This is a genomic window from Stenotrophomonas sp. YJH_SMC_46, from assembly GCF_059370315.1.
Genome location: NZ_JCAFTO010000004.1, coordinates 337,240 through 393,905, shown reverse-complemented (window position 1 = coordinate 393,905; position 56,666 = coordinate 337,240). Strand labels below are relative to the sequence as shown.

General features: G+C 67.4%; 48 protein-coding genes, 1 pseudogene and 1 riboswitch (2 of these 50 only partly in view). Of the genes and pseudogenes, 16 read left to right on the top strand and 33 right to left on the bottom strand.

Translation table 11 applies throughout. The features are described from left to right. Positions 1-336, bottom strand: partial view of a diacylglycerol kinase gene (locus tag AC5P8C_RS15370; RefSeq protein WP_019661109.1) — the 5' portion only. It extends 60 nt beyond the left edge of the window; 336 of the gene's 396 nt are visible here — the first part of the coding sequence; it begins with the start codon at positions 334-336; the stop codon falls past the left edge of the window. 212 nt (positions 337-548) lie between these two features. Here AC5P8C_RS15370 and AC5P8C_RS15365 point away from each other — a divergent pair, with 212 nt between their 5' ends. Then, a complete protein-coding gene (locus AC5P8C_RS15365) occupies positions 549-1,250 on the top strand; it encodes an SGNH/GDSL hydrolase family protein (protein ID WP_019661108.1) in 702 nt (233 codons plus the stop codon). Positions 1,251-1,382: 132 nt separating this feature from the next. Here AC5P8C_RS15365 and AC5P8C_RS15360 read toward each other — a convergent pair whose 3' ends face one another. The 3 genes from AC5P8C_RS15360 to AC5P8C_RS15350 form a co-directional block, all read right to left on the bottom strand. Further along, the gene (locus tag AC5P8C_RS15360; protein ID WP_019661107.1) at positions 1,383-2,654 is read right to left on the bottom strand and encodes a sensor histidine kinase; all 1,272 of its coding nucleotides are present in this window, start codon (positions 2,652-2,654) and stop codon (positions 1,383-1,385) included. A 153-nt stretch (positions 2,655-2,807) separates the two neighbouring features. Beyond that, on the bottom strand, positions 2,808-3,521 hold the full coding sequence (locus AC5P8C_RS15355; protein WP_002811889.1) for a response regulator transcription factor: 714 nt from the start codon (positions 3,519-3,521) through the stop codon (positions 2,808-2,810). 87 nt (positions 3,522-3,608) lie between these two features. After that, on the bottom strand, positions 3,609-4,253 hold the full coding sequence (locus AC5P8C_RS15350; RefSeq protein ID WP_019661105.1) for an arylesterase: 645 nt from the start codon (positions 4,251-4,253) through the stop codon (positions 3,609-3,611). 75 nt (positions 4,254-4,328) lie between these two features. Here AC5P8C_RS15350 and AC5P8C_RS15345 point away from each other — a divergent pair, with 75 nt between their 5' ends. Then, positions 4,329-4,976, top strand: coding sequence for an ABC transporter ATP-binding protein (locus tag AC5P8C_RS15345; RefSeq protein ID WP_019661104.1), 648 nt, complete (start codon positions 4,329-4,331; stop codon positions 4,974-4,976). Beyond that, positions 4,973-7,489: an ABC transporter permease gene (locus tag AC5P8C_RS15340; protein ID WP_495219041.1), complete on the top strand. Its 2,517-nt coding sequence runs from the start codon at positions 4,973-4,975 to the stop codon at positions 7,487-7,489. The genes AC5P8C_RS15345 and AC5P8C_RS15340 overlap by 4 nt, the downstream gene beginning before the upstream one ends. A 107-nt stretch (positions 7,490-7,596) precedes the next feature. Here the strand turns inward: AC5P8C_RS15340 and AC5P8C_RS15335 are convergent, their stop codons facing one another. From AC5P8C_RS15335 to AC5P8C_RS15315, 5 genes are all read right to left on the bottom strand, one after another. Beyond that, entirely contained in the window at positions 7,597-8,523 is a 927-nt protein-coding gene (locus AC5P8C_RS15335) for a DUF6607 family protein (RefSeq protein ID WP_019661102.1), read from the bottom strand. Between the two features lie 73 nt (positions 8,524-8,596). Beyond that, positions 8,597-9,196, bottom strand: a complete 600-nt coding sequence (locus AC5P8C_RS15330; RefSeq protein WP_019661101.1) for a ChuX/HutX family heme-like substrate-binding protein — start codon at positions 9,194-9,196, stop codon at positions 8,597-8,599. A 4-nt stretch (positions 9,197-9,200) separates the two neighbouring features. Further along, positions 9,201-11,444 carry a TonB-dependent hemoglobin/transferrin/lactoferrin family receptor gene (locus AC5P8C_RS15325; protein WP_495219039.1) on the bottom strand — a complete coding sequence of 748 codons (2,244 nt, stop codon included), beginning with the start codon at positions 11,442-11,444 and terminating at the stop codon, positions 9,201-9,203. 153 nt (positions 11,445-11,597) lie between these two features. Beyond that, complete coding sequence (gene hemP / locus AC5P8C_RS15320) at positions 11,598-11,792, bottom strand: hemin uptake protein HemP (RefSeq protein WP_005412278.1); 195 nt, start codon at positions 11,790-11,792, stop codon at positions 11,598-11,600. A 247-nt stretch (positions 11,793-12,039) separates the two neighbouring features. Then, positions 12,040-13,011: an aldo/keto reductase gene (locus tag AC5P8C_RS15315; RefSeq protein ID WP_495219038.1), complete on the bottom strand. Its 972-nt coding sequence runs from the start codon at positions 13,009-13,011 to the stop codon at positions 12,040-12,042. A gap of 193 nt (positions 13,012-13,204) precedes the next feature. On the opposite strand from AC5P8C_RS15315, the gene AC5P8C_RS15310 reads away from it, so the two are divergent. From AC5P8C_RS15310 to AC5P8C_RS15290, 5 genes are all read left to right on the top strand, one after another. Beyond that, the gene (locus AC5P8C_RS15310) at positions 13,205-14,503 is read left to right on the top strand and encodes a NupC/NupG family nucleoside CNT transporter (protein WP_019661098.1); all 1,299 of its coding nucleotides are present in this window, start codon (positions 13,205-13,207) and stop codon (positions 14,501-14,503) included. A 25-nt stretch (positions 14,504-14,528) separates the two neighbouring features. Next, complete coding sequence (locus tag AC5P8C_RS15305) at positions 14,529-15,494, top strand: ribokinase (protein ID WP_495219037.1); 966 nt, start codon at positions 14,529-14,531, stop codon at positions 15,492-15,494. Between the two features lie 150 nt (positions 15,495-15,644). Continuing rightward, positions 15,645-16,076: a hypothetical protein gene (locus AC5P8C_RS15300; protein WP_019661096.1), complete on the top strand. Its 432-nt coding sequence runs from the start codon at positions 15,645-15,647 to the stop codon at positions 16,074-16,076. A gap of 147 nt (positions 16,077-16,223) precedes the next feature. Further along, positions 16,224-17,219 (top strand): tRNA dihydrouridine synthase DusB, encoded by a 996-nt coding sequence (dusB, locus tag AC5P8C_RS15295; RefSeq protein ID WP_026347142.1) that lies wholly within the window; start codon positions 16,224-16,226, stop codon positions 17,217-17,219. Positions 17,220-17,282: 63 nt separating this feature from the next. Next, positions 17,283-18,110, top strand: a complete 828-nt coding sequence (locus AC5P8C_RS15290) for a class I SAM-dependent methyltransferase (protein WP_019661094.1) — start codon at positions 17,283-17,285, stop codon at positions 18,108-18,110. A 57-nt stretch (positions 18,111-18,167) separates the two neighbouring features. On the opposite strand, the gene AC5P8C_RS15285 is transcribed toward AC5P8C_RS15290, so the two are convergent. The 3 genes from AC5P8C_RS15285 to olsF form a co-directional block, all read right to left on the bottom strand. Further along, positions 18,168-19,235, bottom strand: coding sequence for a metal-dependent hydrolase (locus AC5P8C_RS15285; protein WP_019661093.1), 1,068 nt, complete (start codon positions 19,233-19,235; stop codon positions 18,168-18,170). Between the two features lie 123 nt (positions 19,236-19,358). Further along, positions 19,359-20,159 (bottom strand): UDP-2,3-diacylglucosamine diphosphatase, encoded by an 801-nt coding sequence (locus AC5P8C_RS15280; RefSeq protein WP_019661092.1) that lies wholly within the window; start codon positions 20,157-20,159, stop codon positions 19,359-19,361. Further along, positions 20,156-21,871: a bifunctional ornithine lipid synthase OlsF gene (gene olsF, locus AC5P8C_RS15275; RefSeq protein WP_019661091.1), complete on the bottom strand. Its 1,716-nt coding sequence runs from the start codon at positions 21,869-21,871 to the stop codon at positions 20,156-20,158. The genes AC5P8C_RS15280 and olsF overlap by 4 nt, the downstream gene beginning before the upstream one ends. A gap of 327 nt (positions 21,872-22,198) precedes the next feature. Between olsF and metK the strand changes: the two genes are divergently transcribed. Together metK and AC5P8C_RS15265 are read left to right on the top strand one after the other, a co-directional pair. Beyond that, entirely contained in the window at positions 22,199-23,410 is a 1,212-nt protein-coding gene (gene metK / locus AC5P8C_RS15270; RefSeq protein WP_005408103.1) for a methionine adenosyltransferase, read from the top strand. 140 nt (positions 23,411-23,550) lie between these two features. Next, on the top strand, positions 23,551-24,057 hold the full coding sequence (locus AC5P8C_RS15265; protein WP_019661090.1) for an acyl-CoA thioesterase: 507 nt from the start codon (positions 23,551-23,553) through the stop codon (positions 24,055-24,057). A 67-nt stretch (positions 24,058-24,124) separates the two neighbouring features. Here AC5P8C_RS15265 and ppc read toward each other — a convergent pair whose 3' ends face one another. Both ppc and AC5P8C_RS15255 read right to left on the bottom strand, forming a co-directional pair. Beyond that, positions 24,125-26,836 carry a phosphoenolpyruvate carboxylase gene (gene ppc / locus AC5P8C_RS15260; protein WP_495219067.1) on the bottom strand — a complete coding sequence of 904 codons (2,712 nt, stop codon included), beginning with the start codon at positions 26,834-26,836 and terminating at the stop codon, positions 24,125-24,127. A gap of 237 nt (positions 26,837-27,073) precedes the next feature. After that, complete coding sequence (locus tag AC5P8C_RS15255) at positions 27,074-29,590, bottom strand: S9 family peptidase (protein WP_495219036.1); 2,517 nt, start codon at positions 29,588-29,590, stop codon at positions 27,074-27,076. A 119-nt stretch (positions 29,591-29,709) separates the two neighbouring features. Beyond that, positions 29,710-29,793, top strand: a riboswitch (S-adenosyl-L-homocysteine riboswitch). A gap of 36 nt (positions 29,794-29,829) precedes the next feature. Here AC5P8C_RS15255 and ahcY point away from each other — a divergent pair. The 3 genes from ahcY to AC5P8C_RS15240 all read left to right on the top strand — a co-directional run bounded on the left by ahcY (position 29,830) and on the right by AC5P8C_RS15240 (position 32,391). Then, positions 29,830-31,275, top strand: a complete 1,446-nt coding sequence (gene ahcY, locus AC5P8C_RS15250) for an adenosylhomocysteinase (protein ID WP_019661087.1) — start codon at positions 29,830-29,832, stop codon at positions 31,273-31,275. Between the two features lie 157 nt (positions 31,276-31,432). Continuing rightward, positions 31,433-31,906 (top strand): Cys-tRNA(Pro) deacylase, encoded by a 474-nt coding sequence (ybaK, locus tag AC5P8C_RS15245; RefSeq protein ID WP_495219035.1) that lies wholly within the window; start codon positions 31,433-31,435, stop codon positions 31,904-31,906. After that, the gene (locus AC5P8C_RS15240) at positions 31,906-32,391 is read left to right on the top strand and encodes a hypothetical protein (protein WP_495219034.1); all 486 of its coding nucleotides are present in this window, start codon (positions 31,906-31,908) and stop codon (positions 32,389-32,391) included. The genes ybaK and AC5P8C_RS15240 overlap by 1 nt, the downstream gene beginning before the upstream one ends. Positions 32,392-32,466: 75 nt before the next feature. Here the strand turns inward: AC5P8C_RS15240 and AC5P8C_RS15235 are convergent, their stop codons facing one another. From AC5P8C_RS15235 to AC5P8C_RS15220, 4 genes are read right to left on the bottom strand one after another with little or no spacing between them, the layout of a single operon-like run. Beyond that, positions 32,467-33,024, bottom strand: a complete 558-nt coding sequence (locus AC5P8C_RS15235) for a DUF3228 family protein (protein WP_010481895.1) — start codon at positions 33,022-33,024, stop codon at positions 32,467-32,469. A gap of 51 nt (positions 33,025-33,075) precedes the next feature. Then, on the bottom strand, positions 33,076-33,807 hold the full coding sequence (locus tag AC5P8C_RS15230) for a LytR/AlgR family response regulator transcription factor (RefSeq protein ID WP_233653208.1): 732 nt from the start codon (positions 33,805-33,807) through the stop codon (positions 33,076-33,078). Next, a complete protein-coding gene (locus AC5P8C_RS15225; protein ID WP_495219033.1) occupies positions 33,804-34,850 on the bottom strand; it encodes a sensor histidine kinase in 1,047 nt (348 codons plus the stop codon). Before AC5P8C_RS15225 ends, AC5P8C_RS15230 begins: the two co-directional genes overlap by 4 nt. Before the next feature lie 24 nt (positions 34,851-34,874). Beyond that, positions 34,875-35,807 carry an alpha/beta fold hydrolase gene (locus tag AC5P8C_RS15220; protein WP_233653209.1) on the bottom strand — a complete coding sequence of 311 codons (933 nt, stop codon included), beginning with the start codon at positions 35,805-35,807 and terminating at the stop codon, positions 34,875-34,877. Between the two features lie 202 nt (positions 35,808-36,009). Here AC5P8C_RS15220 and metF point away from each other — a divergent pair, with 202 nt between their 5' ends. Further along, complete coding sequence (metF, locus tag AC5P8C_RS15215) at positions 36,010-36,837, top strand: methylenetetrahydrofolate reductase [NAD(P)H] (protein WP_019661081.1); 828 nt, start codon at positions 36,010-36,012, stop codon at positions 36,835-36,837. Between the two features lie 40 nt (positions 36,838-36,877). Then, a complete protein-coding gene (locus AC5P8C_RS15210) occupies positions 36,878-37,462 on the top strand; it encodes a DUF4124 domain-containing protein (protein ID WP_058980414.1) in 585 nt (194 codons plus the stop codon). 87 nt (positions 37,463-37,549) lie between these two features. Here the strand turns inward: AC5P8C_RS15210 and AC5P8C_RS15205 are convergent, their stop codons facing one another. The 3 genes from AC5P8C_RS15205 to AC5P8C_RS15195 form a co-directional block, all read right to left on the bottom strand. Then, a complete protein-coding gene (locus AC5P8C_RS15205) occupies positions 37,550-38,506 on the bottom strand; it encodes a Nudix family hydrolase (protein ID WP_495219032.1) in 957 nt (318 codons plus the stop codon). Between the two features lie 102 nt (positions 38,507-38,608). Continuing rightward, entirely contained in the window at positions 38,609-41,341 is a 2,733-nt protein-coding gene (gene secA, locus AC5P8C_RS15200; RefSeq protein ID WP_019661078.1) for a preprotein translocase subunit SecA, read from the bottom strand. Between the two features lie 278 nt (positions 41,342-41,619). Next, the gene (locus AC5P8C_RS15195; RefSeq protein ID WP_019661077.1) at positions 41,620-42,576 is read right to left on the bottom strand and encodes a M23 family metallopeptidase; all 957 of its coding nucleotides are present in this window, start codon (positions 42,574-42,576) and stop codon (positions 41,620-41,622) included. A gap of 12 nt (positions 42,577-42,588) precedes the next feature. Here AC5P8C_RS15195 and AC5P8C_RS15190 point away from each other — a divergent pair, with 12 nt between their 5' ends. Beyond that, a complete protein-coding gene (locus tag AC5P8C_RS15190; RefSeq protein WP_026347140.1) occupies positions 42,589-43,038 on the top strand; it encodes a DciA family protein in 450 nt (149 codons plus the stop codon). Positions 43,039-43,320: 282 nt separating this feature from the next. Here AC5P8C_RS15190 and lpxC read toward each other — a convergent pair whose 3' ends face one another. The 12 genes and pseudogenes from lpxC to AC5P8C_RS15130 all read right to left on the bottom strand — a co-directional run. Beyond that, the gene (gene lpxC / locus AC5P8C_RS15185; RefSeq protein ID WP_019661076.1) at positions 43,321-44,232 is read right to left on the bottom strand and encodes a UDP-3-O-acyl-N-acetylglucosamine deacetylase; all 912 of its coding nucleotides are present in this window, start codon (positions 44,230-44,232) and stop codon (positions 43,321-43,323) included. Positions 44,233-44,403: 171 nt separating this feature from the next. Continuing rightward, positions 44,404-45,639: a cell division protein FtsZ gene (gene ftsZ / locus AC5P8C_RS15180; protein ID WP_010481920.1), complete on the bottom strand. Its 1,236-nt coding sequence runs from the start codon at positions 45,637-45,639 to the stop codon at positions 44,404-44,406. 169 nt (positions 45,640-45,808) lie between these two features. Continuing rightward, positions 45,809-47,044, bottom strand: coding sequence for a cell division protein FtsA (gene ftsA / locus AC5P8C_RS15175; protein ID WP_005408083.1), 1,236 nt, complete (start codon positions 47,042-47,044; stop codon positions 45,809-45,811). 68 nt (positions 47,045-47,112) lie between these two features. Then, a pseudogene (locus AC5P8C_RS15170) lies at positions 47,113-47,790 on the bottom strand (cell division protein FtsQ/DivIB); the annotation flags it as partial. Beyond that, the gene (locus AC5P8C_RS15165; protein ID WP_019661074.1) at positions 47,787-48,749 is read right to left on the bottom strand and encodes a D-alanine--D-alanine ligase; all 963 of its coding nucleotides are present in this window, start codon (positions 48,747-48,749) and stop codon (positions 47,787-47,789) included. The gene AC5P8C_RS15165 and the pseudogene AC5P8C_RS15170, both read right to left, overlap by 4 nt. Further along, the gene (gene murC / locus AC5P8C_RS15160) at positions 48,746-50,182 is read right to left on the bottom strand and encodes a UDP-N-acetylmuramate--L-alanine ligase (RefSeq protein ID WP_019661073.1); all 1,437 of its coding nucleotides are present in this window, start codon (positions 50,180-50,182) and stop codon (positions 48,746-48,748) included. Before murC ends, AC5P8C_RS15165 begins: the two co-directional genes overlap by 4 nt. Before the next feature lie 40 nt (positions 50,183-50,222). Further along, complete coding sequence (gene murG / locus AC5P8C_RS15155) at positions 50,223-51,311, bottom strand: undecaprenyldiphospho-muramoylpentapeptide beta-N-acetylglucosaminyltransferase (protein ID WP_495219030.1); 1,089 nt, start codon at positions 51,309-51,311, stop codon at positions 50,223-50,225. Beyond that, positions 51,308-52,633, bottom strand: coding sequence for a putative lipid II flippase FtsW (gene ftsW, locus AC5P8C_RS15150; protein WP_019661071.1), 1,326 nt, complete (start codon positions 52,631-52,633; stop codon positions 51,308-51,310). Before ftsW ends, murG begins: the two co-directional genes overlap by 4 nt. Position 52,634: 1 nt before the next feature. Beyond that, complete coding sequence (mraY, locus tag AC5P8C_RS15145; RefSeq protein WP_019661070.1) at positions 52,635-53,720, bottom strand: phospho-N-acetylmuramoyl-pentapeptide-transferase; 1,086 nt, start codon at positions 53,718-53,720, stop codon at positions 52,635-52,637. Beyond that, positions 53,710-55,104, bottom strand: coding sequence for a UDP-N-acetylmuramoyl-tripeptide--D-alanyl-D-alanine ligase (locus AC5P8C_RS15140; protein WP_495219028.1), 1,395 nt, complete (start codon positions 55,102-55,104; stop codon positions 53,710-53,712). Before AC5P8C_RS15140 ends, mraY begins: the two co-directional genes overlap by 11 nt. Further along, complete coding sequence (locus AC5P8C_RS15135) at positions 55,101-56,609, bottom strand: UDP-N-acetylmuramoyl-L-alanyl-D-glutamate--2,6-diaminopimelate ligase (protein ID WP_019661068.1); 1,509 nt, start codon at positions 56,607-56,609, stop codon at positions 55,101-55,103. The genes AC5P8C_RS15140 and AC5P8C_RS15135 overlap by 4 nt, the downstream gene beginning before the upstream one ends. Continuing rightward, positions 56,606-56,666, bottom strand: the final stretch of a protein-coding gene (locus AC5P8C_RS15130) for a peptidoglycan D,D-transpeptidase FtsI family protein (protein ID WP_019661067.1). Its footprint extends 1,784 nt past the window's final position; only the last 61 of its 1,845 coding nucleotides appear in the window; its start codon lies off the right edge, out of view; the stop codon is at positions 56,606-56,608. The genes AC5P8C_RS15135 and AC5P8C_RS15130 overlap by 4 nt, the downstream gene beginning before the upstream one ends.

The window sequence follows — 56,666 nt, the reverse complement described above, 5'->3', positions numbered from 1 at the left end:
GTTCATCATCAGCACGAAGACCGCCGCCGAGCCCATGTCCTTGGCGCGGCCGGCCAGTTCATGGATCTCGCTGCCGTAACGTTCGATCACCGCTTCGATGGCCGAGTTGGCCAGCTCCATCGCAAGCACCAGCAGCATCGAGCCGATCAGCAGCGCGCGTTCGACCGGCGTCTGGCCCAGCCAGATCGCGAGCGGCGTCAGCAGGATCAGCAGGTAGACCTCCAGCCGGAACGACGACTCGTGCAGCCAGGCAGCGCGCAGGCCCTGCCAGGACCAGCGGGCGGCCTGGAAGATGCGGCGCGGGCCGCGCGGCAGATGGCCGAACTGATCAGCCACGGGGCGAACATCCAGCAACAGGGACGCGGCGCAGCGACCGCTCAGACGCACGGCAGGGGATCATGGGCGCACAGGAATAGGCAGATGGCCGCCATTTTGCCACAAGGCCGCCCGCCGCCGCCCGGCACCGGCCCGGTGAACGGACTGCCAGGGGCAAGCTTCGACCTGCCCCAGCTTCTATCATGGTCGTCCCTACCCTGCCGGAGCGCCTGATGTCCCATCGCCGTACCTGCCTGCTGATGCTGGGCCTGCTGACCGCCGCCCCCCTTGCCCAGGCCCTGGGCCCGGCCAAGTCGCCGCGGGTACCCGAACAGGTCTCCAACGTGGCCTGGGCCAGCGACATGGCCCACTTCGCCAGCGCCGACCAGGCCAGCCCGCCGCCGCGTGGCGGTATCGAGTTCATCGGCAGCTCCTCGATCCGCATGTGGGAGAGCCTGGCCACCGACTTCCCCGGCCAGCCGGTGTTCAACCGCGGCTTCGGGGGTTCGGAAGTGCGTGACAGCACCTGGTATGCCGATCGCATCGTGGTGCCGTATGCACCGTGCAAGGTGTTCTTCTACGCGGGCGACAACGACCTCAACAGCGGCCGCAGCGCCGTGCAGGTGCGCGACGATGTGGTTGCCTTCGTGCAGCGCGTGCATCGCGACCTGCCGAAGACCCGGGTCGAGTACCTGTCGATCAAGCCGAGCCCGTCGCGTGCGCATCTGCTGCCGGCTATCAACGAGGCCAATACGCTGATCAAGGCCGCCCTGGCCACGCTGCCCAACACCGGCTTCACCGACATCTACACGCCGATGCTGGGCACCGATGGCCAGCCGGATGCAACGCTGTTCCGCGAGGACATGCTGCACATGACCCCGGCCGGCTATGCGATCTGGACCAAGGCGCTGGCGCCGAAGGTCAACTGCAACTGAAGCCGACGTGCGCCGGAGGGCGCCAGCGCACGCCCTCCGGTAGATACCAACCTTGGTTGGCATGGGGCACCGGCGTGAATCCTGCTGAAAGCGCCGACCAAGGTCGGCAACTACCGGGCGTCAGGCGCCACGTCAGCGGAAGATGACCGTGGCCTCCGTGCCCTGCCCTGGCTCGCTGGCCAGCCTGACCTTCCAGCCGAAACGGTCGCACAGCCGGCGCACGATCGACAGGCCCAGGCCGGTGCCCTGCGGGCGGCTCGGCTCGGCGCGGTAGAACGGTTCGAAGGCCCGCGACAGGGCGTCTGCAGACATGCCGATACCGGTATCGCGCACTACCACCCGGTCGTTGTGCACATGCACGTCGATGCGCCCCTCGTCGGTGTAGCTGCAGGCATTGCGCACCAGGTTGCTGATCACCACCTGCAGCACCCGCGGCGGCGCATGCAACTGCACCGGGCCGTCGCTGTGCAGGTGCACCGACACCGGGCGAGACCCCAGCAGTTCGTTGGCATTGTCCACCTCGTAGCGGACGATGTCGTTGACGTCGAACAGCTCGATCTGCGGTTCGACATCGGCCTCGCGGGCCAGGATCAGGAACGCATCGATCACCGCCTCCATGTCACGGCCAGCCCGCTGGATGCGCTGCAGGCTGCGGCGCAGGCGCGGCTGCAGGGTTTCATCGCCAAGGGCCATGTCGCTGGCGACGCGGATGACGGTCAGCGGTGTGCGCAGTTCATGGCTGGCGTCGCGGGTGAAATTGCGCTCGCGCGCCACATGCGCGCTGACCCGGTTGGCCAGCGAATGCAGTGCGGCCGCCAGCTGGCGGGTCTCGCCCTGCATGTCCGCCGGCAGCTTGTTCGGCTCCAGATCGGCCGCTTCGGGGTGGCCCGGGTCCCAGCGCGAGACGCGCCGTGCCAGCCAGTTCACCGGCGACACCAGGCGCTTGGAAGCCCGATAGGTCACCCAGCTGGCGCCATACACCGCCAACAGGGTCAGCAGCACCGGCACGATGCCAAACCAGAACGCCAGCATCTCCGCACGCGAACGCAGGAACACCAGGTACAGGCGACCGGCGGGCCGCACATCGACCAGCACCAGCTGGTCATCCTGAGGCAGTTCGTGGAAGCCGGGCTCCAGGTTGCGCAGGTTGGCCGGCAAGGACAGCGCCGACTGCCCGCTTTCCAGCAGGTAGCCGCGGATGTTCTGGGTGTTGGGCGGCGGCTGCACCGGCGACGCCTCGTGCAGCGTCCAGTAATAGGCCGCTTCCTCGCGCAGGGCGGCGCCGACCAGGCTGTGCTTGATCACCAGCGACACCAGCCAGGCACCGAGCAGGATGCCCAGGCTGGCCAGGACTGCCTGCAGGATGAAGGCGATACGGATCTTGCGCGGCAGGCCGTGCGGCATTGCGGGGTCCCGGTCAGAGCGCTGCGATTATAGGCAGCGCGCTGCGCCGTAGTCGTGCACGGACGCTGACCGGCGGCAGCGCCGGCCGGTCATCCGTGCCCGATGCGGGGTCGTTGCCCGGCCGGGCCTGATGCTGCACCGGCCCGGCCCCGATCAGGCCATCGGCTGTGCGATATCGGCAATGCGGTAGCCGGCGCTCTGCACGGTGTGCAGCAGCGGACGGTCGAACGGCTTGTCGATGATCTTGCGCAGGTTGTACAGATGGCTGCGCAGCGTGTCCGAGTCCGGCAGGCCATTGCCCCAGATCTCGCGTTCGATCTCCTGGCGGGTGACCACGCGCGGCGATTCGCGCATCAGGATGGTCAGCAGGCGCAGGCCGATCGGCGACAGCTGCAGCTCGGTACCGGCACGGGTGGCCCGCATGCTGACCGGATCGAGCACCAGGTCGGCGACCTTCAGCACCTCCGAACCCACCTGGCGACGTTCGCGGCGGATCAGCGCGCGCAGGCGGGCTTCCAGCTCCTGGATCGCGAACGGCTTGGTCAGGTAGTCGTCGGCGCCGAACCCGAGGCCGGTGAGCTTGTCGTCCAGCGTGTCGCGTGCCGTGAGCATCAGCACCGGGGTGGACTTGCGCGCATCGTTGCGCAGGCGACGGCACACTTCGATGCCATCCAGGCGCGGCAGCATCAAGTCGAGCACCACGACGTCATAGCTGTTCTCCGCCGCAAGGCGGTAGCCATCCAGGCCGTCCTGTGCATAGTCGACTTCGAAGCCGCGACCTTCCAGGTATTCGCCGATCATCTCGGAGATGTTGCGGTTGTCTTCGACCACCAGCACCAAGCCGGAGGTCTCCTTCGTCTGACGCATGTGATTCCCTCTAACTTCAGCTTTGTGAAACATGCCGGATCGACGGTGGACGCGATGTGAAGTTCCGTCAAGAGGTACACAAACGGTTCAGAGGAGCGGCCTGAGCAGCGGCCAGACGTTGTCCAGCACCCTCGGTTGCGCCTGCGCCGTGGGGTGCAGGCCGTCGGCCTGCATCATGCCCGGCTGCAGGGCCACGCCCTCCAGCAGGAAGGGCAGCAGCGGCACCTCGTACTGCGTGGCCAGCGCCTTGTAGGCCGCAGCCAGGCGCTGGCGATAGGCCGGCCCGTAGTTGGGCGGTACGTCGATGCCCAGCAGCAATACCTTCGCGCCGGCCTTCTGGCTGGCCTGCACCATCTTTTCCAGGTTGCCCTGCACCTGCGCCGGGGTCAGCCCACGCAATGCGTCATTGCCGCCCAGCGCGATCACCACCACCGTCGGCTTTTCCTTCGCCAGCAGGCCCGGCAGGCGGGTCAGCGCGCCGGCGGTGGTCTCGCCGCTCATGCTGGCGTTGACGATGCGCGCCGGGGTTTTCGACTGCTGCCTGACCCGCTGTTGCAGCAGGCTGACCCAGCCGGCGTCGGCAGGGATATTGTGGGCGGCACTGAGGCTGTCGCCGAGCACCAGCACGGTGCGGGCCGGACCTTTGGCACAGGCCAGCCCCGGCAACAGCAGGAACCCTAGCAGCAGCACCACCATCGCGCCGGCTCGCCGGCTCCATCCCGTCTTGCGCATTGGAGTCTCCTCATCGACAGCCTGTCCCCCCGCAGCGCGCCCGTCGCCATCGCCGTCGACCAGGTCGGCAAATCCGTGCAGGGCCCGGAGGGTGAAGTCCACATACTGGACAACATCACCCTGACCGTCCATGAAGGCACCAGCGCGGCCATCGTCGGCGCCTCCGGTTCGGGCAAGACCACCCTGCTCGGGCTGCTGGCCGGGCTGGACCTGCCCAGCCGCGGCCGCATTGCGCTGTCGGGCCAGGACCTGGGCGACCTCGATGAAGAAGCGCGGGCCCAGCTGCGCGCGCGTGAGGTTGGCTTCGTGTTCCAGAGCTTCCACCTGCTACCGGCGCTGACCGCCGCCGAAAACGTCGCGTTGCCACTGGAACTGGCCGGGCGCGAAGACCGTGCGCGGGTCGATGAAGTGCTGGCCCAGGTCGGGCTGGCCCATCGCGCCCGCCACTATCCGCGCCAGTTGTCGGGCGGCGAGCAGCAGCGCGTGGCATTGGCGCGTGCGTTCGTCACCCGCCCGCGCATCCTGTTCGCCGACGAACCGACCGGCTCGCTGGACCACGCCACCGGCCAGCACATCAGCGACCTGCTGTTCGAACTCAACGCCGGCAGCGGCACCACCCTGGTGCTGGTCACCCACGACCTGCGCCTGGCCCAGCGCTGCCAGTACATCCATCGCATCGACGAGGGCCGGCTGCTGCCGGTCGAGCATGGGGCGCAGGCATGAACCTGCTGCGGCACGCGTGGCGCGCGCTGCGTCGCGAGGCCCTGGCCGGTGACCTGCTGACCGTGTTCGCCGCACTGGTGCTGGGCGTAGCGGTGATGACCGCGGTGGGCACGCTGGTCAACCGGGTCAACCTGGCGCTGACCGGCAGCGCTGCGGAAATGCTCGGCGGCGACCTTGGCATCGTCGGGCGCGATGACCCGCCGCAGGCGTTCGCCGACGAGGCACAGCGGCGTGGACTGGCCTACACCCGCATCGCCAGCTTCGGCAGCATGCTGTTCAACGGTGATGCCAACCAGATGGCCAGCATCAAGGCGGTGCAGGCGGGCTATCCGCTGCGTGGCACGCTGCGGGTGCGGGCCACACCCGGCGGCGCCCTGATCGCCGATGCCGGCATGCCGCCCGAGGGCCAGGCCTATGCCGACCCGCGCCTGTTGCAGGGACTGGGGCTGAAAGCCGGCGATGACCTCGAATTCGGCGCCGGCACGCTGCGCATCGCCGGCATCATCGAGGCCGAACCGGATACCGGTGGCGACCTGCTGACGCTCTCCCCCACCCTGTTGGTCAACCGCGCCGATGTGGAAGGCACAGGCCTGCTTGGCCCCGGCAGCCGCATCAACTACCGGCTGATGTTCGCCGGCTCCGCCGACCAGGTTGCCGCGTTGCGCCAGTGGCTGCTGCCACAGGTGAAAGGCCTTCGCCTGCTGAGCGTGGACGACACCCAGCGCGGCGTGCGCCAGGCCTTTGATCTTGCCGGGCGCTTCCTCGGCCTGAGCGCGCTGCTGGCGGTATTGCTTGCCGGCGTGGCGACCGCGCTGGCGGCCAACCGTTTTGCCCTGCGCCGCATCGACCAGGTGGCGATCCTGCGCTGCCTGGGCGCGCGCCAGCGCGACATTCTGTCCGGTCTGGCACTGCAGCTGCTGATGCTGGCAGTGCCGGCCTGCGCACTCGGCATCGGCCTGGGCATGGCTGCGCAGGAAGGCCTGGTGCAGGTACTGGGCAGCCTGGTGCCGCAGCGCTTGCCGCTACCCGAGGCAATGCCGGCGCTGACCGGCGCCGGCATCGGCCTGTTGCTGCTGTTCGGCTTCGGCCTGCCGCCGCTGCTGCGCCTGCGCGGGGTGCCGCCGATGCGCGTGCTCAACCGCTCCTTCGCCGCCCTGCCCCCGGCCTCGCTGCTGGCCTACGTAGCAGCGCTGGCGGCCAGCCTGCTGCTGGCGGTGCAGGTGACCGGTGATCTCAAGCTGGCGCTATGGGTGCTGGGCGGCCTGGCCGCGTTGGCGGTGGCGGCCGGCGTGGTCGGTTTCGTGCTGCTGCAGCTGCTGCGCGGCCTGCAGCACCGTCTGCACGGCCACTGGCGGCTGGGCTTGGCGGCGCTGACCCGGCGCCGGATGCTGGCGGTGATGCAGCTGGTCGGGCTGTCGCTGTCGCTGTGCGCGCTGTTGCTGCTGGCGGTGACCGGCCCCGGCCTGCTGCAGCAGTGGCGCGAACGCCTGCCCGCAGATACGCCGAACTACTTCCTGATCAACATCCAGCCCGGACAGCGTGACAGCGTGCTGGCCGCGCTGCGCGGACTGGGGGCCAACGACGCCAGCATCGAACCAATGGCGACCGGCCGCCTGATCGCGATCAACGGCAAGCCGCCGCTGCGCGTGGATCGCTCGCCGGACCAGAGCGGGCAGCCGGCGTCAGGCGAAGCCCAGCGCGATGACGACGACGAGAACCGGCCGTTGAACTTCAGCTGGCGCAGCAGCTTCCCGCCGGCCAACACGCTGATGAACGGCACCTTCTGGACGCCCGACAGCACGGCGGCGGAGGCGTCGGTTGAAATCGGCTGGGCCAAGCGCTACGGCGTGTATCCGGGCGACCGCATCACCATTTCAGTAGGCGAGCAGGAGCGCGAGTTCACCGTCACCAGTGTGCGCAAGGCCGACTGGAACACCTTCCGGCCGAACTTCTTCGTGCTGCTGAATCCCAATGCGGTGGGCGACACCCCGCACAACCTGCTGTCGGCGTTCCATCTGCCGGCCGGCAACGCGGCCGGGCTGGGCGAGCTGGTGCGCGCGCAGCCCAACCTGTCGCTGCTGGACGTGGACGCGGTGATCTCGCAGGTGCGCGATGTGATGGAGCGGGTCGCGCAGGCGGTGCAGCTGGTGATGGTGTTCAGCCTGCTGGCCGGCGTGCTGGTGCTGCTGGCCGCACTGCAGGCCACGGCGGGCGAGCGCCGCTACGACAGCGCGGTGCTGCGCACGCTGGGCGCGACCCGGCGCCAGCTGCGTGGCGCGGTGCTCGTTGAGTTCGGCGCACTGGGCACGCTGGCCGCGTTGCTCGCGGTGGGCGCGGCGGCCGTCATCGGCGTGGCAGTCTCGCAGAAGGTGTTCGAGCTGCCGTTGCTGCCGCCGTGGCCGGGCCTGCTGATCGGCGGCGTGGTCGGCATCGGGCTGAGCCTGCTGGCAGGCTGGTGGGGTACGCGGGCGATCCTGCATACGCCGCCGGCATTGGCGCTGCGTGAGGCCTGAGGCGGCGCCGGACCGGGGCGCGTGCCGAGCAAGCTCGGCACCTACCAAGTGCACATGACGGCGTTGCCAGTGTTCAAGGAACAAGCACATCCACGCATGGCGTGGCTCTACTGGGCCTTTTCCACGTACTTGGCGAACACGTCGTCAATCTGCGTGTCCTTCACCTTCTTGCCGGACTGGATCTCTTCGGCCTGGGTGAAAAGCGGGATGATCATCGCCATGCCGTCGATCCTGGTCTTCAGGTGCACGCCCGGCGCCTGGGTCAGGAAACCATCCCAACGCTGGCGCACCTTGGCCCAGTAACCGGCGGTGGCCTTCCAGTAGTTGCGCGCCGGGGTGAAGTCGACCTCGGTGGTCTTCACGTAGTCGTTGAAGCCGAACTCGCGTGCGATCTCCACCTGGCTGCCATCGGCGTTGCGCTGCACCTTGGTGTTGAACTGCTCGTGGGTCCAGCCATTGGGCGTGAGCGTGTGGCGGTTGACCACGGCCAGCGCGTTGTAGTCGCTGCGCTTGGTGTACTCACGGCGCGGCAGCGGGCGCCAGCTCAGATCGCTGGTCCAGCTCGGCACGTTGTTGGCGTAGGTCCAGGTGCCGGTGCCGCAGTAGCGCGGTGCGTCGCTCACTTCGTACACGCACTGGGTCCAGGCGCCCTGGTTCACCGCCGACGGAATACTGCGCACCTTCCAGGTCTGGTCGGCGCTGAACTCGAAACGGTTCGGTGCTTCGTACACCCAGTCCTGGCGCCAGTGCTTGGTGATGTGGCCGCTCTTTTCATCCAGCAGCAGGTGCTGCAGCACGATGCGCTTCGGGGTGTCCTCGACCACGATGACCACTTCGCTGCCGCCGCTGCGCATCGCCGGTGCACGCTCGTAGCCCGGCTTCAGCAGCACGGTCTCGTCGAAGGCGAAGTCCACGGTGTACTCACCCTGCATGGCGAGGATGCTGTCGTGGTCGCGGGCGATATCGGAGGGCTGCGCGCTGGCCACGCCGCTGGCGGCGAGCAGCAGCATGGCGCTGGCTGTCTGGAGCTTCATCGGGGTCTTCCTTCGGGGTTGCAGATTCATTGAGGGGCCATCCGTGGCCAACGGGCGTTCCATCAGGAGAAGGTCACAGGCGGATCAGCGGCAGGTCGCCGGGAATCTGGGGCGCCGGACGCCGGGCGGCGTCGGCACAGCAGCAGTCGTCGATCACCAGCTCGCCTTCAGCACCTTCCAGGCGTGCGATGCGGCGCGCGGTGGCCGCGCCCAGCGAGGACAGGGTCGACAGACTGGCGGCCAGCGTGCGTCCGTCGTCGGCGGCATGCAGGCGCAGCGCGCACAGGCGCCAGCGCTGGCCGCCAAGATGGCCGGCCAGGCGCCGCCACAGGCGTTCGCCAACGCTCGCCTCGCTGTCGTGTTCCGGTCCCGGCGGCAGCGGCGCGACCAGACGGTCCCAGGCCAGGAAATCGCTGTCGGGCAGCAGGTACAGGCGCCACACGCAGCGGCCGCGGCCATCAAGGAAGCACAGGCTTTCGCGCAGGCCCTCGCTGTCCACGCCCTGGCAGGCGTGTACGCGTACGGCCTGGCGCCAGCCGCCCAGCTCGTTGCCGTCGGCGTGGTACAGGCACAACACGGTGCCGAGCGTGGCCAGCTGTGCCGGGGTCGGCCAGGCCGCGCTGTTCGGCGCGGCGATGGAGTCATTCCTGCGTGCGGACAAGGCTCGGCTCATGAGATCACCAGGAAACGGCAAGGCTGGCGGAGAAGGTGCGGCCCGGGCTGCTGAAACGATCGCTCAGTGCGCGATCGGTGATCAGGCTCGGGGTGATCGACGACCATTCGATGTAGCGCTTGTCGGCCAAGTTGAACACACCGACATTGAAGGTGGCACCCGGCGCGAAGTTCCAGTGCGCCATCAGGTCCAGCACGCCGTAGCCGGCCGGCTGGTAGACGAACGGCGCCGGTGCGTTCGGATTGGTCTGCGCCGCAGGCGGCGGCAGGCGCTTCTTGCGCTGCACGAAGGTACCGGCCAGTTCGACGCCCCAGGTATCGGTGTCGTACATCAGGCCCAGCGTGCCACGCAGCGGATCGACCGAGGCCAGCGGTTCGTCATCGGTCCGGTTGTCACCACGCGACCATGCCAACGCACTGCGCAGCGCCAAGCCCTTCAGCGCCGGGCTGAGTTCGCCAAACTCGATGCCGGCCTTCATTTCCGCGCCATAGATGCGCGCGTCGGCGATGTTCTGCGACTGGAACACGGTCAAACCCTGCGCGTTGCGACCGGTATCGACGTTGGACTGGATGAAATCCTTGTAGTCGTTGTAGTAGCCGCTGACGCTGACGTACGCCGCCGGCGCGATGAAGCGCAGGCCCAGTTCGTAACCGTCGCTGGTTTCCGGCTTCAGATCCGGATTGGCGATGGCGGTATAGCGGAAGGCGATGTTGGTCAGGCCGATGTTGACGTCGTTGTACGGCGGCGAACGGAAGCCGCGCGCATAACCGGCGAACAGCGACCATTCGTCGGTAAAGCGCCAGACCATGCCCAGCTTCGGCGACACGCTGGTCTTCTTCAGCTGCGCCACGGCCGTGGTCGGGTTGTCTTCGGCGAAGATGCTGTCCACTTGCGGCTTCAGCTCGTAGCGGTCCACGCGCACGCCCGGCACCAGCGACAGCCTGCCATCGGCAAAGCGCATCTCATCCTGTGCATACAGGCCCAGCTCGGTAGTCTTGCTGATCGGGAAGTCACGCACCGGGAAGGTGTCCGGCAGCACCGTGTTGCTGACCACGCCAGCCTTACTGACCTGATAGCCGTCGCGCTTCTGCCGTATCTCGGTACGGGTGCCTTCGAAACCGTAGGTCAATGCGTGCTCGACGCTGCCGGTGGCGAACGCCTTGTTGAACTGCGCCTGCAGGCCATAGGCATGCTGGTCGAAGGAGAACACGCGGTGGCGACGGGTGCCGTCGGTGCGGGTCTCGTCGGTCTGCTGCCGGGTTTCGCTGTTCTGCGCGTACACCTGCCAATGCAAGCTGTCGGCGAACGGCTGGTCCAGCGCATCCATCTCGTGGGCGAAGGAGACGCGGTTGCGCTTCTGGGTGTCGTGGGACTTCATGCCAGTGGCCGCAGCCATCGCGCCGGGGCGCGGTGCAACGCTGGCGATCGCCGACAGCACATTGGTATCGGTGGTGTCTTCGTTGCCTTCCACGGTCAGGCGGAAGCGCTGGTCCTCGCTGGGTGCATAGACCAGTTTGCTGAGCAGGCTGCGGCCGTCGCGATCCTGCGGATTGGACGCGGTGCGGGTGTCGTTGTCGCTGCGAACCGTGCCCTTGTTGTCCGTTTCCTGGCCCTGGTGGTGGTTGACGTTGACCAGGCCGCTCCAGTGGTCGCCACCGAAGGCGGCCGTGGCACCGCCGAGCAGGCCCTTCCACTCACCGTCGTAGCCGAACTTCAGGCCGAAGTAGCTGTTCTTGCCGTCCTTGAGATAGTCGGCCGGGTCTTTGGTCACGAACGCGACCACGCCACCGAGTGCATCGGAGCCGTACAGCGGGCTGGCCGGTCCACGCACGATCTCGACGCGCTTGAGCGTATCGAGGTCGGTGAAGTTGCGGTTGGAACTGGCGAACGAACCGATGTCGAACCGGGTCGGCATGACGATGCCGTCGGTCTGGATGCGCACGCGGTTGCCGTCCAGGCCACGGATGCGGAAACCATCCAGGCCGAAGCGGGTCGCGCTGCGGGTGACCGACAGGCCCGGCTCGTAGCGCACCAGATCCTTGATGTCCTGCACCAGGTGCCGGTCCATCTGCTCACGGTCGATGACATCCACGGTGGCCGCCACGTCGCTCAGCGCCCGCTCGGTGCGGGTGGCGGTGACCTGCACCCGATCGAATTCGCGCGCATCGGGGGCAGCAGTGGCAGCAGCGTGGGCGGACAGCGGCAGCGCCATCCAGACAGCAAGGCAAAGGGCGGTATGGCGGGTCATCGGGTTCGTTCGGTCAGGCAGGGGAACCCCCGGTTACCGGCGCACCCGGAAGGTGCACGCGGTAGACCGAGGGGGAGAGAGCGGGAGCGGACGGGTCGCCCACCCTGTCGGCGCTGCCGGCAGGAGGGAGGGAGGCGGGCGACCAGACCGCGATTACTTGGTCAGGATCAGCTTGTCGTTGCTGGTGTGCCGCAGGCGATAGAAACGGTCGCCGTGCTGGATCAGGATTTCACGACGGCCCTTGAGCAGGGCTTCGCTGTCGATGACCTCTTCCGGCGGAACGACACGGACCGGACGATCGCGGAGGGTCAGCGTTTCGGGGCGCAGCAGTACAGGTTGAGCATTCATGAGCATCTGGACTCGTGCGAGGGACGAGTTAAATGATAATGATTCTCAGTTGACAATCAACAACCATTCTCAATTTCATTGATGAGATTAATGATCGAATTCGGAAATTCGATAAACACCATCAATCAAAAGATTGAGTGCGACACCTTTGTAGAGTCGAGCCACGCTCGACTGCTCTTGGCGCCGTCGCCATGAAACGCCCGCGCTGCGCGCGGAGTCGAGCATGGCTCGACTCCGCAAAGGGCTGTCAGGCGAAGACGGCTTCGACCTGGGCCCAGCCGGCGGCGTCGACCTGCTCCAGCACGTCCAGTGCCTGCAGGTTCTGCAGCAGCTGGCTGACCCGGCTGGCGCCGAGGATCACGCTGGAGACGTTCGGGTTGCGCAGGCACCAGGCGATGGCCAGCGTGGCCGGGGCCTGGCCCAGCGCGCGTGCCACCTCGCTGAAGCGGCGCACCTGGGCCAGGCGGGCTTCGGCGTCGGCACCCAGCACCAGGTCCTGCAACCACTGCATGCCTTCCCGGCCCAGCCGCGCATCGGCCGGAATGCCCTGGTCGTACTTGCCGGTGAGCAGGCCCGAGGCCAGCGGCGAGAAGATGGTGGTGCCCAGTCCGGCGCCGGCATACAGCGGCGCGTACTCGACCTCGACCCGTTCGCGGTGCAGCAGGTTGTACTGCGGCTGCTCCACCGACGGGCCCTGCAGGTTGCGCGCCTGCGCGATGTCCAGCGCCTGCTGGATCTGCACGGCCGACCACTCCGAGGTCCCCCAGTAGAGGATCTTGCCCTGCCGCACCAGGGTGTCCATGGCATGCACGGTCTCGGCGACCGGTGCGTCCGGATCCGGGCGGTGGCAGTAATAGAGGTCCAGGTAATCCACCCGCAGGCGCTTGAGCGCGGCGTGGCAGGCATCGGTCACATGCTTGCGCGACAGGCCGCGCTGGGTCGGCCGCGGGTCCTTGGCGCTGCCGAAGAACACCTTGCTGGAGACGCAGAAACCGTCGCGCGGCAGGCGCAGGTCGGCGATCACATCGCCCATCACCTGTTCGGCGCGGCCGTTGGCATAGCCCTCGGCATTGTCGAAGAAGTTGACGCCATGATCCCAGGCGGCCGCCACCAGGTTGCGGGCCTCGTCGCGCGGGATCTGGTCACCGAAGGTCACCCAGGCGCCGAAGGACAGGGCGGAAATCGGCAGGCCGGTGGAGCCCAAGCGACGGTATTGCATGCGAATCTCCTGCTGCGGGCCCGCATCCGGGCCGGGATCGAACTCCATTCTACCTGCCGCCGCCGGCCGCAAGCCCTTGCCGTTGCTGGCCCGATCGGTACCGTTGGGTGCGCGCACGCTGCTTTTTCTTGCCCCGGCCCCTGCCCTGCACTAGGCTTCCCGTTTTTCGCGACGCCCCAGGGGAGTCACTCACATGGTCGAAGGTTTGGGCAGGATCGGCTTCGGCCTGTTCGGGTTGGCGGTGCTGATCGGCATCACCTGGTTGTTTTCCAACAACAAGCGTGCAGTTGACTGGAAGCTGGTTGCCACCGGTATCACCCTGCAGATCGCCTTTGCGGCGCTGGTGATCCTGGTGCCGGGCGGGCGCGACGTGTTCGATGCGCTGGGCAAGGGCTTCGTCAAGATCCTCAGCTTCGTCAACGAGGGCTCGGGCTTCATCTTCGGCTCGTTGATGGACACCAAGAACTACGGCTTCATCTTCGCCTTCCAGGTGCTGCCGACCATCATCTTCTTCTCGGCGCTGATGGGGGTGATGTACCACCTCAACGTCATGCAGGCGATCGTGCGCGTGATGGCCTGGTCGATCACCAAGGTGATGCGCGTGTCCGGCGCGGAAACCACCAGCGTCTGCGCCAGCGTCTTCATCGGCCAGACCGAGGCGCCGCTGACCGTTCGCCCGTACATCGCCAGGATGACCCAGTCCGAACTGCTGACCATGATGATCGGCGGCATGGCGCATATCGCCGGCGGCGTGCTTGCGGCCTACGTGGGCATGCTGGGCGGCGGCGATCCGGCGCAGCAGGCTTTCTACGCCAAGCACCTGCTGGCGGCCAGCATCATGGCGGCCCCGGCCACCCTGGTCGTGGCCAAGCTGCTGATTCCGGAAACCGGCACCCCGCTGACCCGCGGCACGGTGAAGATGGAAGTCGAAAAGACCTCCAGCAACATCATCGATGCCGCCGCTGCCGGCGCCGGTGACGGCCTGAAGCTGGCACTGAACATCGGCGCGATGCTGCTGGCCTTCATCGCCCTTATCGCGCTGCTGAACGCGCCGCTGACCTGGGTGGGCGAAGTGACCGGCCTGGCCGCTGCCATCGGCAAGCCGACCAACCTGTCGACCATCTTCGGCTATCTGCTGGCCCCGATCGCCTGGGTGATCGGCACGCCGTGGGCCGACGCCACCACCGTCGGCTCGCTGATCGGCCAGAAGGTCGTGATCAACGAGTTCGTCGCCTACACCGAACTGTCGCAGATCGTGAACGGCCAGATCCCGGGCGTGAGCCTGTCCGCCGAAGGCCGCCTGATTGCCACTTACGCGCTGTGCGGCTTCGCCAACTTCAGCTCGATCGCGATCCAGATCGGCGGTATCGGTGGCCTGGCGCCGGAGCGCCGCCACGACCTGGCCAAGTTCGGCCTGCGCGCGGTGCTGGGCGGTACCATTGCCACCTTCATGACGGCGACCATCGCCGGCGTGCTGACGCACTTCAGTTGAACCCCTGGTTGAGAAAAGATTTCCTATGAGCAGCAGTGTCGTTGTCGTCGGTTCCTTCAATGTCGATCACGTGTGGCGGTGCGAAACGCTGCCGGCACCGGGTGCGACCATTGCCGGCCGCTACAGCACCGGCCCCGGTGGCAAGGGCTTCAACCAGGCCGTGGCGGCCTGCCGCGCTGGTGCGGACACCCACTTCGTGTGTGCGTTGGGCGATGACGCCGGTGGCGCCACTGCGCGCGAACTGGCTGCGCACGATGGCTTCGCGCTGATCGCCGAGGCCAGCAGCGAGCCGACCGGCACCGCCGGCATCTACGTCGATGCCCGTGGCCGCAACACGATCGTGATCGGCCCCGGCGCCAATGCCGCGCTGGGCACCGATTTCCTGCAACAGCAGCAGGCCCTGCTGGCCGGTGCCAAGGTGGTGCTGGTGCAGCTGGAATCGCCGGTGCAGACCATCGAAGCGGCGCTGGCCACGGCCCGCGAGGCCGGTGTCACCACCGTGCTCAACACCGCGCCGGCCGACGCGCCCTCGACCATCGGCCTGCTCAAGCTGGCCGATGTGATCACCCCGAACGAGACCGAGTTCGCCGCCCTGCTCGGCCGCCATGTCGGTGAGCGCGTGGACGCCAACGACGTCGCCGCGCTGGATGGCGCCAGCCTGCACGCGCTGTGCCGCAAGCTGGTCGGCAACGGTACCGTGGTGGTGACGCTGGGTTCGGTGGGCGTGTTCGTCTCGCACGCCGACGAGAACCTGCGCGGCGACACCCAGCCGTACTACCGCGTCGGTGCCGAACAGGTGCAGGCCATCGACACCACCGGTGCCGGTGATGCCTTCAACGGTGCGCTGGCTGCGTCGCTGGCACAGGTGGCCGATGCACCGTTCGCCCGCCACGTGCGCTTTGCCAACCAGTTCGCCGGTCGCTCGACCGAGAAGGAAGGCGCTGCAGCGGCGATGCCGCGCTTCACCCCGGCCGCCGCCGAAGCCAAGTAATTCCACGCCACGCGTGGATGACAAGGCCCGGGTGCACAGGCACCTGGGCCTTTCTTTCGCCCATTGCCCAGCCCCTGCGACCGCCTGTCGCATTGCCCACATCCTGCCCCCTCGCTCACGATCCGCGCAGCTTCCTTGCACGGGCAGGACATGGACGGATTCCCCTGGTTGCTGGTCGCGGCCGCAGGCAGTGCCGCTGCGGCGCTGCTGCATATCGGCTGCATCGCCTTTGGCGCTCCTTGGTACAGGTACTTCGGTGCCGGCCCGCGCATGGTCCGCCTGGCGCATGCGGGGCACTGGTGGCCGCCGCTGATGACCGCCGGCATTACGGCCGTGCTGGTGGCCTGGACGCTGTACGCACTGGCCGCTGCGGGCTGGCATTCGCCGCTGCCGGCCAGTCGTCTGGTCCTGTCGGGCATCGCCCTGCTGTTGCTGCTGCGCGCGGCGATGGGGTTCGGGCTGGCGCTGCTGCGGCCCGGCTACAACGGCCGGCGCTTCTGGGTGGTCAGTTCACTGGTCTGCCTCAGCCTGGGGCTGGCCTTCGCGCTGGGTGCCGGCCAGGCCTGGCAGCGCCTGGGGTAGCCGCCCACCTTCGCCCGCCCTTGGGGGCGGCGGAAGCAACCGTCAAGCATCTGCTGATGCCGGTACGGCATGAGGTCGGTGCCGATCGGCCTGAACCGGGGCGCAGCCGATACGGCCGCGTCGCTGTCGGCGCCCTACAATGGGCGCATGCAGATCGGCCCGTACACCATTGCTCCGAACGTCGTGCTGGCGCCCATGGCCGGCGTCACCGACAAACCCTTCCGCCTGCTGTGCAAACGGCTGGGCGCGGGCCTGGCCGCCTCGGAAATGACCATCAGCGACCCGCGCTTCTGGACCACGCGCAAGTCGATCCACCGCATGGACCATGACGGCGAACCGGCACCGATCAGCGTGCAGATCGCCGGGACCGAGCCGCAGCAGCTGGCCGAGGCCGCGCGCTACAACGTCGACCACGGCGCGCAGATCATCGACATCAACATGGGCTGCCCGGCCAAGAAGGTGTGCAATGCCTGGGCCGGCTCGGCGCTGATGCGCGACGAGCAGTTGGTGGCGCGCATCCTCGAAGCCGTGGTCAACGCGGTGGACGTGCCGGTCACGCTGAAGATCCGCACCGGTTGGGACTGTGACCACCGCAATGGCCCGCTGATCGCGCGCATCGCCGAGGACAGCGGTATCGCTGCACTGGCCGTGCACGGCCGCACCCGCGACCAGCACTACACCGGCCAGGCCGAGTACGCCACCATCGGCGAGATCAAGGCCGCACTGCGCATTCCGGTGATCGCCAACGGCGATATCGATTCGCCGCAGAAGGCGGCCAACGTGCTGAAGGAAACCGGCGTGGACGCGGTGATGATCGGCCGCTCCGCACAGGGCCGGCCGTGGATCTTCCGCGAGGTGGCGCACTACCTGGCCACCGGCGACGAACTGCCACCGCCGTCGTTGGCGGAAGTGCGCGACATCCTGCTCGGCCACCTGCATGCGCTGCATGCGTTCTATGGCGAGCCGCAGGGCGTGCGCATCGCGCGCAAGCACTTGGGCTGGTATGCCAAGGACCGGCCGGAGAACGCCGCCTTCCGCGCCGTGGTCAACCGTGCCGAAGACCCACAGAGCCAGATCGCGCTGACCACCGAGTACTTCGACCGCCTGATCGCCGGGGAACCGGCGCTGCCTTCGGCCGCCTGACCGCCCTGCCGCGTCGCAACGTCGAGCCTGCTCGACCGAATTGAACTCCGAGAGCCCGCCTCCATGACCCCGCCGATCTCCTCTCCCACCTACCTCCACGGGTTTTCCGGCACCGAGCAGCAGCGCCTCATGACCCAGGCCCGGCTGCTGGAATCGAGCATCTTCGGCCAGATCGACTACAGCGGCGCGCGGCGCCTGCTGGAAGTCGGCAGTGGCGTTGGTGCACAGACCGAGATCCTGCTGCGCCGCTTTCCCGAGCTGCACGTGACCGGCGTGGACCTGAGCGAAGCGCAGCTGGCTACCGCACGCGAGAACCTGGCGCGCACGCCGTGGTGCAGCGATCGCTACACACTCCAGCAGGCTGACGCCGGCGAGCTCCCGTTCGAGGCACGCAGCTTTGACTCGGCGTTCCTGTGCTGGGTACTGGAGCACGTGCCGTCACCGGCGCGCGTGCTGAGCGAGGTGCGCCGGGTGCTGGCACCGGGTTCGCCGGTCTACATCACCGAGGTGATGAATGCCTCGTTCCTGCTCGACCCGTATTCGCCGCACATCTGGCGTTACTGGATGGCGTTCAACGATTTCCAGTACGACCACGGGGGCGACCCGTTCGTTGGCGCCAAGCTGGGCAACCTGCTGCTGGCCGGCGGCTTCCGCGACGTGCACACCGAGATCAAGACCATCCACCTGGACAACCGTGAACCGGCGCGCCGCAAGACGATGATCGCGTTCTGGGAGCAGCTGCTGCTGTCGGCGGCCGACCAGCTGCTGCAGGCCGGCTCGGTGGACGAGGAAACCGTGGAAGGCATGCGCCGCGAGTTCCGCCTGGTGCAGAACGACCCGAATGCGGTGTTCTTCTATTCGTTCGTCCAGGGCCGCGCCACGGTGTATTGATCCGGTGTTCTGCTGCCGATCGAGGCCGCAGAGCCACGCCATGCGTGGATCCACTGATCAATGCACGGCGGTGTGGTCGGCCGCGCCCGGCGCCGCCGCCGGCTCCTGCCAGATCCGCTGCCACATCGCCGCCAGGCGGCGACCGGCGTCGGCACGCGCGGCGGGACTGCTGTAGTCCACGCGCACCTGCTCGGGAACGATTGCCCGCCACTGCCCGTCGGCCTGCTCGGCCACGACGAAATTGAAGGTGTAGTCCGGCTCCAGCCCCATGCGCAGGTCGCTCAGCACCAGCCGGCCGTCCACGACCTGCGCACGCATGAAGCCACGGTTGAACCACTGCAGGCGCCGCACTGCCGGAATGCCCCCCGCTTCGCGCAAGGCCTGCACGTTGGACGCATGGCCTTCGAACCGCATCGGCCCGTGGTCGGCCACCAGCGAGCGATCACCCACCACGTAGCCGTTGGGCGTCATCGCCACCACCCGCCACAGCAGGGTGTTGAACGGCATCGGCACCGAGAAGCGCGGCGCATCGCCCAGGCCCATCGCGGACAGGCTCTGCTGCGCGGCACGGTCGACCTGTGCCTTGGCGATCAGGCCCCAGCCCAGGTAGCCACTGCTGATCAGCAGCGCCACGCCCAGCACCTTGCCCACCCAGGACCGGGCGCGACCAAACCAGGCCAGCACGCAGCCCAGCAGCAGCCATACCGTGTAGCCAGGATCGATGATGAAGACACTGGAACCCATGGTCGGATGTGGCCGCAACGGCCACCACAGCTGGGTACCGTAGACGGTGAACGCATCCAACAGCGGATGGGTGACCAGCGCCAGCTGGATCGCCCAGAACCAGCGCAGCGGTGACTGCGCGACGCGGCCATTGCCGAAGCGCTTGAACAGCCACCAGATCAATGCGGCCACCCAGGGCAGCACCAGCAGCGAATGACTGAAACTGCGGTGCTCGATCATGTTCGCCACCGGATCGGCTGCGGTGAAACCGAGCCACAGGGCGTCGAGGTCCGGCAGGGTGCCAAGCGCGGCACCGGCCAGCAGGGCCGCGCGGCGGTGGCCAGGCGGGGCGATGGCAGCAGCGACGGCGCCACCGAGCACGATCTGGGTCAGGGAGTCCATGGGCCGATGCTAGCGGCTTGCGGGCGGTGCATGTAGAGCCGAGCCCATGCTCGGCTGCTCTTCATTGCGTGTAACGGCAGCCGAGCATGGGCTCGGCTCTACAAGGGTACAGACGCGGGCGGGTTACGCCGCCTGCGACATGCGTGCGCCCGGCAGCTCCGCCAGCGTCTGGCCGTTGTGGTCCAGCAGGCGCAGCGCGCCATCATGGTCTTCGGCCAGCGCGGTCAGGCTTTCCACCCAGTCGCCGTCGTTCGCGTAGACCAGGCCATCGCGTTCAGTCAACGCAGCTCGGTGGATGTGGCCACAGACGATGCCATCCAGCCCGCGACGGCGGACATCGTCCAGCCCGGCCTGCACGAAGCGCTCGATGTAGCGTTCGGCGGCGCCGCTGCGCTTCTTCAGGAATTCAGACAATGACCAGTAGCGCATGCCCAGCAGCCGCCGCACCGCGTTCAGCGCCTGGTTGCCGGTCAGGATGCGGTAGTACAGCCAATCGCCGAATTTCTCCTGCAGGCCACCGAAGTGGGTCACGCCGTCGTACTCGTCCCCATGCGCGACCAGCAGCCGGCGGCCATGGGCGGTCACGTGGATGGCGCGGCGGCGCACCTGCATCGCCGGCAGCATCAGCCCACAGACCTGGCGCAGCGAGGCATCGTGGTTGCCGGGGATGTAGATGATCTCGGTACCCGCGCGGCGCAATGCATGCAGGGCCTGGATGACTTCGCTGTGTGACTGCCGCCAATTGGCCCGGCGATGCGCCATCCACCACAGGTCGATGATGTCGCCGACCAGGTACAACCGTTCGCAACGCAGCTGCAAGAGGAACCGTGCCAGCTCGGTGGCATGGCAATGACGTGAACCCAGATGCACATCGGAGACGAACACTGCGCGCCGGTGCGGCGACAGGTTCGCCAGCGCGCTCATGCCGGCGTCCCCGCGTCGCGCAGGTAGCGTTTGCGCTTGTTCGGCCGGATCGCACACAGGTCCACTTCGATCAGGCCGTCGATCGAATCGCTGAAGTCCGGGTCGACACCGAAGGCGAGGAAGCGGGCACCACCGGGTTCACACAGATCGGTGTACTGGCGGTACAGCGTGGGTACGCCGGTACCGAGCGCAGCCAGGTTGGCCTTGAGCACCTCGAACGCGGCGCCTGCATCCAGCTCACCGAAACTGGGCGGTGCGGCGAAGTACTGGAACGGGCGGTTCGATTCGGCCAGGCCAGCGGTACCGCTGTAATAGCGCTGGTAGTACGCCACCAGCTGCTCGCGCGCTTCACGCGGTAGCGCCGCGCTGATCGACACGGCGCCGAACAGGTAGCGGATGCCCGGCCGGCACTGCAGGTAGGCGCCGATGCCCTGCCACAGATAGTCCAGGCTGCGGCTGCCCCAGTAGTCGGGCACCACGAAGCTGCGGCCCAGTTCCAGGCCCTCGGCGATGTGGGTGATGGCATCGTCGGAATAGCGGAACAGCGACGCGCTGTAGAGCCCGGACAGGCCGTGCCGGGCCAGTGCGTGGGCGCCGCGCATGATCCGGTACGCGCCGGCGATGCGCTGCGCGGCGGCGTCCCAGATCACGATGTGCTCGTACTGCGGGTCGTAGTTGTCGAGGTCACGGCTGCGCCCGGTGCCCTCGCCCACCTGGCGGAAGGTCAGTTCGCGCAGGCGGCCCAGCTCCAGCAGCAGCGGCGAATCGGCAGTACAGGTGGCCAGCAGAATCTGCTTGCCATCGGCGGTCTGGCCCAGCTGGGTCGCTGCGGCAATCCCTGCAGCGACCTGCGAAGGGGGCACCGGGGCGGCCAGCGGCTCAGGGCCTGCGCAGGCAGCGGCATTGCCGGCCGCGCCATTGCGGCCCAGCGCATACAGCGCGCGGCGTACCGCCAGCAGCTGTGCGCCCGGGTCACCGCCATCGCCCAGCCGCATCGGCTCGCCGATGCTCAGCCGCAGCGGGCGGCCACGACGGGTGAACATCTCGCGTGCCAGCAGCGCGGTGCCGGCCGGCTTGAACAGGGTTGATGCGCCGTAGAACAGCGCTGAGTTGCGCGCTTCCACCCGCACTGGCAGCACCGGCGCCCCGGCGGCGCGGGCAAAGCGCACGAACCCGCGCTGCCAGCGACCATCGCGGATGCCTCGCAGCGAGAGGCGCGAGACCTCGCCGGCCGGGAACACGATCACGCACTGCTCGGCGGCCAGCGCCTCCTCCACCGCGTGCAGACTGCCGCGCTGGGCCTTGCCGCCAAGGATGCGCACCGGCAACAGCAGATCCTGCAGTGGCGCGATAGCCCCCAACAGATCGTTCGCCACGATCCGCACGTCACGGCGGATGCGGCCGACCGCGTCCAGCAGCGCCAGCGCGTCCAGCGCCCCGGACGGATGATTGGCAACAATCAGCAGGCGGCCGGTGGCCGGGATCTTCGCCAGCGCGGCCGGATCCACCTGGTACTGGCCATCGACGAATTCCAGGGCGGCGGCGACGAAGCCGAATCCGCGCAACCCTGCACTGCGCTTCAGGAAGGCCTCGATCTGGTCCAACCGCGACCAGCGACCGACGCTGCGCAGCAGCGGCCGTGCCAGCTGGCCACGACGGCCATGGAACCAATCGGGGAAGCGTTGCTGGAGACGCTGTTCGAGTTCCTGCATGGCGGATCCACTCATGCCCGGCGGCCGGATTGGCCGACAGCCTGCGCCCGGCAGGCGGCAGCCAGATGGCGGTTTCGGGGCAGAACGATGACGGCCGGCCCGGCAGGGTCGCGGCCTGCGTGGTCCGGGGTTGGACAGCCCCGTCCGTCGTCACGCTGGTGGAACACTGGGCCTCGAGGCCGGGCCCCAATCCCGTCACGACGGCCCTTGCCAGGCCTACGCGGGCTTAACCACCGGCAACCGGTACCGGTTCACAATGCACAGGCGGCGCACCCCGTGTATCATGCGCGCCCATCTTTCCATCCGAATCAAGGGATATTACGCCTGATGTCCAGCTATCTCTTCACCTCCGAGTCGGTCTCTGAAGGCCATCCGGACAAGGTTGCCGACCAGATCTCCGATGCGGTGCTGGACGCGATCCTGACCCAGGACCAGCGTGCCCGCGTGGCCTGCGAGACCATGGTCAAGACCGGCGTTGCCATCGTGGCCGGTGAAATCACCACCAGCGCCTGGATCGACCTGGAAGCGCTGACCCGCAAGGTCATCACGGACATCGGCTACGACAGCTCCGACGTCGGCTTCGACGGCGCCACCTGCGGCGTGCTGAACCTGATCGGCAAGCAGTCGCCGCACATCGCCCAGGGCGTGGACCGCAAGAAGCCGGAAGAAATGGGCGCTGGCGACCAGGGCCTGATGTTCGGCTATGCCACCAACGAGACCGACAGCTACATGCCGGCCGCGATCCACCTGTCGCACCGCCTGGTCGAGCAGCAGGCCAAGATCCGCAAGAAGAAGAACTCGCCGCTGTCGTGGCTGCGCCCGGACGCCAAGAGCCAGGTCACCCTGCGCTATGAAAACGGCGTGGTCTCGGCCATCGACGCCGTGGTCCTGTCGACCCAGCACGCCCCGGGCATCAAGCAGAAGGACCTCATCGAGGCCGTCCGCGAAGAAATCATCAAGCCGGTGCTGCCGGCCAAGTGGCTGCACAAGGGTACCAAGTTCCACATCAACCCGACCGGCAAGTTCGAGATCGGCGGCCCGGTGGGCGACTGTGGCCTGACCGGCCGCAAGATCATCGTCGACACCTACGGCGGCTGGGCCCGTCACGGTGGTGGCGCGTTCTCCGGCAAGGACCCGTCCAAGGTCGACCGTTCGGCTGCCTACGCGGCCCGCTACGTCGCCAAGAACGTGGTTGCTGCCGGCCTGGCCGACCGCTGCGAAGTGCAGGTCTCCTACGCCATCGGCGTGGCCGAGCCGACCTCGATCTCGGTCACCACCTTCGGCACCGGCAAGATCAGCGATGACAAGATCGAGAAGCTGATCCGCAAGCACTTCGACCTGCGCCCGTACGGCATCATCAAGATGCTGGACCTGATCCACCCGATGTACCAGCAGACTGCGGCCTACGGCCACTTCGGCCGCAAGCCGAAGGAGTTCAGCTACCTCAACGGCGAAGGCGAGACCGTCAACGCCACGGCCTTCTCCTGGGAGAAGACCGACCGCGCCGCCGCCCTGCGCGCCGATGCGAAGCTGAAGTAAGAAACACGAAGGGCCGCTCACGCGGCCCTTCTGCGTTCTGTAGAGCCGAGCCCATGCTCGGCTTTCTTTTTCTTGCGACAAGAGCAGCCGAGCATGGGCTCGGCTCTACAAGAGCTACGCCACGCCGATACAATCGGCCCATGTCGACCGAACTGAAAACCCACCAGCTGTCCATGACCGTGCTGATGTCGCCGGACATGGCCAATTTCTCCGGCAAGGTCCACGGTGGCGCCATCCTGCGCCTGCTTGATCAGGTGGCCTACGCCTGTGCCAGCCGCTACGCCGGCAGCTATGTGGTCACCCTGTCGGTGGACCAGGTGATGTTCCGCCAGCCCATCGCGGTGGGCGAGCTGGTCACCTTCCTGGCCTCGGTGAACCATACCGGCACCTCGTCGATGGAGATCGGCATCAAGGTGGTGGCCGAAGACATCCTCAAGCGCAGCGTGCGCCACGCCAACAGCTGTTTCTTCACGATGGTGGCCGTGGATGAGGAAGGCCGGCCGACGCCGGTGCCAACATTGCAGCCGGTCACCTCGGACGAGAAGCGCCGCCAGGCCGCAGCGCTGATCCGCCGCCAACTGCGCCAGGAAATGGAACAGCGCCACCTGGAACTGCTGGCATCGAATCCTCCGTCGCCGGAGGAGTGAGGGCGTGCGGGGCACGCCCCGCACCCACCGAGGCAGGTAGCGCCGGGCCATGCCCGGCGGATACGCATCAACCCGTGTTCTGCACCCCCTGCGAAACGCCGTTCACGCACGCCACCAGCGCGCGCAGCAGCTCGTCATCCTCGCGCCCGCTGGCCCGCCAGCGCTGCAGCAGATCCACCTGCAGCACGCTGATCGGATCGACGTAGGGATTGCGCAGGCGGATCGACAGCGCCAGCCGCGCATCATGGTCCAGCAGCGTCTTCTGGTCCATCAGCGCCAGCAGCCAGTGCCGGGTAAGTTCCAGTTCGCGCTGTACCTGCGGGAAGAAGCGCCCGTGCAGGTCGCCTGACAACAGCGAGAACTGCTCGGCGATGGTGATATCACCCTTGGACAGCACCATCGCGATGTCGTCCAGGAAGGTGCGGAAGAACGGCCAGTCACGCGCCATTTCGCGCAGGGTCTCTTCATGGCCAGCGTCCACCGCCGCCTGCAGGCCGCTGCCCACGCCGTACCAGCCGGGAATGACGGCACGCGCCTGGCTCCAGGCAAACACCCAGGGAATCGCACGCAGGTTGCCCAGTGCCGCATCCTGGCCGAGACGGCGCGAAGGACGCGAGCCCAGCGTCATCCGCTCGATCACGTCGATGGGTGTGGCGGTACGGAAGTAGTCCATGAAGCCGGCCTGGCCAACGAAGGCGCGATACACCTCGCTGCTGGCCGATGACACCGCGTCCATCACCGGCCGCCACGCATCCTCGCGCGGCTCGGCGGCACGCGGGCGCAGGCTGGCGCGCAGCACCGCACCGGTGGCCTGTTCCAGCGAGCGCAGGGCCAGCGCGCGGATGCCATATTTGCGATGGATCACTTCGCCCTGCTCGGTCACCCGCAGGCGGCCATCGATGCTGCCGCGCGGTGAAGCATCCACGGCGTGCGTGGTCTTCCCACCGCCACGGCTGATCGAGCCGCCACGGCCATGGAAGAAGGTCAGGCGGATGCCCGCCTCGGCCGCCACCTCCAGCAGTTCCACCTGCGCGCGCTGCAGGCCCCAGCGCGAGGCGGCGATGCCACCGTCCTTGCTGCTGTCCGAGTAGCCGAGCATCACCATCTGCACGTCGCCGCGCGCGCGCAGATGGGTGCGGTACACCGGGTCGTCCAGCAGGTCGCGCAGCGTGGCGGTGCCGCGCTTGAGGTCATCCACGGTTTCAAACAGCGGCGCGATGTCCAGCGGCACCGTGTCATCGGCGTCGACCAGGCCACCACGCCGCGCCAGCGCCAGTACCGCCAGCACGTCGCTGCGGTCGTGCGCCATCGAAATGATGTAACTGCCCAGTGCATCGCCGCCATGGCGTGCGCGTGCATCAGCCAGCGCGGCAAACACCGCATCCAGCCGCTGGTTGCCTTCGTCGTCGCCCTTCGGCAACGGCGTGTCACCACTCGCATGCGGCGCCAGCAGGCGCGCACGCCCCACGGCATCGAGATCGTCCCACGCTACGTCACTGCCCAGCACCGTGGCCAGCGCACGCGCATGCACGCTCGATTCCTGGCGCACATCCAGCCTCGCCAGATGGAAGCCGAACGTCTTCACCCGCCACAGCAGACGCTGCACGGCAAAGCCGCCGGCCTGTTCGCCGCGATTGGCGCGCAGGCTGTCGAGGATCAGCTGCAGATCGTCGATCAGTTCGGCGGGGCCGGCGTAGGCGCCGCTGTCATCATCCAGCGTGGCCTGCAGGCGTGCGCGCATGCGGTCGTTGAGCAGGCGGTACGGCATGTCGGCATGGCGCGGGCGCGACTGCACCTGCGGCAGCAGCTGCTGGTACTGCGCCACGCGTGCCTGCAACGCATCACTCACGCCCACTCGCTCGGTAGACTGGCTGAGCAGGCTGGCCAGCTGCAGCAGTTCCTTCTGGTAGCGCCCCAGCACTGCCTGCCGCTGTGCATCCAGCGTGTTGCGGATGGTGGTGGCATCCACGTTCGGGTTGCCGTCCATGTCGCCGCCCACCCAGGTGCCGAAGCGCAGCAGGCGCGGCAGCGGCAGTTCTTCGCCGAAGGTATCGCGCAGCGCCTGCTGCAGCGATTCGTACAGCACCGGGATCACCCGGTACAGCACCTGTACCAGATAAAAGCCGACGTGCTCGCGCTCGTCATCCACGGTGGGCCGCACCGGCGAGGAATCGGTGGTCTGCCACGAAGCGGTCAGCGCCATGCGGAAGCGCGCGGCATCGGCGGCCGCTTCCCCCGGCGTGCGCTGGCCATCAAGGTTGTCGACCAGGCTGGCCACCATCAGCTGCTCTTTCTCCAGCAGCGCGCGGCGCACCGCTTCGGTCGGGTGCGCGGTAAACACCGGTTCGATGTCGATGCGCGGCAGCCATTGCGCCAGCTCGTCCAGCGTCACGCCCTGCGCCTTCAGGTGCTGCAGCGCATCCTGCAGGCCATCGGGCTGCGCCCCTGCGGTACCGGCACGCTGGTAGTCACGGCGGCGGCGGATGCGATGCACGCGCTCGGCGATGTTGACCACCTGGAAATAGGTGCTGAACGCCCGCACCATGGTCTCGGCCTGCTGCGGCGTGCGCCCGGCCAGCCCTTCGGCCAGCTCGGACAACGCCGCCTGGTTCTCGCGACGGGCGATGGCGCGGGTGCGCACGTCCTCGACATCGTCGAGAAACGCGGCGGAGACCTGTTCAACCAGCAGGTCGCCGACCAGCGCGCCGAGCCGGCGCACGTCATCGCGAAGCGGAAGATCGGGAGAAGCAAACTCGATGCTGCTGCGGTACTCGTTCATCGGCGACGCACAGGCCTCGGTCAACGGATCCAGACCCCAAGCCTAAACCAGATTGCGCACGATGCTGCGATGCGGAAATGGTTTCATCTGCACGTATCTGCAGCAGAAGCAGCCGAGCGTGGGCTCGGCTCTACAGACATCATCACGCGCTATACCGTGTAGCGCCCGAGCCCATGCTCGGGCGGCGGCGCAGCCGCACAGGCGGCCGCTGTTGCAGCGGCCACCCTCATGCACGTATCAGCGCTTCTTCTTCGCCTTGCCCTGCTCGGCCGGGCCAATGGTCTGCTCCAGCCAGCGCTCGCTCTCGGCCAGCATGGTCATGATCGATTCGCGTGCGCGGTAGGCATGCGATTCGTTGGGCAGCATCACCAGCCGCGCGGTGCCACCCAGGCCCTTCACCGCGGCGAACATGCGCTCGCTCTGGATCGGGAAGGTGCCGGAGTTGTTGTCGTCCACGCCGTGGATGAAGAGGATCGGATCCTTGATCCTGTCGGCGTAGTTGAACGGCGCCATCTTCTGGTAGACCTCCTTTGCCTGCCAGTAGTTGCGTTCCTCGGCCTGGAAGCCGAACGGGGTGAGCGTGCGGTTGTAGGCGCCGCTGCGGGCGATGCCGGCCTTGAACAGGCGGGTGTGTGCCAGCAGGTTGGCGGTCATGAACGCACCGTAGGAATGGCCGCCGATGGCGATGTGATCGCGATCGGTCACGCCACGGCGCACCACCTCATCCACCGCTGCCTGCGCGTTGGCCACCAGCTGTTCGATGTAGGTGTCGTTCGGCTCCTTGTCGCCCTCACCGATGATCGGCATCGACGGGCTGGCCAGCACCACATAGCCCTTGGCCAGGAACGCCTGCGGGCCCCAGTAGCTGACCGCGTTGAAGCGGTACGGCGAATCGGTCACCTGGCTGGCCGCAGCCGCGCTCTTGAACTCACCCGGGTAGGCCCACATCAGCAGCGGCCGCGGGCCGTCCCGCTTGGGGTCGTAGCCCGGCGGCAGCAGCAGGGTCGCGGTCAGGTCGACCCCATCCTTGCGCTTGTAGCGGATCTGCTCCTTCTGCACGCCCTTCAACTGCGGCAGCGGGTGCGCGAAATGGGTCAGCGCGCGCGGTGCAGCACCGGCATCGGCCAGCGACTGCACGTAGAAGTTGGCCGGCTCATCCGGGCTCTCGCGGCTCAGCAGCAGCGAGCTGGCCTGGTCGTCCAGCAACGCCACCGGCAGCGAATAGCTCGGCGCCTGCGAGTGGAACAGGCGCGTTGCCTTGCCCGTGGCGATGTCGAAGCGGTCCACGAACGGACGGTCGCCTTCCGGCGAAGCACCGGCACCGGCCAGGTACAGGCTGCTGCCATCGGGGCTGGTCTGCAGCAGCGAACGACCCCGCTCGTCACTGGCCAGCAGCGGCCGGCCCGGATCGGCATAGCGGTCCTGCGCGTCACGATCCCACAGCAGGCGCGGCTCGGCACCGGCGTTGTCCGGGGCGATCAGCCAGGTCTTGGTCCTGCGGGTCTTCCACCACGATTCGGTCAGCAGGGCCAGGTCACCGCGGCCCCAGCTGATGCCGGCCAGGCGGCTGCCAAGCTGGGCCAGGGTGACCGGCGGTTTGTCGAACGGCGCGGCCTGCATCAGCACCGCATCGCGCACCTTGGCGTCCCTGTTCGGGTCGCCGCCGTCCTGCGCTTCGGCCCAGACCAGGGTGGCGTCGGCATCACCGCGCCAGCTGATGTCGCGCACGCCGGTCACTTCGGCATCGTTGCCGGTCGGCAGCCCTTCCACCAGCGGGCGAACGGCGACGGTGTGCACCAGCTTGCCGCTGGCACGGTCGATCACTTCGATGCGGCGCGGGAAACTGCTCACCGGCACCACGTAGGAGTACGGGCGCTGCACCGGCTGGCGCAGCACGAAGCGGCCATCCGGCGACACCGAGAAGCCCATGAAGATGCCGGCCGCGCCGATCGCGCGGGTGCTGCCATCCAGGCCGACTTCCATTGGCTGGGTAGTGGCGTAGTAGTCGAACTGGCGTGCGTCGGCCTCGTTCTTCAGCAGGTCCTGGTAGGTACGGATCGACACCACGCCGCCGCCCTGGCTGGTCTGCTGCACGGCCGGGCCGGTCGGAATGCCATCGGCGGGCGGGGCCGCACCGAGGTTGGCCGGGCGGGTGAACACCACCAGGCCGCGGCTGTCCGGCAGCCACTGGTAGCCGCTGCCGATCACCGTGTTCAGGCCGGCAACCAGGCGACGGGCACTGCCGCCGGCCACGTCCACCAGCCACAGTTCATTGGCGCCACTGGCAGCGTCGACCTGGTTGAAGGCAAGCCACTTCTGGTCCGGCGACCACATCACACTGGCGATCGACAGCTTGGCCGGCAGGCCGCTGATCTGCCGCTCCTTGCCGTCGGCCACGTTCATCAGCCACAGCTTCTCGCCGAAGCTGAAGCGGCTGTCGGAGAACGTGCGAGGGTTGATGCGCAGGCCAGCCAGCTTCAGTTCCGGCTGCGCCACCACCTGGATCGAAGGCAGCGACGGCATCTGCATCATCGCGGCCACGTCGCGGCGCGGCGACAGGAACAGCGACGGCGCGCGCGGGGCGTCGACCACTGCCTGCAGTGCGGCCGATGGCAGTTCGTAGCCATTGACGCCCTGCGCCTGCGCCGGAGCTGGCTGCGAGGCGGCCGCCCAGGCCAGCGGGGCCACCGCCAGCAGCCCCATCGACAGGACCAGGCCGGTCCAGCGCCGTGTGCGGCGCGCGTGCATGCTCATCGTTCCACCTGTGTGATGCGTGAAAACACCGACCTTAACAGGCCGTGCGAGCGGCCCCATCTGCCGATGGTTGGGTCATGCCGATGTCATGCCGGGGCCGCGATATAATGGGGTTCTCCCCTGCCGAGGGGCGCTGCGACCGGATCCCACGAGGCCCGGCCAGGCTCGGTAAGGTGGCTTTGTAACAACGGCGCCCGGCTAGATTCGAGCATCCGCTCGTCCACAACCGGAGCACACGAATGAACGCTGTTGCCAAGACCTTCTCCACCGAAGGTGACTACAAGATCCGCGATATCACGCTGGCCGACTGGGGCCGCAAGGAACTGGACATCGCCGAGCACGAAATGCCGGGCCTGATGTCGATCCGCCGCAAGTACCAGGCCGAGCTGCCGCTGAAGGGCGTGCGCGTGACCGGGTCGCTGCACATGACCATCCAGACCGCGGTGCTGATCGAGACCCTGAAGGACATCGGCGCCGACGTGCGCTGGGCCTCGTGCAACATCTTCTCGACCCAGGACCACGCGGCCGCCGCCATTGCCGCCACCGGCACCCCGGTGTTTGCCTGGAAGGGCGAGACCCTGGAAGAGTACTGGGACTGCACCCTGGACGCGCTGACCTTCACCCTGGCCGATGGCACCCTGACCGGCCCGGAGCTGGTGGTGGACGACGGCGGTGACGTGACCCTGCTGATCCACAAGGGCTACGAGCTGGAAAACGGCAGCGACTGGGTCAACACCGCCTCCGCCTCGCACGAAGAACAGGTCATCAAGAACCTGCTCAAGCGCGTGGCCAAGGAGCGCCCCGGTTACTGGGGCCGCGTGGTCAAGGACTGGAAGGGTGTCTCCGAGGAGACCACCACCGGCGTGCATCGCCTGTACCAGCTGGCCCAGGCCGGCACCCTGCTGATCCCGGCGATCAACGTCAACGACTCGGTCACCAAGAGCAAGTTCGACAACCTGTACGGCTGCCGCGAGTCGCTGGCCGACGGCCTGAAGCGCGCGATGGACGTGATGCTGGCCGGCAAGGTGGCCGTGGTCTGCGGCTACGGCGACGTCGGCAAGGGCTGCGCGGCCTCGCTGCGTGCCTACGGTGCGCGCGTGATCGTCACCGAGATCGACCCGATCTGCGCCCTGCAGGCGGCGATGGAAGGCTATGAAGTCAACACCATCGAATCGACCCTGGGCCGTGCCGACCTGTACGTCACCACCACCGGCAACCGCGACATCATCCGCATCGAGCACCTGAGCGCGATGAAGGACCAGGCCATCGTCTGCAACATCGGCCACTTCGACAACGAGATCCAGGTCGACGCACTGGTGTCCTACCCGGGCATCAAGCACGTCAACATCAAGCCGCAGGTGGACAAGTACATCTTCCCGAACGGCAACGCGATCTTCCTGCTGGCCGAAGGCCGCCTGGTGAACCTGGGCTGCGCCACCGGCCACCCGAGCTTCGTGATGTCCAACAGCTTCGCCAACCAGACCCTGGCACAGATCGACCTGTGGGCGAACAAGGACAGCTACGAGAAGAAGGTCTACCTGCTGCCGAAGAAGCTGGACGAGGAAGTGGCGCGCCTGCACCTGGAAAAGATCGGCGTGAAGCTCACCACCCTGACCCAGGAACAGGCCGACTACATCGGCGTGCCGGTGGAAGGCCCGTTCAAGCCGGACCACTACCGCTACTGATGCCTTCAGGGTGCCGGACAGCGGCCGGCACTACCGGTGCATGCGACACGGACGGGCGCCTTCGGGCGCCCGTTCTGCGTTGGCGCGCCACCGCCGCGCATCCACCCGCAGTAGCCTCGGTCAAGGCAACGCGCCCAGCGCGCGCTACGATGCAGCCATGACCCCGGCCATCAACCTGCTCAAGCGCGAGAAGATCGCCCACACGGTGCGCAGCTACGTGCACGACGCCCACGCCGAATCGTACGGCGGCGAAGCCGTCGACAAGCTTGGCCTCGATCCGGCCCAGGTGTTCAAGACCCTGCTGGCCAGCACCGAGGCACACGAACTGCTGGTGGCGATCGTGCCGGTGGCCAGCCAGCTGGACCTGAAGGCTCTGGCCGAAGCGGCCGGCTGCAAGAAATGCGAGATGGCCGCCGCCGACGCCGCACAGCGCGCGACGGGTTACCTGGTCGGTGGCATCAGCCCGCTTGGGCAGAAGAAGCGCCTGCGCACCTTCCTGGATGCCAGCGCTCAGGCATTGCCCGCGCTGCATGTCAGCGCCGGTCGCCGCGGCCTGGAAGTGGAACTGGCGCCGGCTGACCTGCTGCGCCTCACCGCCGGCCACTACGCTGCCATCGGCAAGTCTCGCTGATGCGCTGGCCCTGGTCTGCAGCGCGGATACCCCGTCTCGACGATGCACAGGCCGATGTGCTGTTGCAGGACCTGCTGTCGCGCGACGCAACGCGCATCACCGATGCCGCACGTAGCGTCGCACGGCTGTTCAGTGCCTCATCGTTGGACGCGTTGGCCACACATGTCGACCTGATCGAACGCAGCTGCGAGGGCATCGCCCTGGGCGGCATGCTGATCAGCAACCAGGCACACCTCAAGGCGGGCCTGCAACGGCTACGCTACTGGCAGGCGCGTAAGGGATGCCTGTGTGCGCTCAACCCCGGCTACCCGTTCTTCGATCCGCGTCGCCTGATCGAACAAGGGCAGATGCAGCTGCTCTCGTTGCAGGAGGCCGAGGAGGGTTGGGGCGATTGCCACACCATTGCCTGCACGCAATGCGGCCAGCATTGGCAGGCCATCGACCGCGAGTACCATTACCCGTGGTGGGAATGGAAAGCTGCCTGAAGGCCAAGCAGCCACGCATGGCGTGGCTCTACTGCGGCCCGCACATTCACGCGATGCGTGGATGGCAAATATTGCTCACGGCCGCCAGTTCGCGTTGTTCTCCCAGAACTCGACAGAACGCCGGTACGCCTCACGGTCCAGCGGCACGCCGGAGCCGCCCTCCTCCACGCCCAGCGCATTGCGCATCATCGTGATCGGCGCCATTGGCACCTCTTCCGGTTCGGCGGTGTAGATGCAGCCGACGATGCCCCAGTCGGCCTCGATCGGCGAACCTTCCCTGGCCAGCTGCTCGGCGCTGTACAGGATCACCACCAGGTAGTTCGCACGCGGCGATTCCACGCCCTCGAACCAACGCACCAGCACCGGCAATTCCTCGCGGTTGCGCGCTTCGTAACCACTGCGCAGCAGGTGGCGGTTGGCCTCGGTGACCGGCACCGTCAGGCAGCGCGTGCTGGTCCAGTTCTCGTAGACGAACAGCTTGCAGAACGGGGCGTAGCCGTCGAGCACCTTCAGCGGCGCCTGCGCATTGAGGTGTGCCTCGAACTGCTCGGCAGTGCAGTCCTGGATGGTGTTGCCGCGCGGCACGCGCGGGAACAGGCGGGGACGGGCGAAATCGGTGAGGACGATGGACATGGCGCAGGTGTGATCAGGAGTTCTGCTGCACAGGGTAACTGCTGGCAGCCCCTACAACGCCATCCGCTCGCGCAGTTCACGTGCCTGCCGCCGCGATACCTCCACCTCGCTGCCGTCGTCCAGCGTCAGGTCGTAGCCATCTGCAATGCTGGGCGTCACGCCACGAATGCGGCGCAGGTTGACCAGCGTGTTGCGGTTGGCGCGGAAGAACAACTCCGGCGGCAGGCGTGCTTCCAGCGCGCTCAGGCTGCGGGTCAGCAGGGCGTTCTGGTCGCGGAACCATAGCCGTGTGTAGTTGCCATCCACCAGCAGCCGACGGATCTCCGAGACCGCGACGAACCAGCAGCGTTCGCCCTCGCGCACGAACACCTGGTCCTGCGCGCCCAGCGTGCTGCGCGGCTCCGGCGTTTCGCCCGCCACCACCTCGCGCTGGCGCGCCCGCTGCAACGCTTCCAGCAAGCGCGGCGCCTCGACCGGCTTCACCAGATAGTCCAGCGCGTTGGCCTGGAAGGCGCGCACCGCGTAGGTGTCGTAGGCGGTAACGAAGACCACCGCCGGCACCGTCTCCAGCCCATCCAGCACATCGAAGCCGCTGCCGGAGGGCATCTGCACATCCAGCAGCACCAGGTCCGGCGCCAGTGTGGCGATCGCCTCGCGTGCAGCGGGCACATCGTCGGCCTCGCCCACGCACTGCACCCATGGCAGCGCCGACAACAGCGTGCGCAGCTCCTGCCGCGCCAGCCGTGCATCATCAACGATCAACACACGCAGCACGCCACTCATTGCGGAATCTCCAGCAGGGCCTGCATGCGGTCGCCGACCGGCTGCAACATGAAACTCCCCTGCGTGCCAAGCTGCGCACGCAGGTAGGCAAGGCCGACGCCATGGCCATGGGTGGGCTCGTTGGCGCCGCCCAGCGGATTGTCCACCTGCAGGCGCAGTACGTCATTGTCCAGCGTGGCCCGAATCTCTATCCCGCCGCCGCCCGGGCGGCTGGCGATGCCATGCTTGATCGCGTTTTCCACCAGCAGCTGCAGCGCCATCGCCGGCAGCTGTGCCTGCAGGGCGTCGGCATCGATCTGCCGGTTCACCTGCAGGCGCTGTTCGAAGTGGACTGCCTCGATGGCCAGGTAGTCGTCCACGACCGCCAGTTCCTCGGCCAGCGTGACCTGCTCGCTGCGGTTGTGTGCCAGCGCCTGGCGCAGCGTGCGCGACAGGCGGGTGACCATGTCGCGCGCACGCTCAGGATCTTCCAGGATCAGCGCACGCAGGTTGTTCAGCGCATTGAACATGAAATGCGGGTTGAGCCGTGCACGCAGTGCATCGCGCTCCAGCGCGCTGCGCTCGGCCTCGGCACGCAGGCGCGCCAGGTCCGCACTGCGTATCCGGCGCAGGCTGTGCAGGCCTGCCCAGAGCGCTGCCCACAGGGCCAGCATCACCGCAGTGGTGTACCAGTAGAGCAGCAGCGCCTTGGGGCTGAAGTCGGCCGTCTTCCGCCCCAGGCTCACCCAGTTCCAGGCCAGCGCCGAGTGCTGCGCGATGTTCACCAGCAGCTGCGCCACTGCCGCGCCCAATGCCACCGACAGCGCCAGCCGCAGCAACAGCCCGGCCGTGCCGCGCGCCCACCAGTCGGCACGCAGCGCCAGCGCACGGATGGCACCGCTGCACCCGAACAGGGCCAACGCCAGGCCCAGCGTGATCAACACGCCTGCGCTTCCGGCATCGCTGAAATAGGCCTGGCGCAGGCCGATTCCGGCAACGCCATAGAGCACCCACACCAGCGCATTGAGCAGCCAGAAGCGTACCGTCGAGGAGGAATCCGGCATGTCCATTCCGAGGCGTGTTGAAACTCAGTGGTGGTGGTCGAGGAAGGCCTGCACCTGACCGCGCAGCCAGCGCGGATCATCCCACATCAGGAAGTGGAACCCCTGCGCGCTCATCGCGATCTGCACGCCCTGAAGTTTCGCGTACTGCGCCTGGAACACCGCGCGCGTGCTGTCCTCGGTGCCGCCCATCGGCTGGTAGCCGGCCCAGCTGCCCAGCACCAGCGTCGGTGCGGTGATCGAGGCGATGCTGTCACGCAGGTCGGTGGTCATCACCGCATGCATGGCGTCAGCGGTGGTCTGGCGGTCGCTGGCTTCGCCCCAGCGCCCCAGTTCGGCCTGCCGCTGCGGATCGCGGGTCATGCCCGGCAGGCCGGCTTTCAGCTGCGCCTGCCACTGCGCGGCATCGGCGGCGAGCATGCCCTTGCGCAGCTGGTCGGCCATCGGCCGCACGCTGTCTGCGGTGGCGTTCGGGTCACGCGCCGCCGGCAGGAACGGCAATGCATCGACCACCACCAGCGCGCTGACTGCCTTCGGCTCGGCCTGCGCCATCTGCAGCCCCAGCAGGCCGCCAAGACTGTGGCCGATCACCACCACCGGGCCCAGCTGTTGGTCATGCAGGTAGGCCAGCAGCTGCCCGCGCATGGCCGCCAGGAATTCGGCCGGGCGCGGGTCGGCAGGCGCGGCGTCGGCAAAGCCCGGCAGCTGCACCAGGTGGCACTGCACATCCTCCAGCGCCAGGCAGGTCTCGCGCCAGACCTCGGCGCTGCTGTTCAGGCCGGGGATCGTCAGCAGCGGACGGCCCTTCCCGACTACCTCGACCTGCACCTTGCCCGCACCCGGGGCGCCGGCAGTGGCGGCATGCGCCGAGCCGGAACCGAGCACGGCCATCGCCATGCCGATCATCGCCAGCCGGGCCACGGCCTTCATTGCGTACCAGAGTGCCAGGAAGATCTTCATCGTCTGCTCCTTCATGGGATGGGTGGCGCCGGGATGGGAGCAGCGTGGGCCTGGCGGAGGCACCCCGGTTGCGATTTCGGAGCAGCGGCCGCACGGCGGGGCAAACGGTCGCGGGTTGGGGACGGCTGGCCTCAGCCAATCTTCAAGCATCCATCTTGATGAAGAGATATACTGTTTCGCACCCGCCGCCACCGCCCGTGCCATGACCGCCATCAGCTTCGAGTTCTATCCGCCCAAGACCGACGAACAGCGCAGCCAGCTGGACCGTGCTGCGGCCAAGCTGAAGGACTACGCCCCCGAATACGTGTCGTGTACCTTCGGCGCCGGTGGCTCGACCCTGAGCTACACCTCCGAGACCGTGCGCCACCTCAACCAGCACCATGGGTTCGATGCCGCGCCGCACCTGTCGTGCGTGGGCGGCACCCGCCAGGAGATCCGCGAGCTGCTCAAGCTGTACCGCGCCATCGGCTGCCGCCGCCTGGTCGCGCTGCGTGGCGACCTGCCCTCGGGCATGGGCTTTCCCGGCGACATGCGCTATGCCGCCGAACTGATCGCCTTCATCCGCGCCGAGCACGGCGATGCGTTCCACATCGAAGTGGGCGCGTATCCGGAGACGCATCCGCAGGCCTCCGATTCACTGGCTGACCTGAAGCACTTCAAGGCCAAGATCGATGCCGGTGCCGATGCGGCCATCACCCAGTATTTCTTCAATCCGGACGCGTACTTCCATTTCGTCGATGAAGTGCGGCGGCTGGGCGTGCAGGTGCCGATCACGCCGGGCATCATGCCGATCGCCAACTTCAGCCAGCTGCGCCGCTTCTCCGAACAGTGTGGTGCGGAGATTCCGCGCTGGATCAGTCGCAAGATGCAGGCCTATGGCGATGATGCGGAGTCGGTGCGTGCATTCGGCACGGAAGTGGTGGCCCGGCTGTGCCAGCGCCTGATCGAAGGCGGCGCGCCCGGCCTGCACTTCTACACGCTGAACCTGGCCAAGCCGACCACCTCGGTGCTGAAGCTGCTCCAAGGCTGAAAGCACGCCATGCGGACCGGATCGGCGCTACCCTGCGAGGATGATCCGGCTTTCCTTCCTGCTGTTGCTGCTGCCGCTGTGCGTGCTGTCGAGCGTCGCCCACGCACAGTCCACGCGCCTGAACCGCTGCACCGATGCGCAGGGCCAAAGCGTGTATACCGACCGACCCTGCGACAGTGTGGGTGCGCGGTCGCGGGTGCCACCGCCTGCGCCCAGCGGCAACATTCTGCAGCGCGATACCCTGGGGGCACGCTGCCCGCGGCGGCTGAGTGAACTAGTGGACGCATTGCGCAACGGCATCGTCAGCAATGATGTGAACCGGCTGTCCTCGCTGTACCTGTGGGGCGCGGTCTCCGATGCGGGCGCGCAGCGAATCCTCGGTCAACTGGAATCGCTGGTGCGGCGGCCGCTGGTGGACGTCGTGCCGGTGTATCCAGGACAGGGCCAGGACGCAGTGACTGACGAGGGCCAGGGCCCTGCTGCGCAGGGATCCGCCCCTGAGCCGACGGCTGTTCGCCATCCGGTCGGCCTGCGCCTGGAGCAGACCCTGCCAGGCAGCGTGGCGCGTGCCTCGACGGTGGTGGGATTACGGCGGCAGTACGGGTGTTTCTGGATCACGTTGTGATCGCGGGCATCCATCCACGCATGGCGTGGATCTACTGCTACCATTCCACAGGGTAGCGCCGGGCGATGCCCGGCGACCGACGCGGCTTTACGCCAGCCACAGCCCGCGAATAGCGGCGATGCCCTGGCCGCCATGGCGGCGCGCTTCGGCAATGTGACTGCGGCGCATGCCGCCCAGCGCATAGATGGGCAGTGACACCTGCGCGCGCAGCTCGGCGAAGGCATCCCAACCCAGCGGCACGGCATCTGGATGGCTGGGCGTGGCCTGCACCGGGCCCAGCACAGCGAAGTCGCAGCCCAACTGTTGTGCCTCCTGCAGTTGCTGCAGGTCGTGGCAGGATGCAGCCACCAGCTGGCCTTGGGGTAGCGGGCGCTGCGACAGCTGCAGCAGCTGTTCGCTGCCCAGGTGCACGCCCACGCCCAACGCACGCGCCAGTTCGATATCGCGGTTGAGCAACCATTGCACGCCGCTGCGGCGATGCGCACGCACGACCTGCTCGACCATCGCCTGCCGCTGCGGATGGGCCGTCGGCAACCGCAGTTGGATGCGCTGCTGGCCCGCAGCCACCACGCGCTGCAGCTGTTCATGCCAATGCTGCACGCCGCCCTCATCATCGGCCGGCGCCGGGGTGATCAGGTAGCTGTCGGGCTGGCGCAGGGCGGCCACCACCGGCAGGTCTGCCGGCGGCATTGAATAGCGGCCCAGCTTGTCCGGCGCCACCCAGGTGATCGCCTGGCCCTCCCGCCCACGCGGTGTCCCCTTCCAGCTGCGCACGTGGCGCACCTCCAGGGTCAGGTGCTTGTCCGGATAGCGCTGCGGCACATCCATCAGCCACTGGCCGACATCGGCCTCGATGCCCAGTTCCTCGCGCAGCTCGCGCACCAGCGCCTGTTCGGAGGTCTCGCCGGATTCGCGTTTGCCGCCGGGAAACTCCCACAGGCCGGCCATGTCGCGGTTCTCGGTACGGCGGTTGAGCAGCACGCGGCCACGGGCGTCGGTGATGACGGCGGCCACGACATGGATCGATCGGGTGGGGGAAGGCATGGGGGGAAGCATGCCCAGAACAGGGCGGCCGGCGCAATCACGGATCCGCTGCAACTCCCCTGCCACAAACGAAAAGCCCCGCTTTCGCGGGGCTCTTCGGCATCAGCTCAGCTGGCCGTGGCAGTGCTTGTACTTCTTGCCACTGCCGCACGGGCATGGATCGTTGCGGCCGATCTTCGGCTCGTCACGCTGCATCTGCGCCACGCCCTGCTGGGCAGCCTGCACCTGTGCAGCCTCTTCGTCGGCGCTGTAGCCGCCCGCGTCCTGGTGCTGGAACTGCGACTGGCTCAGGCGGGCTTCGGCCTGCTGCCGTTCGGCCGCTTCCAGCGCCTGCACTTCCTCGTCGCTGCGGATGCGCACGCGCGACAGCAGGGTCACCACTTCGCGCTTGACGTTTTCCAGCATGTCCGAGAACAGCTCGAAGGCTTCCTTCTTGTACTCCTGCTTCGGCTGCTTCTGCGCGTAACCGCGCAGGTAGATGCCCTGGCGCAGGTAATCCATGCGCGCCAGATGCTCCTTCCAGCTCTGGTCCAGAACGGTCAGCATCACGTGCTTCTCCAGCGCGCGCATGGTTTCTTCGCCCACGCCGGCTTCCTTCTCGGCGAAGTGCTGGTTGACGCGTTCCTGCACCTTGGCGGCAATCGCCTCGGCGTCCAGCTCCTCGTGTTCCTTGACCAGGTCGGTCAGCGACATCTGCAGGCCGAAGTCCGACTCCAGGGTCGCTTCCAGGCCTCGCAGGTCCCACTGCTCGTCGATCGAGTTCGGCGGCACGAAGCGGGCCACCACGTCGAAGATCACGTCGTCGCGGATGCCGTCGACGTTGTCCTTCACCGATTCGGCGTCCAGCAGCTCGTCGCGCTGGGCGTAGATCACCTTGCGCTGGTCGTTGTTGACGTCGTCGAAGTCCAGCAGGTTCTTGCGGATGTCGAAGTTGTGGGCCTCGACCTTGCGCTGCGCCTTCTCGATCTGGCGGCTGACCAGGCGGTCTTCGATGACGTCGTCTTCCTTCATGCCCATCATGCGCATGGCCTTCTGCACCCAGTCGGAGGCGAAGATGCGCATCAGGTTGTCTTCCAGCGACAGGTAGAAGCGGGACGAACCCGGGTCACCCTGGCGGCCGGAACGGCCACGCAGCTGGTTGTCGATACGGCGCGACTCATGGCGCTCGGTGCCGACGATGTGCAGGCCGCCCGCCGCCTTCACTGCCTCGTGGCGCTTCTGCCAGTCGGCCTTGACCGCGGCTTTCTGCTCGTCGGTCGCGTCCTCGCCCAGCGCGTGGAGCTCTGCTTCCAGCGAACCGCCCAGCACGATGTCGGTACCACGGCCGGCCATGTTGGTGGCGATGGTCACCGCGCCCGGACGGCCGGCGTTGGCGACGATGGTCGCTTCGCGGTCGTGCTGCTTGGCATTGAGCACTTCGTGCTTCACACCGGCCTTGCTCAGGTGCTCGGACAGCATTTCCGAAGTTTCAATCGAGGTGGTACCGACCAGCACCGGCTGGCCGCGCTTGGCGCACTCTTCAATGTCGGCCAGCACCGCATTGAACTTGCCCTTGCGGTTGAGGAACACCTGGTCCGGGCTGTCCTTGCGGATGGTCGGGCGGTTGGTCGGGATCACCACCACTTCCAGGCCGTAGATGCTCTGGAACTCGAAGGCTTCGGTATCGGCCGTGCCGGTCATGCCGGACAGCTTCTTGTACATGCGGAACAGGTTCTGGAAGGTGATGCTCGCCAGCGTCTGGTTCTCGCGCTGGACCGGCACGCCTTCCTTCGCTTCCACCGCCTGGTGCAGGCCATCGGACCAGCGGCGGCCGGCCAGGGTACGACCGGTGAACTCGTCGACGATGACCACTTCGCCGTCGCGCACGATGTAGTCAACGTCGCGCTGGTAGATAGCGTGCGCGCGCAGGGCGGCGTTGAGATGGTGGACCACGGTCAGGTTCTGCGCCGCGTACAGGCCTTCGGTTTCGCCGTTGAGGATGCCGGCTTCAACCAGCAGCTGCTCGGCGTGCTCCATGCCCGCTTCGGACAGGTGCACCTGCTTGCCCTTCTCATCGACCCAGAAATCACCTTCGCCGTCCTCGCTCTCCTGCTTGACCAGGTGCGGCACGACGCGGTTGACACGGATGTACAGCTCCGGGGAATCGTCGGCCGGACCGGAGATGATCAGCGGGGTACGCGCTTCGTCGATCAGGATGGAGTCGACTTCGTCGACGATGGCGTAGTGCAGGCCGCGCTGGTAGCGGTCGGCCTTGGACAGCGCCATGTTGTCGCGCAGGTAGTCGAAACCGAATTCGTTGTTGGTGCCGTAGGTGATATCCGCAGCGTAGGCTTCGCGCTTGTCGCTGTGCGGCATGCCCGGATACACCACGCCCACGCTCAGGCCCAGCCAGTTGTACAGCTTGCCCATCTGCGCGGCGTCGCGGCGGGCCAGGTAGTCGTTCACGGTGACCACGTGCACGCCCTTGCCTTCCAGCGCGTTGAGGTACACCGGCAGGGTCGCCACCAGGGTCTTGCCTTCACCGGTACGCATTTCTGCGATCTTGCCCAGGTGAAGCACCATGCCGCCGATCAGCTGCACATCGTAATGGCGCATGCCCAGCACGCGGCGGCCGGCTTCGCGGCACACCGCGAACGCTTCCGGCAGCACCTTGTCCAGGGCTTCACCACCGGCAATGCGCTGCTTGAACTCCGGCGTCTTGGCCTGAAGCTGCTCGTCGGAAAGCTTCTCGATCTCCGGCTCCAGCGCATTGATCTTGGCGACGATGCGGTTGAGCTGGCGCAGCTGTCGTTCGTTACGACTGCCAAATACGCGGGTAAGCAGGCTGTTGATCATTGAAGGAACCGGGTTGGATGGACACGACGCCCGGCCTCCCCCTGGGGATCCGTCCGCCGCAAACGAAACAGGGCGCCTGGCGCCCTGTCGATGGCAACACCCATTGTAGCTTGGGACGGGCGGCTGAGGTTTCAACCCCGAGGGGGTAGTGCCGGCCGCTGGCCGGTGATCCGCGATGCTGCCGAAGATCATGAGGTTGCCGGCCAGCGGCCGGCACTACCAGATCAACTGCATCGGGTCAGAGCCCTCCCGCGGCGCGGAAGGGATCCGACCCGGGATCAGCCGCGGCTGACGCGGCCGACCGGCGTGTTGCCGCCGTCGCCGAGGAATTTGCGCGGGTTGACCACGTTGCCGTTCTCCCACACCTCGAAGTGCACGTGGGCGCCGGTCGAACGACCGGTGGAACCGGCCTTGGCCACTTCCTGGCCGGCACGGACCAGGTCGCCGGCCTTCACCACCAGGCGGGAATTGTGCGCGTAGCGGGTGACGTAGCCATTTCCGTGGTCGACGTCGACCACGTTGCCGTAGCCCCCCTTCACGCCGGCGAAGCTGACCACGCCTTCGGCCACGGCCATAACCGGGTCACCGACCTTGGCGTGGAAGTCCATGCCCTTGTGGGTGGCGGCGCCTCGGCCGAACGGGTCGGCACGGGTGCCGAAGCCGGAGGTCACGTAGCTGTTGCGGATCGGCATGCGCGAAGGCACGGCGTTCTGCTGCAGCTGGTGGTCGAACATCAGCGACTCCATCACCGACAACTGGCGGCCTGAAGCAGCGAAGCGCTGCTCCAGCACCTGTAAGTCGGCGTTGACGTCCTTGACCGGGATGTCGCTGGTCGGACCGCCTGCGTCACCGTCACCGAGACCGGGGGTCTCGTTGAAGTCGAACTCGCCATCCTCCAGCTTGCCCATCTGGGTCAGCCGTTCGCCGAGCGCGTTGAGGCGGGTGGCCTGGGCCTGCAGCTCGCCGAGACGGGCCGCCAGCGCGTTGACCTGGGTCTGCGCATCGCGCTTGACCTTGGCCAGCTCCGCATCCTGGCGCTCGACCTTGGCCTGCAGCCGGGAATCATTCAGCGCGCTGACGCCAATGCCGCCAGCAAGGCCGATAATGCAGCCTACCCCGAGCACGCTGCCCAGCAGGGCGCGGGGGCGGTCCTCGAAATAGAACCGCAAACGCGTGATCGGCGACGATTTGGCCTGTCCTTCACGCGTTTTGATTACGATCTTTTTGAATGCCATCAGTGAGTTTTCATGTCTGAGCCGAAATCCAGCGTTCGCCCCGCGTCGGCACCGAAACCGGCGCTGGATGCGGTAATGGCGGACAAAAGCGGGAACCCGCTGCGGCGTGCCCTGTGGCTCGACGCGCTGGACCGACAGTTGCGCCCCCAGTTGCCGCCACCTCTGCGCAGCCGCTGCCGGCTGGCCAATGTGGACGGGGAACACCTCGTTTTTCTCGTCGAATCCCCGGTCTGGCATGCCAAGTTGCGGCTTGCCGAAGCCCAGTTGCTCGACGCGGCCCGTTCCATCGGGCTGAAGGCCACCAAGGTGACCATCAAGACTGCGTCTCCCACTCCCACGCGCTCCCCAGCGCTCGACAACCGGAATGGACCCCACGCAGTTTCAGCCGCCACGCACAAAGGGCTACGCGACGCCTTGGCTTGCCTGCAGGACGTTCCTTCCAAACCGAAGAAACGGTCATGATGGCAACGGAGCATCCGGCTCCGCTCCCCGTCGCGCGTGTCACCACGGCGTGAAACATTTCGGGGGCCGGGTCGCATCCTAGCGGCCATCCAGGGGCCTGTCGTTAGATTGTTGTTAAAACGGCGTTAAATTCAGGCTTCGGATCCAACAGGTTCACAAAACCGTGACCTCGAACCGGCCTTGATGCCTTTTCAAGCACACTGAATGCGTCGTCTGCGCCGGAAACAACAACGCCGCCTTGGATGGCGGCGTTTTTATCTTTAAATTCAACGACCTACGGAATCAGGCATAGGCCGGAGTGGCGTATTCGACCGGACCCGGGGTGGCAGGCGAGTCGAAGCTGACCCATTCCCAGGCAGTGGCGTCGGCCATCAGCGCCCGCACCAGCTTGTTGTTGAGCGCGTGGCCGGATTTGAAGCCCTCGTAAGCGCCCAGCACCTGGCCACCGGCCAGGTAGAGGTCGCCGATCGCATCGAGGATCTTGTGGCGCACGAATTCGTCGGCGTAGCGCAGGCCGTCTTCGTTGAGCACGCGGAACTCGTCCAGCACGATGGCGTTGTCCATCGAACCGCCCAGGCCCAGGTTGCGCTCGCGCATGTATTCCAGGTCGCGCATGAAACCGAAGGTGCGCGCGCGGGAGATTTCCTTGGTGTAGGCCAGCGTCGAGAACTCGATTTCCTGGCGCGACTGCTTGGCCGGGATCATCGGGTGGTCGAACTGGATGGTGAAGCCCAGTTTGTAACCCTCGTACGGGGTGAAGCGGGCCACCTTGTCGCCCTCGGTCACTTCCACGGTCTTCAGCACGCGGATGAAGCGCTTGGGCGCATCCTGTTCCACGATGCCTGCCGACTGCAGCAGGAACACGAACGGGCCGGCCGAACCGTCCATGATCGGCAGCTCGGCCGAGGACAGTTCGACGATGATGTTGTCCACACCCAGGCCAGCCAGCGCCGACATCAGGTGTTCGACGGTCTGGATCTTGGCGTCGTTGCAGGTCAGGCCGGTGCACAGGGTCACTTCGGTGACCAGCTCGGCCTTGGCCGGCACTTCCACCACCGGGTCCAGGTCCACGCGGCGGAACACGATGCCATGGTTGACCGGTGCCGGGCGCAGGGTCATGTAGACCTTGTCGCCGCTGTGCAGGCCAACGCCGGTGGCGCGGATCGTGTTCTTGAGGGTGCGTTGCTGGATCATGGGGGATGGACCGGAAGTGACACATTAGATTAACACGCACGCTCCCCTACCCCGGCTGAAACGCCGGCAGGACGCGCGTGAAGCAGGGCGGCCGGGCCCATCCTGGCCCGGCGCCCGCGTTTTCAGGACATGGTGGCGCTACCCGGGGAGGACAACCCCGGGCCGCCCCGCTCAGTCCGCCTGGCGGCGCAGGAACGCCGGGATGTCCAGGTAGTCGTTCGGCAGTTCCGCCGCAGCCGGTGCCGAAGCCGACGGGGCCGACGGGGCCGAAGCCGCTGCGGTATCGCTGCTGGCACGACGCAGGCCCAGGCCCATGCCACCGACGGCCTTGGACACAGCGTCGCCGCCGTTGTCGAAGTCACCGAATTCCGGCTGGCCGGTGGTGGCATTGCGGACCAGCTTGATCGGCGCACGCTCGCCCGGACGCTGGGTCTTGCTGGCCGACACGCGGTTCAGGCCGGTAGCGACCACGGTCACGCGCACTTCGTCCTGCATGTCCGGATCCAGCACGGTACCGACCACCACGGTGGCGTCTTCGGAAGCGAAGCCATCGATGGTGCGGCCGATCTCGTCGAACTCGGCCATGGTGAAGTCCGCACCGGCGGTGATGTTGACCAGGATGCCGTTGGCACCGGCCAGGTTCACATCGTCCAGCAGCGGGTTCTGGATCGCGGCTTCGGCGGCGGCCTGGGCGCGGTCATCACCACGCGCGGTGCCGGTACCCATCATCGCCAGGCCCATTTCGGACATGACGGTGCGCACGTCGGCGAAGTCGACGTTGATCAGGCCCGGACGCACGATCAGGTCGGCGATGCCCTGCACGGCGCCCTGCAGCACGTCGTTGGCGGCACGGAAGGCCTGGATCATGGTCGCGTTGCGGCCCAGCACGGTGATCAGCTTCTCGTTCGGGATGGTGATCAGCGAGTCGCAGTGCTGGCTCAGTTCCTCGATGCCCTTCAGCGCCACCTGCATGCGGCGACGGCCTTCGAACGGGAACGGCTTGGTGACCACGGCCACGGTCAGGATGCCCATTTCCTTGGCCAGCTGTGCCACCACCGGCGCAGCGCCGGTGCCGGTGCCGCCGCCCATGCCGGCGGTGATGAACACCATGTCCGCGCCCTGCAGCGCGTCCATGATGCGCTCACGGTCTTCCAGCGCGGCCTGGCGGCCGACTTCCGGGTTCGCGCCTGCGCCCAGGCCCTTGGTCACGTTGGTACCCAGCTGCAGCTGCAGCTTGGCACCACAATTCTTGATGGCCTGCGAGTCGGTGTTGGCGGTGATGAATTCCACGCCGTCCACCGCCGAGTTGACCATGTGCGCCACGGCATTGCCGCCGCCGCCGCCCACGCCAACCACCTTGATCACCGCATTGGGTGCCATCTTTTCGATCAGTTCAAAATGCGCCATGTCCGTGTCCTCGTTGTATCCGCTTGTCGGTGGCATGGACGGTCGGGCCTCCTGCCTTCGCGTGTCATGTTGCCGTTGCGGCTGTGTGGGTTGTGTATTGCGTTGTTGCGTTGTGATGCGGGTACTGCGGGTGTTGCGCCGGGCCGGGCCCGGAGTTGCGGGTTCCGCGTCAGAACTCGCCGCGGAACCAGGTCTTGAGTTTCTTGAACATGCTTCCAGCGCGCCCGGTCGGCAGCGATGGCCGCCGCGGGTGCTCGATCTGGCTGCCCATCAGCAGCAGGCCCACGCCGGTGGCGTGCACCGGGTTGCCCACCACTTCGCCCAGGCCGGTGACGTGCTGCGGGATGCCCACGCGCACCGGCATCTGCAGCATTTCCTCGGCCAGTTCGACCACGCCCTCCATCTTCGAGGCGCCACCGGTCAGCACCATGCCGGCGCGCACCAGTTCCTCGAAGCCGGAGCGGCGCAGTTCGGCCTGCACCATCTCGAAGATCTCCTCGTAGCGGCCCTGCACCGCCTGCGCCAGCGAATGGCGCGGCATGCGGCGCGGTGGACGGTCGCCCACCGACGGCACCTGGATGCTTTCCTCGGCGGTGGCCAGCTGGGCCAGGGCGCAGGCGTAGCGCACCTTGATCTGCTCGGCTTCCGGGGTGGGCGTGCGCAGCATGTGCGCGATATCGTTGGTGACGTGGTCGCCGGCGATCGGCAGCGAGGCCGTGTGGCAGATCGCGCCCTGCACGAACACCGCGATGTCGGTAGTGCCGGCGCCCATGTCGACCAGCACCACGCCCAGCTCGCGTTCGTCAGCGGTCAGCACCGCAACGCTGGAGGCGAGCGAGGACAGCACCAGGTCGTCCACCTGCAGGCCACAGCGCTGCACGCACTTGCTGATGTTGGCTGCGGCCGACTGCGCGCACACCACCAGGTGCGCATGCACCTCCAGGCGCACGCCGGTCATGCCGACCGGGTTGCGGATGCCTTCCTGCGAATCGTCCAGCACGTACTCGCGCGGGATCGCGTGCAGGATCTTCTGGTCGGCCGGAATCGCCACCGCCTTGGCCGCATCGAGCACGCGATCCAGGTCGCCCCAGGTCACTTCCCCGTCGCGGATCGGCACGATGCCGGGCGAGTTCTTGCACTGCACGTGGTTGCCGGAGATCGAGGCGTACACCGAGCGGATCTCGCAGCCGGCCATCAGCTCGGCTTCTTCCACCGCGCGCTGGATCGACTGCACGGTCGATTCGATGTCCACCACCACGCCGCGCTTCAACCCGCGCGATTCGTGCGAGCCGATGCCGATCACTTCGATCGGGTTTCCCGGCGAATACTCGCCCACCAGCGCCACCACCTTGGAGGTGCCGATGTCCAGGCCAACGATCAGTGATTTGTCACCCTTGCGATTCATGTCCTTTCCTGCGTCCTGCTGGCTGGGGTCGCCGGCGTTTTCGCCGGCGTGGCCGGGGTACCCCAGCTCAGCGTGAAACCATTGGTGTAGCGGAGGTCGGCGCGCTTGATCGGCGCGTCCTGGCGGTTGAGCTGTGGCAGTACCTTGACGAAGCGCTGCAGGCGCGAGCGCGCATCGTCACGGCCGACCACCACTTCGGTGCCGTTGCTCAGCACCAGCGACCAGCTGCCGCGTGCATCCATCGTTACCCGGCGCACATCGACGCCGGCCGGTGCGAACAATGCACGCGAGTCGCTGTACAGCTTCATCACTTCTTCGGTCTGGCTGTCCGGCCCGTCCAGTTCGGGCAACGCCAGGTCGGCCAGCTTCTTCGGCGTGGGGAACAACTTGCCCTGCTCGGAAACCAGGCGGTCGTTGCCCCAGCGCGCGAACGGCTTGTGCTCGACCAGGGTCACTTCCAGCACGTCCGGCCACTGCTTGCGCACCCGCGCGCTTTCCACCCACGGCAGTTTTTCCAGTGCGTCCTGCGCGTCCTGCAGCTTGACCGCGAAGAAGCCGGCGCGCGCATACGGCAGCAGCACCTGCTGCAGCTGCTCGGCCGGTACCCGCTTGAACTCGCCATGCACGCGCAGCTTCGCCAGCGGCCAGCGCTCGGCGCCGACCCAGCCATTGACCACGGCCACCACCGGCAGTGCAACCACCGACAGCGCCAACAGCCAGACGAAGATGCGCAGCACCGCGTTCATGCGTGCGAAGCCTCCAGGGTCTGTTCCAGCACGCGCCACACCAGTTCCTCGAAACCGATGCCGGCCTGGCGGGCCGCCTTGGGTACCAGCGAATGGCTGGTCATGCCCGGCGCGGTGTTCACCTCCAGCAGGAAGAAACGGCCGCTGCTCCGGTCGCGCATCACGTCCACGCGGCCCCAGCCACGGCAGCCGGCCGCGCGGAACGCGGCCAGCGCGATGCGGCGGATTTCCGCTTCGTCGCCACCCTCCAGGCCCGGGCAGAGGTACTGGGTGTCCTCGGCGATGTACTTGGCGTTGTAGTCGTACCACTGGCCCTTGGGCACGATGCGGATCGACGGCAGGGCAACGTCGCCGAGGATGGCCACGGTCAGCTCATCGCCCACCACCATCTGCTCCATCAGCAGCTGGCCGTCGTAGCGCGCGGCCAGGGTCACGGCCTCGTCCAGGCCAGCCTCGTCGGTGACCCGGCTGATGCCCACGCTGGAGCCTTCGTTGGCCGGCTTGACCACCACCGGCAGGCCCAGCTCTGCCGCCAGTGCATGCACCGTGGACGCGTCGACCTTCCGGTACTGCGGCGTCGGCAGGCCCAGCGACAGCCACACCTGCTTGGTGCGGATCTTGTCCATGCTCAGCGCCGAACCCAGCACGTCCGAGCCGGTGTACGGCACGCCGAAGGCGTCCATCAGGCCCTGCACGATGCCGTCCTCACCGCCACCGTTGTGGCCATGGAGGATGTTGAACACACGGTCGATGCCACCGGCGGCCAGCGCCTTGGCCAACGCCGGGATGCCATCGACGGCGAACGCATCGACGCCGCGCGACCGCAGGGCTTCGAGCACGTTGCGGCCCGAGTCCAGCGACACCTCGCGTTCGCTGGAACTGCCACCGAGCAGCACGGCGACGCGGCCGAACTCGGCTGGGTCGGTCACGCGCAGCGGCGGGAAGGTCAGCGTGCTCACGCCTCGCCCTCCCCCTTGAAGCCTTCCACCGCGATGTGGGTGGCCACGGCGCCGATGTCGCCCGCCCCCATCATCAGCAGCAGGTCACCGTCCTGCAGCACGTCCGGCAGCACGCTGGCCAGTTCGGCAGCCTTGCCCACCACCACCGGCTCGCTGCGACCGCGGGCGCGGATGGCGCGGGCCAGCGCATGCGAGTCGGCACCGGCAATCGGTTCCTCACCGGCCGGGTAGACCTCGCTCAGTACCAGTGCGTCGACGCTGGACAGCACCGCAGCGAACTTGTCGAACTGGTCACGGGTGCGGCTGTAGCGGTGCGGCTGGAAGGCCACCACCAGGCGCTTGTCAGCCCAGCCACCGCGGGCCGCGGCGAACACGGCCTCCAGCTCGCTCGGGTGATGGCCGTAGTCATCGATGATACGGACCTTGGCACCACTGGCGGTGGTCACTTCGCCCAGATCGTTGAAGCGACGGCCGACACCGGCGAAGCTTTCCAACGCACGCGCGATGGCATCCGGCGCCACGCCCAGCTGCCAGCCCACTGCGGCGGCGGCCAGCGCGTTGAGCACGTTGTGCCTGCCCGGCAGCGCCAGCACCACTTCCTGGCTGGTGCCCTGCGGCAGGCGCAGGGTGAAGCGCATGCGCGGCCCTTCCTGCACCACGTTCTCGGCGCGCACGTCGGCCTGCGGGCTCATGCCGTAGCTCATCACGTGACGCGGGGTTTTGGCGGCCAGCGCGGCCACTTCCGGGTCATCGATGCACAGCACGGCCAGGCCGTAGAACGGCAGGCGCTGCAGGAATTCGGCGAACGCCGCCTGCACGCGGGCAAAGTCGTTGCCGTAGTTTTCCAGATGGTCGGCATCAATGTTGGTGATGATCGACATCAGCGGGTTCAGGCGCAGGAAGCTGCCATCGCTTTCGTCGGCCTCGGCCACCAGCCACTGGCCTCCGCCCAGCTTGGCGTTGGCACCGGCCGCCAGCAGCTGGCCACCGATCACGAACGTCGGGTCCAGGCCACCTTCGCTCAGCACCGCAGCAGTCAGGCTGGTGGTGGTGGTCTTGCCATGGGTACCGGCCACGGCGATGCCGCGGCGGAAGCGCATCAGCTCGGCCAGCATCGCCGCACGCGGCATGATCGGAATGCGCTGGCTGCGCGCTTCCATCAGTTCCGGGTTGTCTTCGCGGATGGCACTGGAGACCACCACGCAGTCGGTGCCCAGTACGTTGGCTGCCGAGTGGCCGCGCATGATGCGCGCACCCAGGCTGGCCAGCCGACGGGTTGCCACGTTGTCGGCGTTGTCCGAGCCGGACACCTCATAGCCCAGCGTCAGCATGACTTCGGCGATACCGCTCATGCCGGTGCCGCCGATGCCGACGAAATGCACGCGCGGGAACGCGCGTACCAGGTCGTTGGTGTCGTGCAGGCGACGGATCATGCGCGGCCTCGCGCAGGGCAGGCGCGGTGGCATGCCTTCTTCATACAGCTTCCTCAAGAATGATATCGGCGATGCGCTCGGCGGCATCGACCTTGGCCAGGGCACGCGCGGCTTGCGCCATCTGCATGCGGCGGGCGGGATTTTCGGACAGATCGCGCAGCAGTGCGGCAATGCCGTCGGCCAGCGTTCCGTCCTGCTTCAGCAAAACCGCAGCACCGCGCTCGACCAGATACTCCGCATTGCGGGTCTGGTGATCGTCGACGGCAGCGGGGAATGGCACCAGCACACTGCCGACACCGACCGCGCACAGCTCGGCCAGCGTCGAAGCGCCCGCGCGGCACACCACCAGGTCGGCCCAGGCGAAGGCCTCGGCCATGTCGGCGATGAACGGCGTGATGTCGGCCAGCACGCCGGCCTTTGCATACGCCTCCACCGCTTCGGCGTGCATTTTCTCGCCACTCTGGTGGCGCACCTGTACCGGAATGCCGGCGCCGAGTGCGGCGATCGCCTGCGGCACGCCGGTGTTCAGTGCACGCGCGCCCTGGCTGCCGCCAACCACCAGCACGCGCAGCGGTCCGTGGCGGTCGGCGAAGCGCTGTTCCGGCGGTGCGGTGGCGGCGATCTCTGCGCGCACCGGATTGCCGACGAACTCCTCACGCTCGGCGAAGGTACCCGGGAAGCCGGTGAGGAGGCGGCGCGCATAGCGCGACAGGATGCGGTTGGTCATGCCGGGCGCGCGATTCTGTTCGTGCACCAGCAGCGGGAGGCCGTGCAGGCGGGTGGCCATGCCACCGGGGCCAGAGGCAAAGCCACCGAAGGCGACCACCGCACGCGGCTGGCGCTTGCGGATGATCATGCCGGCAGCGCGCAGCGCGCGCATCAGCCGCCACGGCGCGCCCAGCAGGGCCAGCTTGCCCTTGCCGCGCAGGCCGGTGATGGCCAGCGTGTCGATTGGAATGCCGTGCTGCGGCACCAGTCGCGTTTCCATCGCGCCGTCGGCGCCCATCCAGGCCACCGGCACGCCGCGCTCGCGCAGCACGCGGGCCACAGCCAGGCCGGGAAAGATGTGACCGCCGGTGCCACCGGCCAGGATCATCACCGGGCGCACGCTATCGGTGGCCGCGCTCATGACAGCCTCCCGAAGGTCGGTTCGATACGCGACTGAAGGCGGCTGGTGCCGCGCGCGGCGTTTGCTGGAGCTGGGGCTGCGGCCGTCGCCCCGGCGCTGATCGGCGCGCTGGCGGCCACCTGCACGGCTGGCTCGCCCACCGGCTCAGCAGCTGCGTCTTCGGCACCACCGATGCGCACGGCCTGGCGGCGCTCGGCACGCTTGAGTTCATAGGACACGCGCAGCAACAGGCCCATCGCAACGCAGGTCATCAGCACCGACGAACCGCCGGAGGAAATCAGCGGCAGAGTCAGTCCCTTGGTCGGCAGGATGCCCAGGTTCACGCCGATCGAGACGAAGGTCTGCATGCTGATCCACAGGCCGATGCCGAAGGCGATGTAGCCAGAGAAGTGGCGCTTCATTTCCACGCAGCGCATGCCCAGCCAGAAGGTCCGGCCGACCAGCAGCGCGTACAGGGCCACGATCACGCAGGTGCCCAGGAAGCCGAATTCCTCGGCGGTGACCGAGAAGATGAAGTCGGTATGCGCTTCGGGCAGGTAGTACAGCTTCTGCACCGAGTTGCCCAGGCCGACGCCTGTCCACTCGCCACGGCCCACTGCCATCAGCGCGTTGGACAGCTGGTAGCCGTCGCCCTGCTGGTCGGCCCACGGGTCCAGGAAGGAGGTGATGCGGCGCATGCGGTAAGGCTCGATGATCGCCAGCGCGCTCATGCCGACCAGGCCGATGATCACCGGCATCGACATGCGCGGCATGTTCACCCCGCCCAATACCAGCATGCCGGCGGTGATCGCCAGCAGCAGGGTGGACGAGCCGAAGTCCGGCTGCAGCAGCAACAGCACCACCAGCGCACCGGCCACGCCCAGCGGCTTGAGCATCGCCGGCCAGGTCGCGTTGACCTCGTCGCGGAAGCGCACCAGGTAGCTGGACAGCCAGACGATGTAGAGCACTTTCACCGCCTCGACCGTCTGGAACTTGGAGATGCCCAGGTTGATCCAGCGGCGCGCACCGTTGACCGTGCTGCCCAGGCCCGGCGCGAACACCGCCAGCAGCAGCACGAAGCAGCCCAGCAGCAGCATCTGGTTGTACTGCTCGATGGACTTCAGCTCGGTACGGGCGGCAAGCACCGCCAGCACGATACCCACCGCCAGGAAGATCAGGTGGCGGTTGAGGTAGTAGAACGGGCTGCTCATCAGCGCGATCGAGCTGGACGCCACCATCACCACGCCAATGCCGGTGAGCGCGATGATCGCGCCCAGCAGCCACTTGTCGTAGCTGCCTTCGATGGCTTCAAGGCGTGTTGCCTGGCGGGACAGGTCGTTCATCTCAGCGCACCTTCAACGTGGCCAGGCCGATCAGCACGAGCACGACGGAGATGATCCAGAAGCGCACGATCACGCGCGGCTCCGGCCAGCCCTTCAGTTCGAAATGGTGGTGGATCGGCGCCATGCGGAACACGCGCTTGCCGGTCAGCTTGAACGAGGCCACCTGGATCATCACCGACAGCGTCTCGATGACGAACACGCCGCCCATGATCACCAGCACCAGTTCCTGGCGGGTGATCACCGCGATCGTGCCCAGCACCGCACCCAGCGCCAGTGCACCGATGTCGCCCATGAACACCATGGCCGGATAGGTGTTGAACCACAGGAAGCCGAGGCCCGCACCGGCGATGGCCGCGCAGATGATGACCAGCTCGCCGGCGCCCGGGATCTGCGGGATCTGCAGGTAGTTGGCGAACACTACGTTGCCCGAGGCGTAGGCGAACACACCCAGCGCGCAGGCCACCAGCACGGTCGGCATGATCGCCAGGCCGTCCAGGCCGTCGGTCAGGTTCACCGCATTGGAGAAGCCGACGATCCAGAAGTAGGCGATCGCCACGAAGCCGATGCCGGCCAGCGGCAGCGCCACCGACTTGAACATCGGGATGTAGAAGGTCAGCGCTGCCGGCACGTCGGCTGTATGGAACAGGAACAGGCCGGCAGCCAGGCCGAAGATCGACTGCAACAGGTATTTCCAGCGCGACTTCAGCCCGTTCGGGTCGCGGCGGACGATCTTGATCCAGTCGTCATACCAGCCGATGGCACCGAAGCACAGCATCACTGCCAGCACCAGCCACACGTAGCGGTTGCGCAGGTCGGCCCACATCAGCACCGACAGGGTGACGGTCAGCAGGATCAGCGAGCCACCCATGGTCGGCGTACCGGCCTTGGAGAAATGGGTCTGCGGACCGTCCTTGCGGATCGGCTGGCCGCCCTTGAACTGGGCAAGCTTGCGGATCATCGCCGGGCCGAGCCACAGCGACAGGAACAGGGCCGTCAGCGCGGCAAGGATGGCGCGGAACGTCTGGTAGTTGAACAGCCCGAACAGGCTCTCCAACTGCTGCAACCATCGAGCCAGTTCATACAACATGCGGGGATTCCTCTCCTTGCGCCAGCAGCGCTTTGACAATCGTGTCCATGGCGCTGCCACGGGAACCCTTGACCAGGCAGCGCACGCCGGCGTGCAGCTCGTCCTTCAGCGCCTTCGACAGCGCGTCATGGGTGGCAAAGTGACGGCCGCCTTCGCCGAAAGCGGTAGCGGCAGCGGCGCTGAGCGGGCCCAGCGCATACAGGCGCTTGAGGCCGGCCGACCGCGCGCGGAGCCCGGCCTGCGCGTGCAGCGCTCCGGCGTCCGGACCCAGCTCACGCATGTCGCCCAGCACCAGCCAGCCCTCTTCCGGCGCGGCGGCCAGGGCGTCGATGGCCGCGGCCAGCGAACCGGGATTGGCGTTGTAGCTGTCGTCCACCAGCACCGCGCCATTGCGCAGCAGATGGGCAATCTGGCGGCCCGGTACCGGCTGCGCCTCGGCCAGGCCAGCCGCGATCAGCGACAGATCGACACCGGCGGACAGCGCCAGGCTGGCGGCAGCCAGCGCATTGCTGACGTTGTGGCGACCCGGCAGGCCGAGCACCACGCGAGCCTCGCCGGCCGGCGAGACCAGGGTGAACTGGCTGCCCTGCGCACCTGCGCGGATGTCGCGCGCGGTCACATCAGCAGTATGTTCCAGGCCGTAGCGCAGCACGCGGCAGCGTGCCGGGGTACCGACGAAATGCTGTTCGAACCAGCGGCCGTAGGCATCGTCGGCGTTGATCACCGCCACGCCATCGGCCGGCAGTGCGGCATAGATTGCGCCCTTGGTCACGGCCACGCCAAGCAGGCTGCCCATGCGTTCCAGGTGTGCCGGGGCGATGTTGTTGACCAGGGCATAGCGCGGGCGGGCGATTTCGGTCAGGTAGGCGATATCACCCGGCTTGCCGGCGCCCATCTCGTAGACGGCGTAGTCGGCATCTTCCGGCGCATCGATCACCGCCAGCGGCAGGCCGATCTCGTTGTTGCGGTTGCCCGGGTTGGCGTAGACCACCTTGTGGGCGTGCTGGGCCACCTGCTGAAGGATCGACAGCAGCAGGCTCTTCACGCTGGTCTTGCCGTTGCTGCCGGTGATCGCGAACACCTCGGTGTCCCGGTCACGCTGCATGCCGGTGGCGATCTTCGCCAGTGCAAGCTCGCTGTCGGCCACCAGCACCTGCGGCAGCTCGACCGGCAGCAGGCGCTCGACCAGCAGCGCGCTGGCACCGCGCACCTGTGCGTCGGCGGCAAAGTCATGGCCGTCGAAGCGCTCGCCGCGCAGCGCCACATACAGGCTGCCCGGACCGAGGCTGCGGGTGTCATGGCTGACCGCGTCGATGGCCACGTCGTCGCCGTGGATCTCACCGCCGGCCCAGTGGGCGATCAGCGAAAGCAGAGTGCGCTTCACGCGGCACCCTCCCCGGCCTGCGCCTCTAGTACACCGGCCTTGGCCGCCAGTGCAGCGGCAGCCACCTCGGTGTCGTCGAAGTCATGGCGCACACCGTTCACTTCCTGGTACGGCTCGTGGCCCTTGCCAGCAATCAGGATGATGTCGCCGGCACCGGCACGCTTCACCGCCAGGCCGATCGCACGCGCGCGACTGCGCTGCACGGTCACGGCATCGGCATTCTGGAAGCCGGCCAGGATGTCGGCGACGATCACGTCACCGTCTTCGCCACGCGGATTGTCGTCGGTGACGATGACCTGGTTGGCCAGGCGCTCGGCGATCGCGGCCATCTGCGGACGCTTGCCGGTGTCACGCTCGCCGCCGCAGCCGAACACGCAGAACAGCGTACCCTGCAGGTGACCATGCAGGCTGCCCAGCGCTTGTTCCAGCGCGTCCGGGGTATGTGCATAGTCGACCACCACGGTCGGCAGGCCATTCTCGCCGCCGAGGCGGTTCATGCGGCCGCGGATCGGCTGCAACGCCGACAGCACCTCGGCGATGCGCGGCAGCGGCTGGCCCTGCGCATGCAGGGTACCGGCCACCGCCAGCAGGTTGTCCACATTGAAGCGGCCCAGCAGCGGCGAATGCACGGCCGCGCGCTGGCCGTCGATGACCAGTTCAAACGCAATGCCACGACCATCCAGCTGCAACGCTTCGGCGCGCACGCTGGCATCGCTGGCACCACGCGAACTCAGGCCGATCGGCTGCATGCCCACCGGCAGGCCGGCGAACAGCTGGCGACCGAAGGCGTCGTCCAGATTGATCACCGCTGCCTTCAGGCCCGGGCGATGGAACAGCCGCGCCTTGGCCGCGCCGTAGCTGGCCATGTCGCCGTGGTAATCCAGGTGATCGCGGGTGAGGTTGGTGAACACCGCCACGTCGTAGTGCACGGCATCGACGCGACCCTGGTCCAGCGCGTGCGAGCTGACTTCCATCGCCACCGCGCGCGCACCTTCGTCGCGCAGCTGCGCAAGCAGCGCATGCATCTGCAGCACCAGCGGCGTGGTGAAACCGGTCGGTTCAACTGCACCATAAAGTCCGGCGCCCAGCGTGCCGATACTGCCACTGGGCGTGCCGAGCAGGTGCCAGGCCTGGGCCAGCAGCTGCACGGTGGAGGTCTTGCCGTTGGTGCCGGTCACGCCCACCATCGCCATCGCCCGCGACGGCGCGCCATGGAACTGGTCGGCCATCGCACCCATGCGTGCGCGCAGGCCCGGCACGGCGATCGCATCGGCTGGCGCCGGCAGTTCGGCCGGTGCCGGGGGCTCGAACAGGATGGCGCTGGCACCGGCCGCGCGGGCCTGCTCGACAAAGTTCAGGCCATGCGCGCCGAAACCGGCGATGGCGACGAAGGCATTGCCGGGACGCACGGCGCGGCTGTCCAGCGCCAGCCCGGTCAGAACGGGATCATGGCCCGCCAGGGCCACGTCCGGAAGCAACTGCGAAAGCAACATCGAAGGACTCATTGCGTGCCTCCCGTAACGGGGGGCGTCTGGGCGTGCGCGCTCGGCAGCGCAGCATCG

Excerpts from the sequence above, each read along its gene's own strand:
- AC5P8C_RS15365 (WP_019661108.1), top strand. The coding sequence starts at position 549 with ATGTCCCATCGCCGTACCTGCCTGCTGATGCTGGGCCTGCTGACCGCC.
- AC5P8C_RS15360 (WP_019661107.1), bottom strand. The coding sequence starts at position 2,654 with ATGCCGCACGGCCTGCCGCGCAAGATCCGTATCGCCTTCATCCTGCAG.
- AC5P8C_RS15355 (WP_002811889.1), bottom strand. The coding sequence starts at position 3,521 with ATGCGTCAGACGAAGGAGACCTCCGGCTTGGTGCTGGTGGTCGAAGAC.
- AC5P8C_RS15350 (WP_019661105.1), bottom strand. The coding sequence starts at position 4,253 with ATGCGCAAGACGGGATGGAGCCGGCGAGCCGGCGCGATGGTGGTGCTG.
- AC5P8C_RS15340 (WP_495219041.1), top strand. The coding sequence starts at position 4,973 with ATGAACCTGCTGCGGCACGCGTGGCGCGCGCTGCGTCGCGAGGCCCTG.
- AC5P8C_RS15335 (WP_019661102.1), bottom strand. The coding sequence starts at position 8,523 with ATGAAGCTCCAGACAGCCAGCGCCATGCTGCTGCTCGCCGCCAGCGGC.
- AC5P8C_RS15330 (WP_019661101.1), bottom strand. The coding sequence starts at position 9,196 with ATGAGCCGAGCCTTGTCCGCACGCAGGAATGACTCCATCGCCGCGCCG.
- AC5P8C_RS15325 (WP_495219039.1), bottom strand. The coding sequence starts at position 11,444 with ATGACCCGCCATACCGCCCTTTGCCTTGCTGTCTGGATGGCGCTGCCG.
- hemP (WP_005412278.1), bottom strand. The coding sequence starts at position 11,792 with ATGAATGCTCAACCTGTACTGCTGCGCCCCGAAACGCTGACCCTCCGC.
- AC5P8C_RS15315 (WP_495219038.1), bottom strand. The coding sequence starts at position 13,011 with ATGCAATACCGTCGCTTGGGCTCCACCGGCCTGCCGATTTCCGCCCTG.
- AC5P8C_RS15310 (WP_019661098.1), top strand. The coding sequence starts at position 13,205 with ATGGTCGAAGGTTTGGGCAGGATCGGCTTCGGCCTGTTCGGGTTGGCG.
- AC5P8C_RS15305 (WP_495219037.1), top strand. The coding sequence starts at position 14,529 with ATGAGCAGCAGTGTCGTTGTCGTCGGTTCCTTCAATGTCGATCACGTG.
- AC5P8C_RS15300 (WP_019661096.1), top strand. The coding sequence starts at position 15,645 with ATGGACGGATTCCCCTGGTTGCTGGTCGCGGCCGCAGGCAGTGCCGCT.
- dusB (WP_026347142.1), top strand. The coding sequence starts at position 16,224 with ATGCAGATCGGCCCGTACACCATTGCTCCGAACGTCGTGCTGGCGCCC.
- AC5P8C_RS15290 (WP_019661094.1), top strand. The coding sequence starts at position 17,283 with ATGACCCCGCCGATCTCCTCTCCCACCTACCTCCACGGGTTTTCCGGC.
- AC5P8C_RS15285 (WP_019661093.1), bottom strand. The coding sequence starts at position 19,235 with ATGGACTCCCTGACCCAGATCGTGCTCGGTGGCGCCGTCGCTGCTGCC.
- AC5P8C_RS15280 (WP_019661092.1), bottom strand. The coding sequence starts at position 20,159 with ATGAGCGCGCTGGCGAACCTGTCGCCGCACCGGCGCGCAGTGTTCGTC.
- olsF (WP_019661091.1), bottom strand. The coding sequence starts at position 21,871 with ATGCAGGAACTCGAACAGCGTCTCCAGCAACGCTTCCCCGATTGGTTC.
- metK (WP_005408103.1), top strand. The coding sequence starts at position 22,199 with ATGTCCAGCTATCTCTTCACCTCCGAGTCGGTCTCTGAAGGCCATCCG.
- AC5P8C_RS15265 (WP_019661090.1), top strand. The coding sequence starts at position 23,551 with ATGTCGACCGAACTGAAAACCCACCAGCTGTCCATGACCGTGCTGATG.
- ppc (WP_495219067.1), bottom strand. The coding sequence starts at position 26,836 with ATGAACGAGTACCGCAGCAGCATCGAGTTTGCTTCTCCCGATCTTCCG.
- AC5P8C_RS15255 (WP_495219036.1), bottom strand. The coding sequence starts at position 29,590 with ATGAGCATGCACGCGCGCCGCACACGGCGCTGGACCGGCCTGGTCCTG.
- ahcY (WP_019661087.1), top strand. The coding sequence starts at position 29,830 with ATGAACGCTGTTGCCAAGACCTTCTCCACCGAAGGTGACTACAAGATC.
- ybaK (WP_495219035.1), top strand. The coding sequence starts at position 31,433 with ATGACCCCGGCCATCAACCTGCTCAAGCGCGAGAAGATCGCCCACACG.
- AC5P8C_RS15240 (WP_495219034.1), top strand. The coding sequence starts at position 31,906 with ATGCGCTGGCCCTGGTCTGCAGCGCGGATACCCCGTCTCGACGATGCA.
- AC5P8C_RS15235 (WP_010481895.1), bottom strand. The coding sequence starts at position 33,024 with ATGTCCATCGTCCTCACCGATTTCGCCCGTCCCCGCCTGTTCCCGCGC.
- AC5P8C_RS15230 (WP_233653208.1), bottom strand. The coding sequence starts at position 33,807 with ATGAGTGGCGTGCTGCGTGTGTTGATCGTTGATGATGCACGGCTGGCG.
- AC5P8C_RS15225 (WP_495219033.1), bottom strand. The coding sequence starts at position 34,850 with ATGCCGGATTCCTCCTCGACGGTACGCTTCTGGCTGCTCAATGCGCTG.
- AC5P8C_RS15220 (WP_233653209.1), bottom strand. The coding sequence starts at position 35,807 with ATGAAGATCTTCCTGGCACTCTGGTACGCAATGAAGGCCGTGGCCCGG.
- metF (WP_019661081.1), top strand. The coding sequence starts at position 36,010 with ATGACCGCCATCAGCTTCGAGTTCTATCCGCCCAAGACCGACGAACAG.
- AC5P8C_RS15210 (WP_058980414.1), top strand. The coding sequence starts at position 36,878 with ATGATCCGGCTTTCCTTCCTGCTGTTGCTGCTGCCGCTGTGCGTGCTG.
- AC5P8C_RS15205 (WP_495219032.1), bottom strand. The coding sequence starts at position 38,506 with ATGCCTTCCCCCACCCGATCGATCCATGTCGTGGCCGCCGTCATCACC.
- secA (WP_019661078.1), bottom strand. The coding sequence starts at position 41,341 with ATGATCAACAGCCTGCTTACCCGCGTATTTGGCAGTCGTAACGAACGA.
- AC5P8C_RS15195 (WP_019661077.1), bottom strand. The coding sequence starts at position 42,576 with ATGGCATTCAAAAAGATCGTAATCAAAACGCGTGAAGGACAGGCCAAA.
- AC5P8C_RS15190 (WP_026347140.1), top strand. The coding sequence starts at position 42,589 with ATGTCTGAGCCGAAATCCAGCGTTCGCCCCGCGTCGGCACCGAAACCG.
- lpxC (WP_019661076.1), bottom strand. The coding sequence starts at position 44,232 with ATGATCCAGCAACGCACCCTCAAGAACACGATCCGCGCCACCGGCGTT.
- ftsZ (WP_010481920.1), bottom strand. The coding sequence starts at position 45,639 with ATGGCGCATTTTGAACTGATCGAAAAGATGGCACCCAATGCGGTGATC.
- ftsA (WP_005408083.1), bottom strand. The coding sequence starts at position 47,044 with ATGAATCGCAAGGGTGACAAATCACTGATCGTTGGCCTGGACATCGGC.
- murC (WP_019661073.1), bottom strand. The coding sequence starts at position 50,182 with ATGATCCGTCGCCTGCACGACACCAACGACCTGGTACGCGCGTTCCCG.
- murG (WP_495219030.1), bottom strand. The coding sequence starts at position 51,311 with ATGAGCGCGGCCACCGATAGCGTGCGCCCGGTGATGATCCTGGCCGGT.
- ftsW (WP_019661071.1), bottom strand. The coding sequence starts at position 52,633 with ATGAACGACCTGTCCCGCCAGGCAACACGCCTTGAAGCCATCGAAGGC.
- mraY (WP_019661070.1), bottom strand. The coding sequence starts at position 53,720 with ATGTTGTATGAACTGGCTCGATGGTTGCAGCAGTTGGAGAGCCTGTTC.
- AC5P8C_RS15135 (WP_019661068.1), bottom strand. The coding sequence starts at position 56,609 with ATGAGTCCTTCGATGTTGCTTTCGCAGTTGCTTCCGGACGTGGCCCTG.